At 61.2% G+C, this 57,365-nt stretch carries 53 protein-coding genes (2 of these 53 only partly in view); 27 read left to right on the top strand and 26 right to left on the bottom strand.

Features of this window, described 5'->3' with window-relative positions; genetic code table 11:
* Together LT40_RS03130 and LT40_RS03135 are read right to left on the bottom strand one after the other, a co-directional pair.
* Positions 1–343 carry the 5' portion of a DNA polymerase III subunit chi gene (locus tag LT40_RS03130; protein ID WP_043186373.1) on the bottom strand. It extends 86 nt beyond the left edge of the window, so the window shows 343 of its 429 coding nt (coding positions 1–343); its start codon is at positions 341–343; its stop codon lies off the left edge, out of view.
* Positions 344–466: 123 nt separating this feature from the next.
* Positions 467–1,957, bottom strand: coding sequence for a leucyl aminopeptidase (locus tag LT40_RS03135; protein ID WP_043186375.1), 1,491 nt, complete (start codon positions 1,955–1,957; stop codon positions 467–469).
* 262 nt (positions 1,958–2,219) lie between these two features.
* Here LT40_RS03135 and lptF point away from each other — a divergent pair, with 262 nt between their 5' ends.
* Both lptF and lptG read left to right on the top strand, forming a co-directional pair.
* Positions 2,220–3,338 carry an LPS export ABC transporter permease LptF gene (gene lptF, locus LT40_RS03140; protein ID WP_043186379.1) on the top strand — a complete coding sequence of 373 codons (1,119 nt, stop codon included), beginning with the start codon at positions 2,220–2,222 and terminating at the stop codon, positions 3,336–3,338.
* Positions 3,331–4,392: an LPS export ABC transporter permease LptG gene (lptG, locus tag LT40_RS03145; protein WP_043186381.1), complete on the top strand. Its 1,062-nt coding sequence runs from the start codon at positions 3,331–3,333 to the stop codon at positions 4,390–4,392. The genes lptF and lptG overlap by 8 nt, the downstream gene beginning before the upstream one ends.
* 43 nt (positions 4,393–4,435) lie before the next feature.
* On the opposite strand, the gene LT40_RS03150 is transcribed toward lptG, so the two are convergent.
* The 12 genes from LT40_RS03150 to gap form a co-directional block, all read right to left on the bottom strand.
* The gene (locus tag LT40_RS03150; RefSeq protein WP_052393221.1) at positions 4,436–4,915 is read right to left on the bottom strand and encodes an RDD family protein; all 480 of its coding nucleotides are present in this window, start codon (positions 4,913–4,915) and stop codon (positions 4,436–4,438) included.
* 93 nt (positions 4,916–5,008) lie between these two features.
* Positions 5,009–5,221 (bottom strand): cold-shock protein, encoded by a 213-nt coding sequence (locus LT40_RS03155; protein WP_043186383.1) that lies wholly within the window; start codon positions 5,219–5,221, stop codon positions 5,009–5,011.
* A 436-nt stretch (positions 5,222–5,657) separates the two neighbouring features.
* Positions 5,658–6,782, bottom strand: coding sequence for a glycine cleavage system aminomethyltransferase GcvT (gene gcvT / locus LT40_RS03160; RefSeq protein WP_043186385.1), 1,125 nt, complete (start codon positions 6,780–6,782; stop codon positions 5,658–5,660).
* A gap of 55 nt (positions 6,783–6,837) precedes the next feature.
* Positions 6,838–9,699 (bottom strand): aminomethyl-transferring glycine dehydrogenase, encoded by a 2,862-nt coding sequence (gene gcvP, locus LT40_RS03165; protein WP_043186388.1) that lies wholly within the window; start codon positions 9,697–9,699, stop codon positions 6,838–6,840.
* Between the two features lie 9 nt (positions 9,700–9,708).
* On the bottom strand, positions 9,709–10,086 hold the full coding sequence (gene gcvH / locus LT40_RS03170; RefSeq protein WP_043186391.1) for a glycine cleavage system protein GcvH: 378 nt from the start codon (positions 10,084–10,086) through the stop codon (positions 9,709–9,711).
* A gap of 338 nt (positions 10,087–10,424) precedes the next feature.
* The gene (locus tag LT40_RS03175) at positions 10,425–11,933 is read right to left on the bottom strand and encodes a sigma-54-dependent transcriptional regulator (RefSeq protein ID WP_043186394.1); all 1,509 of its coding nucleotides are present in this window, start codon (positions 11,931–11,933) and stop codon (positions 10,425–10,427) included.
* A gap of 78 nt (positions 11,934–12,011) precedes the next feature.
* Positions 12,012–12,413 (bottom strand): YbaN family protein, encoded by a 402-nt coding sequence (locus tag LT40_RS03180; RefSeq protein WP_148308506.1) that lies wholly within the window; start codon positions 12,411–12,413, stop codon positions 12,012–12,014.
* Positions 12,414–12,433: 20 nt separating this feature from the next.
* The gene (locus LT40_RS03185; protein WP_043186401.1) at positions 12,434–13,051 is read right to left on the bottom strand and encodes a biliverdin-producing heme oxygenase; all 618 of its coding nucleotides are present in this window, start codon (positions 13,049–13,051) and stop codon (positions 12,434–12,436) included.
* Positions 13,052–13,164: 113 nt separating this feature from the next.
* Entirely contained in the window at positions 13,165–15,723 is a 2,559-nt protein-coding gene (locus LT40_RS03190; protein WP_043186406.1) for a TonB-dependent receptor, read from the bottom strand.
* A gap of 144 nt (positions 15,724–15,867) precedes the next feature.
* Positions 15,868–16,761 (bottom strand): FecR family protein, encoded by an 894-nt coding sequence (locus LT40_RS03195; protein WP_043193267.1) that lies wholly within the window; start codon positions 16,759–16,761, stop codon positions 15,868–15,870.
* 41 nt (positions 16,762–16,802) lie between these two features.
* Positions 16,803–17,324 carry an RNA polymerase sigma factor gene (locus LT40_RS03200; RefSeq protein ID WP_043186409.1) on the bottom strand — a complete coding sequence of 174 codons (522 nt, stop codon included), beginning with the start codon at positions 17,322–17,324 and terminating at the stop codon, positions 16,803–16,805.
* A 125-nt stretch (positions 17,325–17,449) separates the two neighbouring features.
* Positions 17,450–18,451 carry a type I glyceraldehyde-3-phosphate dehydrogenase gene (gap, locus tag LT40_RS03205; protein ID WP_043186412.1) on the bottom strand — a complete coding sequence of 334 codons (1,002 nt, stop codon included), beginning with the start codon at positions 18,449–18,451 and terminating at the stop codon, positions 17,450–17,452.
* A gap of 273 nt (positions 18,452–18,724) precedes the next feature.
* Here gap and edd point away from each other — a divergent pair, with 273 nt between their 5' ends.
* From edd to LT40_RS03250, 9 genes are all read left to right on the top strand, one after another.
* A complete protein-coding gene (gene edd, locus LT40_RS03210) occupies positions 18,725–20,551 on the top strand; it encodes a phosphogluconate dehydratase (RefSeq protein ID WP_043186413.1) in 1,827 nt (608 codons plus the stop codon).
* On the top strand, positions 20,548–21,501 hold the full coding sequence (locus tag LT40_RS03215; RefSeq protein ID WP_043186415.1) for a glucokinase: 954 nt from the start codon (positions 20,548–20,550) through the stop codon (positions 21,499–21,501). The genes edd and LT40_RS03215 overlap by 4 nt, the downstream gene beginning before the upstream one ends.
* Before the next feature lie 65 nt (positions 21,502–21,566).
* A complete protein-coding gene (locus LT40_RS03220) occupies positions 21,567–22,289 on the top strand; it encodes a response regulator (protein ID WP_043186417.1) in 723 nt (240 codons plus the stop codon).
* Positions 22,290–22,311: 22 nt separating this feature from the next.
* On the top strand, positions 22,312–23,718 hold the full coding sequence (locus tag LT40_RS03225; protein WP_084139869.1) for a sensor histidine kinase: 1,407 nt from the start codon (positions 22,312–22,314) through the stop codon (positions 23,716–23,718).
* 167 nt (positions 23,719–23,885) lie between these two features.
* Positions 23,886–25,172, top strand: a complete 1,287-nt coding sequence (locus LT40_RS03230) for an ABC transporter substrate-binding protein (protein ID WP_043186421.1) — start codon at positions 23,886–23,888, stop codon at positions 25,170–25,172.
* Positions 25,173–25,272: 100 nt separating this feature from the next.
* Complete coding sequence (locus LT40_RS03235) at positions 25,273–26,181, top strand: carbohydrate ABC transporter permease (protein ID WP_043186423.1); 909 nt, start codon at positions 25,273–25,275, stop codon at positions 26,179–26,181.
* The gene (locus LT40_RS03240; RefSeq protein ID WP_043186425.1) at positions 26,174–27,019 is read left to right on the top strand and encodes a carbohydrate ABC transporter permease; all 846 of its coding nucleotides are present in this window, start codon (positions 26,174–26,176) and stop codon (positions 27,017–27,019) included. The genes LT40_RS03235 and LT40_RS03240 overlap by 8 nt, the downstream gene beginning before the upstream one ends.
* Positions 27,020–27,021: 2 nt before the next feature.
* Positions 27,022–28,182 (top strand): ABC transporter ATP-binding protein, encoded by a 1,161-nt coding sequence (locus LT40_RS03245; protein ID WP_043186428.1) that lies wholly within the window; start codon positions 27,022–27,024, stop codon positions 28,180–28,182.
* A 129-nt stretch (positions 28,183–28,311) separates the two neighbouring features.
* Positions 28,312–29,616, top strand: coding sequence for a carbohydrate porin (locus LT40_RS03250; RefSeq protein WP_237749309.1), 1,305 nt, complete (start codon positions 28,312–28,314; stop codon positions 29,614–29,616).
* 267 nt (positions 29,617–29,883) lie between these two features.
* Here LT40_RS03250 and hexR read toward each other — a convergent pair whose 3' ends face one another.
* A complete protein-coding gene (gene hexR / locus LT40_RS03255) occupies positions 29,884–30,744 on the bottom strand; it encodes a DNA-binding transcriptional regulator HexR (RefSeq protein ID WP_177327977.1) in 861 nt (286 codons plus the stop codon).
* Between the two features lie 213 nt (positions 30,745–30,957).
* Here hexR and zwf point away from each other — a divergent pair, with 213 nt between their 5' ends.
* The 3 genes from zwf to LT40_RS03270 are packed head-to-tail and all read left to right on the top strand — an operon-like array spanning position 30,958 to position 33,810.
* Positions 30,958–32,427 (top strand): glucose-6-phosphate dehydrogenase, encoded by a 1,470-nt coding sequence (zwf, locus tag LT40_RS03260; RefSeq protein ID WP_043186438.1) that lies wholly within the window; start codon positions 30,958–30,960, stop codon positions 32,425–32,427.
* On the top strand, positions 32,414–33,127 hold the full coding sequence (pgl, locus tag LT40_RS03265) for a 6-phosphogluconolactonase (protein WP_043186441.1): 714 nt from the start codon (positions 32,414–32,416) through the stop codon (positions 33,125–33,127). The genes zwf and pgl overlap by 14 nt, the downstream gene beginning before the upstream one ends.
* Complete coding sequence (locus LT40_RS03270) at positions 33,124–33,810, top strand: bifunctional 4-hydroxy-2-oxoglutarate aldolase/2-dehydro-3-deoxy-phosphogluconate aldolase (RefSeq protein WP_192090080.1); 687 nt, start codon at positions 33,124–33,126, stop codon at positions 33,808–33,810. Before pgl ends, LT40_RS03270 begins: the two co-directional genes overlap by 4 nt.
* Positions 33,811–33,896: 86 nt before the next feature.
* On the opposite strand, the gene LT40_RS03275 is transcribed toward LT40_RS03270, so the two are convergent.
* Positions 33,897–34,139: a DUF3820 family protein gene (locus tag LT40_RS03275; RefSeq protein WP_043186446.1), complete on the bottom strand. Its 243-nt coding sequence runs from the start codon at positions 34,137–34,139 to the stop codon at positions 33,897–33,899.
* 230 nt (positions 34,140–34,369) lie between these two features.
* Between LT40_RS03275 and LT40_RS03280 the strand changes: the two genes are divergently transcribed.
* Complete coding sequence (locus LT40_RS03280; RefSeq protein ID WP_043186448.1) at positions 34,370–34,828, top strand: ferritin-like domain-containing protein; 459 nt, start codon at positions 34,370–34,372, stop codon at positions 34,826–34,828.
* Between the two features lie 57 nt (positions 34,829–34,885).
* On the opposite strand, the gene LT40_RS03285 is transcribed toward LT40_RS03280, so the two are convergent.
* The gene (locus tag LT40_RS03285) at positions 34,886–37,981 is read right to left on the bottom strand and encodes a multidrug efflux RND transporter permease subunit (protein WP_043186451.1); all 3,096 of its coding nucleotides are present in this window, start codon (positions 37,979–37,981) and stop codon (positions 34,886–34,888) included.
* Entirely contained in the window at positions 37,978–39,126 is a 1,149-nt protein-coding gene (locus tag LT40_RS03290; RefSeq protein ID WP_043186453.1) for an efflux RND transporter periplasmic adaptor subunit, read from the bottom strand. Before LT40_RS03290 ends, LT40_RS03285 begins: the two co-directional genes overlap by 4 nt.
* Positions 39,127–39,400: 274 nt before the next feature.
* On the opposite strand from LT40_RS03290, the gene LT40_RS03295 reads away from it, so the two are divergent.
* Positions 39,401–39,691 carry a hypothetical protein gene (locus LT40_RS03295; RefSeq protein WP_148308507.1) on the top strand — a complete coding sequence of 97 codons (291 nt, stop codon included), beginning with the start codon at positions 39,401–39,403 and terminating at the stop codon, positions 39,689–39,691.
* A 2-nt stretch (positions 39,692–39,693) separates the two neighbouring features.
* On the opposite strand, the gene LT40_RS03300 is transcribed toward LT40_RS03295, so the two are convergent.
* Positions 39,694–40,005: a hypothetical protein gene (locus LT40_RS03300; protein WP_043186466.1), complete on the bottom strand. Its 312-nt coding sequence runs from the start codon at positions 40,003–40,005 to the stop codon at positions 39,694–39,696.
* A 57-nt stretch (positions 40,006–40,062) separates the two neighbouring features.
* Positions 40,063–40,962 (bottom strand): chemotaxis protein, encoded by a 900-nt coding sequence (locus LT40_RS03305; protein WP_043186467.1) that lies wholly within the window; start codon positions 40,960–40,962, stop codon positions 40,063–40,065.
* A 285-nt stretch (positions 40,963–41,247) separates the two neighbouring features.
* On the opposite strand from LT40_RS03305, the gene LT40_RS03310 reads away from it, so the two are divergent.
* The 7 genes from LT40_RS03310 to alaC all read left to right on the top strand — a co-directional run bounded on the left by LT40_RS03310 (position 41,248) and on the right by alaC (position 48,628).
* A complete protein-coding gene (locus LT40_RS03310; RefSeq protein ID WP_043186469.1) occupies positions 41,248–41,757 on the top strand; it encodes a disulfide bond formation protein B in 510 nt (169 codons plus the stop codon).
* Positions 41,758–42,330: 573 nt separating this feature from the next.
* Positions 42,331–43,266 carry a ubiquinol oxidase subunit II gene (gene cyoA, locus LT40_RS03315; protein ID WP_043186470.1) on the top strand — a complete coding sequence of 312 codons (936 nt, stop codon included), beginning with the start codon at positions 42,331–42,333 and terminating at the stop codon, positions 43,264–43,266.
* A 3-nt stretch (positions 43,267–43,269) separates the two neighbouring features.
* A complete protein-coding gene (gene cyoB, locus LT40_RS03320) occupies positions 43,270–45,285 on the top strand; it encodes a cytochrome o ubiquinol oxidase subunit I (RefSeq protein ID WP_052393225.1) in 2,016 nt (671 codons plus the stop codon).
* Between the two features lie 3 nt (positions 45,286–45,288).
* Positions 45,289–45,918, top strand: a complete 630-nt coding sequence (locus tag LT40_RS03325) for a cytochrome o ubiquinol oxidase subunit III (protein WP_043186473.1) — start codon at positions 45,289–45,291, stop codon at positions 45,916–45,918.
* The gene (gene cyoD / locus LT40_RS03330; protein WP_043186476.1) at positions 45,919–46,251 is read left to right on the top strand and encodes a cytochrome o ubiquinol oxidase subunit IV; all 333 of its coding nucleotides are present in this window, start codon (positions 45,919–45,921) and stop codon (positions 46,249–46,251) included.
* Between the two features lie 11 nt (positions 46,252–46,262).
* Entirely contained in the window at positions 46,263–47,150 is an 888-nt protein-coding gene (gene cyoE, locus LT40_RS03335) for a heme o synthase (protein ID WP_043186478.1), read from the top strand.
* Positions 47,151–47,428: 278 nt separating this feature from the next.
* On the top strand, positions 47,429–48,628 hold the full coding sequence (alaC, locus tag LT40_RS03340; RefSeq protein WP_043193269.1) for an alanine transaminase: 1,200 nt from the start codon (positions 47,429–47,431) through the stop codon (positions 48,626–48,628).
* 5 nt (positions 48,629–48,633) lie between these two features.
* Here the strand turns inward: alaC and LT40_RS03345 are convergent, their stop codons facing one another.
* Entirely contained in the window at positions 48,634–49,281 is a 648-nt protein-coding gene (locus tag LT40_RS03345; RefSeq protein ID WP_052393227.1) for a DJ-1/PfpI family protein, read from the bottom strand.
* Between the two features lie 314 nt (positions 49,282–49,595).
* Here LT40_RS03345 and LT40_RS03350 point away from each other — a divergent pair, with 314 nt between their 5' ends.
* The gene (locus LT40_RS03350) at positions 49,596–50,381 is read left to right on the top strand and encodes a substrate-binding domain-containing protein (protein ID WP_043186481.1); all 786 of its coding nucleotides are present in this window, start codon (positions 49,596–49,598) and stop codon (positions 50,379–50,381) included.
* 35 nt (positions 50,382–50,416) lie between these two features.
* Here LT40_RS03350 and LT40_RS03355 read toward each other — a convergent pair whose 3' ends face one another.
* Positions 50,417–51,271 (bottom strand): class I SAM-dependent methyltransferase, encoded by an 855-nt coding sequence (locus LT40_RS03355; protein ID WP_084139710.1) that lies wholly within the window; start codon positions 51,269–51,271, stop codon positions 50,417–50,419.
* Positions 51,272–51,422: 151 nt separating this feature from the next.
* Positions 51,423–52,325, bottom strand: coding sequence for a LysR substrate-binding domain-containing protein (locus LT40_RS03360; protein ID WP_043186484.1), 903 nt, complete (start codon positions 52,323–52,325; stop codon positions 51,423–51,425).
* Between LT40_RS03360 and LT40_RS21710 the strand changes: the two genes are divergently transcribed.
* From LT40_RS21710 to LT40_RS03370, 3 genes are read left to right on the top strand one after another with little or no spacing between them, the layout of a single operon-like run.
* Entirely contained in the window at positions 52,230–52,466 is a 237-nt protein-coding gene (locus LT40_RS21710; protein ID WP_162473356.1) for a hypothetical protein, read from the top strand. The two genes, LT40_RS03360 and LT40_RS21710, sit on opposite strands and share 96 nt — an antisense overlap.
* Complete coding sequence (locus LT40_RS03365) at positions 52,450–53,226, top strand: 2OG-Fe dioxygenase family protein (protein WP_043186486.1); 777 nt, start codon at positions 52,450–52,452, stop codon at positions 53,224–53,226. Before LT40_RS21710 ends, LT40_RS03365 begins: the two co-directional genes overlap by 17 nt.
* Positions 53,227–53,238: 12 nt before the next feature.
* Positions 53,239–53,856 (top strand): LysE family translocator, encoded by a 618-nt coding sequence (locus LT40_RS03370; RefSeq protein ID WP_043186488.1) that lies wholly within the window; start codon positions 53,239–53,241, stop codon positions 53,854–53,856.
* Between the two features lie 47 nt (positions 53,857–53,903).
* Here the strand turns inward: LT40_RS03370 and LT40_RS03375 are convergent, their stop codons facing one another.
* The 3 genes from LT40_RS03375 to LT40_RS03385 form a co-directional block, all read right to left on the bottom strand.
* Positions 53,904–55,457 carry an alkaline phosphatase D family protein gene (locus tag LT40_RS03375; protein ID WP_043186490.1) on the bottom strand — a complete coding sequence of 518 codons (1,554 nt, stop codon included), beginning with the start codon at positions 55,455–55,457 and terminating at the stop codon, positions 53,904–53,906.
* Between the two features lie 327 nt (positions 55,458–55,784).
* The gene (locus LT40_RS03380; protein ID WP_043186492.1) at positions 55,785–56,990 is read right to left on the bottom strand and encodes an MFS transporter; all 1,206 of its coding nucleotides are present in this window, start codon (positions 56,988–56,990) and stop codon (positions 55,785–55,787) included.
* A gap of 103 nt (positions 56,991–57,093) precedes the next feature.
* Positions 57,094–57,365: the final stretch of a LysE family translocator gene (locus tag LT40_RS03385; RefSeq protein ID WP_043186494.1), read on the bottom strand. The gene runs 358 nt beyond the window's last position; only the last 272 of its 630 coding nucleotides appear in the window; its start codon lies beyond the right edge, outside the window; the stop codon is at positions 57,094–57,096.

The following is a 57,365-nucleotide window of genomic DNA, read 5'->3' on the forward strand; positions in this document are numbered from 1 at the left end:
CGGGGTCTTCTACCACTATTTCAGCGATACGGGCGAACTGTCCGGCGAAGCTTGGCACGCTTAAAGCCAAGTTGATCAGTAGATCGTCGTGGCCTTCGGCCTGCGCAGCGATGCCCAGCGTGACCGGCGCATGCGGCTCTTCCTCCGCAAGGCTGTGGGGGACGAAGCTTTCACCCTTGAAACTCCACAGGCGCGCGTCCAGCTCGGCGCGCTGGGCAGCGTCGGTGCAGTGAACGTACACCCGATGGCCCAGGCGCCACGCTTTTTCGCCCAATTTGCAGGCGAAGTCCAGGCGTGCGGCGGGCAGGGGAGTGGGAAGTATGTAGAAGTCGACTTGGGGCATGGTGTATTCCTGGTGCTTGAGACCGCGTCGCCCTTTTCGCGGGCAGAGCCCCGCTCCCACAGGAAGCATGCTTGTGTGGGAGCGGGGCTCTGCCCGCGAAAAGACCGACGCGGACTTGAGGCATTACACCCCGGCGCGATCCAGCAGGTACTGGGTGAGCAGAGGCACCGGACGACCGGTGGCGCCCTTGTCCTTGCCGCCGCTGACCCACGCCGTACCGGCGATGTCCAGATGCGCCCACTCATAGGCTTTGGTGAAGCGGGACAGGAAGCAGCCGGCAGTGATGGCGCCGCCCTTCGGCCCACCGATGTTGGCGATGTCGGCGAACGGGCTGTCCAGTTGCTCTTGGTACTCTTCGAACAGCGGCAGCTGCCAGCAGCGGTCGTCCGCCTGCTTGCCTGCTTCCAGCAACTGGCCGACCAGGGCTTCGTTGTTGCTCATCAGGCCGGTGGTATGGCCACCCAGGGCAACGACGCAGGCACCGGTCAGGGTGGCGATGTCGATCACCGCGCGCGGGTTGAAACGCTCGGCGTAGGTCAGGGCATCGCACAGCACCAGACGGCCTTCGGCGTCGGTGTTGAGGATCTCCACGGTCTGCCCGCTCATGGTCTCGACAATGTCGCCAGGGCGAGTCGCGCGGTCACTGGGCATGTTCTCGGCGCAGGCCATCAGGCACACCAGGTTGATCGGCAATTCCAGCTCCAGCACGGCGCGCAGCGTACCGAACACACTGGCTGCGCCACACATGTCGTACTTCATCTCGTCCATGCCGGCGGCCGGCTTGATGCTGATGCCGCCGGTGTCGAAGGTGATGCCCTTGCCGACCAGCACGTACGGCTGCTCGGATTTCTTCGCGCCCTGATAGTTGAGCACGATCAGGCGTGGCGGCTGTGCGCTGCCCTGAGCGACGGCCAGGAACGCGCCCATGCCCAGTTCCTTGAGCTTCTTCTCGTCGTGGATCTCGACCTTGAGGTTCTTGTGCGCCTTGCTCAGGCTCTTGGCGGCTTCGGCCAGGAAGCTGGGGTGGCACAGGTTGGGCGGCAGATTGCCCAGGTCCTTGGTGAAGCTCATGCCGCTGGCGATGGCCTTGGCATGGGTCACGGCGCGCTCGACGTCGGCCTGGCTGGATTTCCCGGTCAGTAGGGTGATTTTCTGCAGGGCACGCGGATCGGCTTTCTTGCTCTTGAAGCGGTCGAACACGTACTCGCCATCGAGCAGGGTCTCTGCCAGCAGGCGGGTTCGGCCGTAGGCGTCACGACCCTTGACGGTCAGCTCGTCGAAAGCGAATACGGCATCGCTGCCGCCCAGGTTCTTCAGCACGCCATAGGCAGCGCTGGCCAGTTTGCGCCATGGGCGGTCAGCCAGCTCTTCGTCCTTGCCGCTGCCCACCAGCAGCAGACGCTCGGCCTTGAGCGCGGGCACGCCCGGCAGCAACAGGGTCTGGCCGGCACGCCCGACGATGTCGCCACGCTTGAGCGCAGCGCTGATCAAGCCGCCGCTCAGACCGTCGATCTTGCTGGCAATGGCGCCCAGGGCGCGCTCTTCGCCAATGGCGATGACCAGGGTCGCGGTTTTAACTGATTCGGCAGCAACGCTCTTTACAACCAATTCCATATCCAGAACCCCTGATTCTAGGTCGATGCATGCGCAAGACGGTTCGCGCGAAAGCGTCCAGTTTGACCCCAGCTCCAGCCCGCTCGCAACCTTTGCATGGTGGTAATTGTCCATCCAATGCCGCTGTTAAGTGACAGGCACAGCCTTTCACAGGATAATGCGGCGACTTTTTACCTGGCCCGTTCTCGCGGGCCGGCCCCTGTCCTGGCTGCTACGTTCCCCTGTCGGGCTGCCTGCGTGCGACGACCCTGGAGTGTCTGGTTTGATCGTTTTCCGTTATCTGTCCCGTGAGGTCATGATCACAATGAGCGCCGTGAGTGCGGTGCTCCTGGTGATCATCATGAGCGGGCGCTTCATCAAGTACCTGGCTCAGGCGGCGTCCGGGATCCTCGACCCTGGCGTGCTGTTCATGATCATGGGCTTTCGCCTGCCCGGCTTTCTGCAACTGATCCTGCCACTGGGCCTGTTCCTGGGCATCCTGCTGGCGTACGGGCGCCTGTACCTGGAAAGCGAGATGACCGTGCTTTCCGCCACCGGCATGAGCCAGCAGCGCCTGTTGGCGATCACCATGGCGCCGGCGACGCTGGTCGCCCTGTTGGTGGCGTGGCTGAGCCTGAGCCTCGCCCCGCAAGGCGTTGCCCAGGTTGCCACCATCATCAACCAGCAGGATGCCATGACCGAATTCGACACCCTGGTGCCGGGTCGCTTCCAGGCGCTGCGTGACGGCACGCGGGTCACCTACACGCAAAGCCTTTCGGAAAACCGCGTCGACCTAAGCGGTGTGTTCATTTCAGAGAAGCGCATGTCCCAGGACAAGGCCAAGGATCGTGGCATTTCCGTATTGGTGGCCGAAAAGGGCCGTCAGGAAGTGCGCGCCGATGGCAACCGCTACCTTATTCTGGAAAACGGTTTCCGCTACGACGGCAATCCGGGCGAAGCGAACTACCGCGCCATTCAATACGATACCTACGGCGTGCTCCTGCCCAAACCGGACGTGAGTAGCGACATCACCGATCGCGAAGCCATTCCCACTGGCGAGCTGTGGGGCAGCAACGACCCGCGACCGCGCGCCGAGCTGCAGTGGCGATTGTCACTGCCGATACTGGTATTCATCGTGACCCTGATGGCGGTGCCGCTGTCGCGGGTCAATCCGCGCCAGGGCCGCTTCCTCAAACTGCTGCCGGCGATCCTCCTGTACATGGCTTACCTGACCCTGCTCATCGCCGCGCGCAGCGCCATGGAAAAAGGCCGCCTGCCTGCGGCGCTCGGCATGTGGTGGGTGCACGTGCTGTTCCTGGCCATCGGCCTGCTGCTGATGTACTGGGAGCCCATGAAGCTGGCCCGTGCCAGCCGCCGTGCCAAGGGGGTGACCCATGGTTAAGCTCGATCGCTACATCGGCAAGAGCGTTGCAGTGGCCATCCTCGCGGTACTGGGGATCATCCTCGGCCTGGCCTCGCTGTTTGCCTTCATCGACGAAATGGGCGATATCAGCGACAGCTATACCCTGCTCGATGCCGGCAAGTACGTAGCCTTGACCGCCCCTCGGCGGGTCTACGACATGTTGCCGATGGCGGCCCTGATCGGCTGTCTGATCGGCCTCGGCAGCCTGGCCAGCAGCAGCGAGCTGACCATCATGCGCGCTGCCGGCGTGTCGGTGGGGCGCATCGTCTGGGCCGTGATGAAACCGATGCTGGTGTTGATGGTGGTCGGCGTGCTGGTGGGTGAATACGTTGCCCCACCCGCCGAAAACAAGGCTCAGGCCGAGCGTTCGCTGGCTTTGGGCAGTGGCGATGCGCAGAGCGGCAAGCACGGCATGTGGCACCGTCAGGGTGACGAGTTCATCCACATCAACACCGTGCAACCCCACGGTCTGCTTTATGGAGTCACGCGCTACCGCTTCGATGACCAGCGTCACATGCTCAGCGCCAGCTTTGCCCGCAAGGCGCAATACGACAACGATCATTGGCAGTTGAGCGAGGTCACCACCACGCTGTTTCACGCCGATCGCAGCGAAGTGGTCAAGGCCGCCGAAGAGCGCTGGGATGTGTCCCTGACCCCGCAGTTGCTCAGCACGGTCATCGTGGCACCTGAAGCGTTGTCCATCTCCGGGCTGTGGGGTTACATCCACTACCTGGCCGACCAGGGCCTCAATAACGGTCAGTACTGGCTGGCGTTCTGGGTGAAGGTCTTGCAGCCGCTGGTCACGGCAGCCCTGGTGTTGATGGCTATCTCCTTCATCTTCGGCCCGCTGCGCTCGGTGACCTTGGGGCAGCGGGTGTTCACCGGCGTGCTGGTGGGCTTCGTGTTCCGCATCGCCCAGGACCTGCTCGGGCCATCGAGCCTGGTGTTCGGCTTTCCGCCACTGCTGGCAGTGGTACTGCCCGCAGCCGTCTGCGCGATAGCCGGGCTGTGGCTGTTGCGACGCGCTGGTTAGCGACCGCAGGCAAGGCAGAAACCGGCCCTCAGTGGCCGGTTTTTTATTGGCCAGTCCGCACCACCTGGCTGCGCGATCCCAGATCGTGCCAGGTGCGCTTGCGCCGGTCGAACAGCATCCACCACCAACCCATCCCCAGGCACAGCCAGGACAGTATTGCCAGCATGAACCGCAGCAGCGCCTGGCCCAGGCTGACCTCGGAACCGTCGACGTTCTGCACGCGGATGCTCCAGGCTTGCATGCCCAGGGTCTGTCCGGCACGGGTCCAGAAGTGGGCAAAAAAGGTGAACGATAGACACGCCAGCAGCAGTGAAAGCCAAGGATCCTGATCCAGGGCACCCGCTTCGGACAGGGCTCGCAGGCGCGCTTCCCCGTACCAAATCAGCTGGCTCAGCTTATACAGCGCGGTGGCGACCATCAGCAGGGCCACCAACAGAATCAGGTCGTAGGCGGCCGCAGCCAGGCGACGCGCCAGGCTCGCCGGCACTGGTTGCAGCAGGTTGTTCAGGGCATCAAGCGCCATCGAAGGTCCTTGGGCGGAAACGCTCGACACGGGTCGAGCGACCACAAAAAAGCCCCAGGCTATCAGCGCTGGGGCTTTTGGGCGACGCTCGAATCAAGCCTCGGCTTGAACCTCGTCAGCCTGCAGGCCTTTCTGGCCCTGCACGGACACGAAGGTGACCTTCTGGCCTTCCTTCAGGCTCTTGAAGCCGTTGCCTTGAATGGCACGGAAGTGAACGAACAGGTCTGGACCGCTTTCAGGCGTAATGAAACCGAAACCTTTTTCGTCGTTGAACCACTTGACGGTACCGCTTTGACGAGTCGACATAGCTTAATTTCCTTGAAACCTAGAAGTAATAACAGCGTCTTTCACATGAAAGAGTACTGGGCTGATTTGCAGGAAAGTTAAGAGACGTCGAACGGGTTGTAGCAATGATCAGCGCTACTGCCCAGGTCACGATCCAAGCGACCCATGCAAACACAGTGGACAAACTTTACGCTAACTTCAGCGAGAAAAACAAGCCCTGACAAGGGCCGCTTTTCAACCTTTTCTTGCCGCTTTTCGGCCCGTATCCGGGGCTTTGCTCCAGTATCGTGCACAAGAGGCTTACACTTGGCGCCGGTGCATTCAGGCAGCGGAAATAGAGCGCGGAAGAGTGTTGGAACTATGACGCTTTATTAGCACGTCATAGTTTTTATCTACCAGAGATGTCATCAACCCACGTTGGCGTTTTGTCAGCATGGGCCGATGTCATCCGCCTCGTTCACCCGCGGTAATAGCGTTGCGCTACGAACGGCATCTTGGCAACTTTCATGAGCACGGGTTTGCCGCGCACGATGGCATGCAATGGGCTATCCAGAGCGGCAGCATTGGCGTCTACATAGCCCATGGCAACCGGTGCGTCCAATGTAGGGCCGAAACCGCCACTGCATACGCGACCGACTTCCACCCCTTGGGCATCGATGATCTGCGCGCCTTCACGCACGGGGGTGCGCTCTTGGGGCAGCAGACCGACGCGCTTGTGCGCAACGCCTTCGCGTTGCTGGGCAAAGATGACCTCGGCGCCCGGGAAGCCGCCAGCACGCGCACCGTCGGCGCGGCGTGACTTGGAGATAGCCCAGAGCAAACTGGCCTCAACGGGCGATGTATCGCTGCCCATGTCATGGCCATACAGGCACAGGCCTGCTTCGAGTCGCAGCGAATCACGCGCACCCAGACCGATTGGTTCGACTTCGGGCTCGGCCAACAAGGCACGCGCAAGCGCTTGTGCATCGGCGTTCGGTACGGAAATCTCGAAACCGTCTTCGCCGGTATAGCCGGAGCGACTGACGTAGCATTCCACGCCCAGCAGCTTCACGGTGGCGAATTGCATGAACGTCATGTCGGCTACTTCAGGCGCCAGGCGCGCCAGCACCGTGACCGCCGCCGGGCCTTGCAGCGCGAGCAGCGCCCTTGAATCGAACAGGGGTTCGATCTGGCAGTGGCCACTCAGATGCTTTTGCAGGTGAGCCAGATCCTGATCCTTGCATGCGGCGTTGACCACCAACATCAAAGTGTCATGGCCCAGATTGGCCACCATCAGGTCGTCGAGAATGCCACCCTGCTCATTGGTGAACATGGCGTAGCGCTGCATGCCCACCGGCAGGTCGATGATGTCCACCGGTACCAGTGTCTCCAGCGCCTTGGCAGCCTCTGCGCCGGTCAGGCGAATCTGGCCCATGTGCGACACGTCGAACAGCCCGGCCTGGGCACGCGTGTGGCGGTGCTCCTTCATCACGCCCAGCGGGTATTGCACCGGCATGTCGTAGCCGGCGAAGGGCACCATGCGCGCACCCAGTTCCAGATGAAGTGCGTGCAACGGTGTTTTTTGCAGAAGGGTGTCAGACATTTGCGGTTCCTTGCGTAACAGGGCGCGCGGCAATCAAGGCCGCGCGCCGCCGTCATCACGCTTGCTGATAGGCTTCGATGGAAGGGCAGGCACACACCAGGTTGCGGTCGCCGAAAACGTTGTCGACCCGGCCAACCGGTGGCCAGTACTTGTTTTCCAGCAAGGTCGGCAGCGGGTAGACCGCCTGCTCGCGGCTGTAGGCGTGAGTCCATTCGCCGACCAGCTCGGCGGCCGTGTGCGGCGCGTTCTTCAATGGGTTGTCGTCGCGGTCCAGAAGGCCTTCCTCGACTGCGCGGATCTCTTCGCGGATCTGGATCATGGCGTTGCAGAAGCGGTCGAGTTCTTCCATCGATTCGCTTTCGGTCGGCTCGATCATCAGGGTACCCGCCACCGGGAACGACATGGTCGGTGCGTGGAAGCCGAAGTCGATCAGACGCTTGGCAACGTCGTCGACGCTGATGCCGCTGCTGTCCTTGAGCGGGCGCACGTCGAGGATGCACTCGTGGGCCACCAGGCCGTTGCTGCCGGCGTAGAGGATCGGGTAGTGCTGCTCCAGGCGCCGGGCGATGTAGTTGGCGTTGAGGATGGCCACCTGGGAGGCGCGCTTGAGGCCGTCGCCGCCCATCATGCGGATGTACATCCAGGTGATCGGCAGGATGCTGGCGCTGCCGAACGGCGCTGCGCAGACAGCGCCTTCCTTGCGTTCCAGCGCAGCATGGCCGGGCAGGAACGGGGCCAGGTGCGCTTTCACGCCGATTGGGCCGACACCCGGGCCGCCACCGCCATGGGGAATGCAGAAGGTCTTGTGCAGGTTCAGGTGGGAGACATCGCCGCCGAACTTGCCCGGTGCGCACAGGCCGACCATGGCGTTCATGTTGGCGCCATCGATGTACACCTGGCCGCCATGGTCATGAATGATCGCGCAGATCTCGCGGATGCCTTCCTCGAACACGCCGTGGGTAGACGGGTAGGTAATCATCAAGGCCGCCAGCTTGTCGCTGTGCTCGATGGCTTTGGCGCGCAGGTCCTCGATATCGACGTTGCCACGTGCGTCACACGCGGTGACCACTACACGCATCCCGGCCATGTGCGCGGTCGCTGGGTTGGTGCCGTGGGCCGAAGATGGAATCAGGCAGATGTCGCGATGCTCGTCGCCACGGCTCTGGTGATAGGCGCGAATGGCCAGCAGCCCGGCGTATTCACCCTGGGAACCGGCATTGGGCTGCAGGGACACGGAATCGTAACCTGTGGCGGCGCACAGCATGCTTTCCAGCTCGTCGGTCAGCAGCTGATAGCCCTTGCTCTGCGCAGCCGGTGCGAAAGGGTGCAACTGGCCGAACTCGGCCCAGGTCACCGGGATCATCTCGCTGGCGGCATTGAGCTTCATGGTGCAGGAGCCCAGCGGGATCATGGTGCGATCCAGGGCCAGGTCCTTGTCGGCCAGGCGGCGCAGGTAGCGCATCAGCTCGGTTTCCGAGTGATAGCGGTTGAAGACCGGGTGTTGCAGGATCGCCGACTCACGCAACAGTGACTTGGGCAGCTGATCGGTGACTTCGTCGGCCAGGGTCTGGAATACCACCTGGGTGCTTTCGCTGTGGAACAGCGCGAACAGCGCTTCCACATCGGCCTGCCGGGTGGTCTCGTCCAGCGAGATACCCACGCGCTGGGCGTCGACTTCGCGCAGGTTGATACCGGCCGCGCGGGCTTGCTCGTGCAGGCGCTCGGTCGCGGCGCCGGTGGCGAGGGTCAAAGTGTCGAAGAAATGCTGCTGCTCGACGCGCACGCCCAACTGGGTCAGGCCACGTGCCAGGATGGCGGTGAGCTGGTGGGTGCGCCGGGCGATCTGGATCAAGCCGGCCGGGCCGTGGTAGACGGCGTACATGCTGGCGATGTTGGCCAGCAGGACCTGGGCCGTGCAGATGTTGCTGGTGGCCTTCTCGCGGCGGATATGCTGCTCGCGGGTCTGCATGGCCAAGCGCAGGGCGCTCTTGCCGTGGCGGTCCACCGAGACACCGACCAGACGGCCGGGCATGTCGCGCTTGAAGCTGTCGCGCGTAGAAAAATACGCCGCGTGTGGACCGCCAAAACCCAGTGGCACGCCGAAACGCTGGGCGCTGCCGATGGCCACGTCGGCGCCGAACTCGCCCGGCGGGCTGAGCAGGGTCAAGGCCAGCAGGTCGGCGGCCACGGCCACCAGTGCGTTGCCGGCGTGGAAGCGCTCGACCAGCTCACGGTAATCGAAAATGTCGCCGTTGCTGGCGGGATACTGCAGCAGAGCCCCGAAGAAACCATCGGTGTCGGCCAACTCGTGCTCGTCGCCGACGACCACCTCGATGCCTAGGGGCTCGGCGCGGGTGATCAGCACGGCCAGGGTCTGCGGATGGCAGTGGCTGGAAGCGAAGAAGCGCTGGCTGCTCTTGTTCTTGCTCAGGCGTTTGCAGAAGGTCATGGCTTCGGCGGCAGCGGTGGCCTCATCCAGCAGCGAAGCATTGGCAATCGGCAGGCCGGTCAGGTCGCTGATCAGGGTCTGGAAGTTCAGCAGCGCTTCCAGGCGGCCCTGGGAGATTTCAGGCTGATACGGCGTGTAGGCCGTGTACCACGCTGGGTTCTCCAGCAGGTTGCGCAGGATCGGCGCCGGCGTGTGGGTGTTGTAATAGCCCTGTCCGATGTAGTACTTGAACAGCTGGTTCTGCTGGGCAATGGCCTTGATTGCAGCCAAAGCGTCGGCTTCGCTTTGCCCGGCAGACAGGCCAAGCACGCTGGTGCCCTTGATGCTTTCGGGTATGACGCTGGCGCTCAGCGCATCCAGGCTGTCGAACCCCAGAAAGTCGAGCATGGCTTGCTCATCTACCGGGCCAGGGCCGATGTGGCGAGCGATGAATTCGTTGTCGGTATGCAGTGCAATGGCGCGAGTCATGGTCGGTCCTCAGCCTTGGGCGGCGATCAGGTTGTCGTAGGCGGGCTGGTCGAGCAAGGCGCGAACCTGTTCGAGGTCATCGGGGATGAAACGGAAGAACCAGCCCTGTGCCAGCGGGTCCTGGTTGACCAGCTCCGGGGCGGCGTCGAGCGCTGCGTTGACTTCGACGATCTCGCCGTCGAGCGGCATGTTGATGCTGCTGGCAGCCTTCACCGATTCCAGCACCGAAACCTCGGCATCGCGCGCGTGGCGGGCCAGTTCGGGCAACTGCACGAACACCACGTCGCCCAAGGCGTTCTGGGCGAAAGGGGTGATGCCGACTGTGACGCTGCCGTCGGCCTCGAGGCGCAGCCATTCGTGTTCGACGGTGAAACGCAACTCGCTCATGGAAACTCCGCAATGATTTGGGGTTCAGCAATGGCGGTTACTTAGCAAGATGGCTGCCAGATTTCCCAAAGCCACAGGTTGCAAGGGCTTCAGGCAGATAACCCAAATTCAGAAGCGAAGTGACTGTAACGAAAACGCTACGAACTACCCTAGCCCGTTCATCGGGATTGCTCCTGTAGCAGCGGCGCAAGCCGCGTCGGCGGCAAACGTGGTCTGTCGAATGCACCTCGGCACGCCCGGACGCGGCTTGCGCCGCTGCTACAGGTGCCCAATTGATGATGGTGTATTGGATTGCGTACGATGTATTGAAATCGATACAGTGCAGATCGTGTGACGCGTCAGGATGCGCTACCAATGCCGTATTTGCGTAGCCGGTTGGCAATGGCCGTATGTGATGTCTGCAGTCGACTCGCTAACTGGCGACTGGAGGGATAGCTGGGATACAGCTTTTCCAACAGCGCTTTTTCATAGGCGCCCACTGCCTGCTCCAGACTGACCACCTCGCCGTCGTTGCGGTGGGGCACGCGGGTACCGGCGATGTCCAGATCGGCGATATCCACCGTATTGCTTTCGCAAACCGCAGCCGCGCGAAAGATCACGTTCTGCAGTTGACGGACATTGCCCGGCCAACGATTGCCCAGCAAGGCAGGATAGGTATTGGCCGTCAGTCGGCACATCGGTCGCTGAATCTGGGTGCAGGCCTGTTGCATGAAGTAACGTGCCAGCAGCAGGATGTCTTCGCCGCGCTCGCGCAGCGGAGGCACATTCAAGTTGAGCACGTTGAGGCGGTAGAACAGGTCTTCCCGAAACGCCCCTTCTGCCACCATCTGCTCGAGATTGCGGTGGGTGGCGCTGAGGATGCGCACGTTGACCTTGACCTCACGGTCGCCGCCAACGCGACGGAAACTGCCGTCGTTGAGAAAACGCAGCAGCTTGGCCTGCAGATACGGCGACATTTCACCGATCTCGTCGAGGAACACCGTGCCTTGGTGCGCCAGCTCCATCAGCCCCGGCTTGCCGCCACGCTGGGCGCCCGTGAAGGCGCCGGGGGCGTAGCCGAACAGCTCGCTCTCGGCGAGGTTCTCCGGTAGCGCGGCGCAGTTGAGGGCCAGGAACGGCGCGCCGTGGCGTGCGCTGACAGCATGGCAGGCACGTGCCACCAGTTCCTTGCCGGTGCCGGTTTCGCCCTGGATCAGCAGGGGTGCATCCAGGGCCGCGACCCGCTGCGCCCGCGCCTTGAGCGCCCGGATGGGTGCGGAATCACCCAGCAGCGAGTCGAATCCCTCGGCATGGTCGTGGTGCAGGGCGGCCAGGCGCTCGCCCATGCGGTTGGGCGGGTAGAGTGTCAGCAAGGCGCCAGCGTCGGTGATCGGAGTGGCATCGAGCAACAGCGTCTGGCCATTCAGGTTGACCTCGCGCAGTGGCAGGCGGAACCCCTGTTCCAGCAATGCACCGAGCAGAGCAGGGTCGGCGAACAGGTCGGCCACCGACTGCCCAGCCGGCTCGCGGCCATACAGCTCGACCAAGGCCGGGTTGGCCAGCAGAACATTGCCGGCACTGTCCAGCGCCAGTACCGGATCGGCCATGGCAGCCAGCAAGGCTTCGAGTTGCAAGTGCCGGCGCTGTCCCGGAAGAATGTCGACCACACGTACATCTTCCACGCCTCGCACCCGGAACAGTGCGTCGTGCAGCTCTTCCAGCACCAGCGGGCTGAGTGTCGGTGCATCGATGTAGACGTTGGGCGGGACCATCTCGACGGCATCGAGGTTGAGATTGCGGGCACCGAGCAGGGCCAGCACTTCCTGGGTGATACCGACACGGTCGATGAAGCTGACGTGGATACGCATGGGGCTCGAGCATTCTGGACAGCGGAGAAGGGCAGTATGCCCTGCCATGGCGCAAAGCTGTAGCGCCGGCGCGGCGGTTCAGCGCTGTGGGGAGATGCGTTCGGGGCGTGACCAGATCCACAGGTTGACCAGCACCATGCCGGCGATGGCCGCGTACACCGGCCAATGCTGCTTGAGGGTGAACCACATCACCAGCGAGCAGATCACCATGCTGGCGGTTGCACTGACCTTGGCCCGGCGAGTGATCACCTTGCCATTGCGCCAGTTATGCAGCATGGGGCCGAACAGCTTGTGGTTTTCCAGCCAGGCGCTCAGCCGTGGCGAGCTTTTGGTCGCCGCCCAGGCGGCCAGCAGGATGAACTCGGTGGTGGGCAACCCCGGCACCACGATGGCGATCAGCCCGATGATCAGGCTGGTATAGGCCAGCAGGCCGTAAAGCACGCGGGCCAGCTTTGAGGGGAGCGGGCGAGGGTTGTCCATGAGTTCCATACAGTCGGGTTTCAAGCCGACGCCGTTTCCCTGTGATCGGCGTAGGTGTGTTGCAGCAGCACCTGCAAGCGTGCGAACGCGTCGTTGGCTGCCTGGTCAGCTTCGGCTTCTTCTCCCGCGCTGAAAGGCAGGGCATCGAATATCGCGTTGAAGGCTTTCCAGCCTTTGCCACGTCCGCCTTCGGGTTCGGCCAGATGGCGCGCACCGAAACTTTCGGTGTAGCCCAAGGCATTGGCCCGCTTGATCAGGATTGCGGCGCCGAGTTTAGACCCTTCGGAGACGCGAAGCCAGGTAAGCGCCGTAGCTCGGCTGGGCTCACTGAGGGCGCCCGGGACGGGTTGCGGAATGGCCACGCCAAGGTCGATCAGGTCGGCCTTGGCAGCCTCGGCGCGGCAACGCCCGGGGAGGTCGGGGAACAAGGCGATCAGGGCGGGATCGTTGTACAGGGGCTGCAGCTCGGACTGGAACAGGTACTGCATCTGCAGAAAACGCGCATAGCTTTCCGGCGTATCGAAGGGTGCGTAACGGGCCACGGTGTTTTCCAGGCTGTCATGCAGCGTCTGGCTGATCGCGCGCAAGCGAGCGGAGCGCAGTGGGGCCTGGTCCTGAGGGTGCTCGGTAACGGTCATTGCGAGTTCCTTGAAAAATACGGTGCTGTGTAGACAAGACGAGTCAACCGACAGCGGACCGTAAAAAAATCCTACCGCAGGGGCAGCGGTTGTCTGCCCCTACAGTGCCATTATCAGATGTCCCAAACCAGATTGATCGCGAAATTACGACCGGGAGCCGTGAGACGGTCGAGGTTGGCGGGGGATGTCACCGCCGCTTCGCCCACCCCGTCATAACTGCGTACGTCGTCCCATAGCCAGTATTTCTTGTCGGTGAGGTTGTACAGGCCGGCGTTGACGGTGACGTCGTCGGTGACCTTGTAGTAACCGGCCAGGTCGAGGATGCCGAAGCCAGGCGTTTTGAACACCCCGCTGCCGTCCGGCGACTTGAACGCGCTGCTGTCCACCCGGTTCTGGCGCTTGACCAGCGTCCAACTGAGCAGACCACCGTACTGCTGCTGCTCGTAACCCAGGCCGAAGACACCCTTGAGCGGATTGACGCTGTTGATCGGCTGGCCGTTGTCCTGGTTCTTGCCATGGGCGTACGCGATGGAGCCTTGGCTGTAGAGACCTTGCGGCGCACCGAAGCTGTCCAGGTTCAAGCGGCCCTTGAGCTCGACGCCCTTGATGGTGGCATGCTTGATGTTGTTGCTCTGGAACACCGCAGAGGTCGCCCCGGGGCTGACCGCATCCTCGTTGATGAAGTCGCGGTACTGATTGTAGAACACCGCAATATCGAAGGTGCCTGCCTCGAATTTGCCGCGCAGACCAGTTTCATAGCTTCTGCTTTTTTCGGGCTCAAGGTCCGGATTGGGCTGGACCGTATAACCTGCGTCAAGGTTTTCGAAGCGGCCGTACAGCGCTTTGGCCGAGGGCGTGCGGAACCCTTCGGCGTACTGCCCATACCAGGTGTAGTGGTCATCGAAGTCGTAGGTCACGCCCATCGTGGGTGATAGCCGGTGCCAGTTCCGATCGCTGTCGGTCACGGTGTACTTGCCTTCGGGATTGACCGTGCGCAGGAACTCGTCGGTCAGGCGGGGCTTGAGCTGGGTGTAGTCATAGCGGGCGCTGGGTCGCAAGGTCCACTGGTTCCAGCGGATCTCGTCCTGAGCGAACAGGCTGTAGGTGTTGATGGTCGGGTCGGGGAAATCGCTGGATTTGACGAGGCGATCGGGCGAACTGTCGGCGCCGATGGCTCGGCAACTGCCCAGCACGGACAGGCAGGTCCCGTAGCCGCTGCGCGAGCCGGTGACTTTCTGCTGGCGGATATGGGTGCCGTAGGTCAGCAGGTGATCGGTTTCACCCACCTGGAAGGCCTTGTCCAGCTGCAGGTCGAACACCCACTGGCGCTCTTTGTACAAGGTGTCACGCGCTCGCAGCACATCGCGTGCGCGCGGGACGAGATAGTGCTCTTCGGTGTGCTGGTCGGTCTTGGCGATCTGGTAGTTCAGGCTCCACTTGATGTGATCGGCCACGACGCTGTCCAGGCCGAAGTTATGGTTCAAGCCGAAGCGCTCGCGGGTGATCGTGTCATTACCCCCACGCGATCGATAGAAATTCAGCGGGCTGCCATTGGCATACGGGCCGCCATAGGCGCTTTTCAGGTCGACATCACGGTCGTCCTTGTACTTTTCATAGGTGAGCCCGAACCGAGCGTCATCAGCGTAGTTCCAGCCCAGCTTGGCCAGCACATTGGTGGAGCGCACATCCTTGGGGTCGGCGGCGGTGCGGCTCAGGCCGGTACTGTTGTGATCACCATGGGACTCGGTTTCGTGCCCGTTGCGCTGGCTCAAATGCAACAGGGCGTCGAAGTCGCCCGTACGGCCGGCCACGGTGGCGGAGTTCAGCCAGCTTTCGTCTGCCGAGCTGTAGCCAGTCTTTAGCCGCGCACCGACATCCTTGCCGGGCTTGATGATGTCTTCCGGGTCCAGTGTGTAATAGCTGACCACCCCACCGATGGCACTGCTGCCGTACAGCGACGACGCCGGCCCACGCAGGATTTCCACGCGCTTGACGATTTCCGGGTCGACGTAATTGCGCTCGGTTTGCGCATAGGGGCCGTTAAAGAAGCTGTTCGGCACTTCAACGCCATCGACCTGGGTGAGGATACGATCGCCATCGATGCCGCGAATGTTGTAGCCGGTGATGCCACTGCGCAGTCCGGTGCCGCCTGCGGAAACGCCGGGTTCGTAACGCACCAGATCTTGAATGCCATTGACATTGTCGCGGTCCAGCTGCGTGCGGCCTTGGGCGGTAATGGTGCTCGGTACGCTGTCGGCGCTTTGTTCCTGGCGGGTGGCGCTGACGGTCATCTGCTGCAAGGCGATCACCGCACCCGGTGGACTGCGCTCGAGCACGATATTGTTGGCACTGATTTTCCGATAGCGCAATTGTGTGCCGGCGAGCAGCCGATCCAGTGCCTGTTCCGGCGTCATGCTGCCGCGTACGCCGGGTGAAGTGACGTTCTGGGCAAGTTCGGCAGGCAGCCCGACTTGCCAGCCGGTTGTAGTGCTGAAGCCATTCAGGGCCGACGCCAAGGGCTGCTGGGCGATGCTGAAGGCGTGATCGACGCTGTTGCGGGCGCTTGTCAGGGTGGGCTCAGCTGCACTGCCTACGGCTGGCAGTGTGGCCAGCAGCAGGGCGGCGGTAAGCACCGAGTAGTGAAACTGTGGACGAGTGAAACCTTTGGACATCGAAAGCGCTCCCTGTCGCGTGTCATTATAGTTCTAACGATTCGAATGAGAATCAGTTGCATTGGCTATAACTAGACGGATCGGGAAGCGGCAGAGCGTAAAAATAGTTCTGTCAGGTGTCGGTTGGGCGCAATGCCATGTTCTTCAGTTCAAGATGACCAGCGCCGGAAACTCCCGCACCTGTGCCGACGTCACTTGGGCCAACGAGCGAACCACATCGAGCGGATTGTCCAGGCGGTAATTGCCAGTCACCGCCACCTGCTCGAGCTTCTTGTCGGTATTGATGATCCACCCTGGGTAATAGCGCCGCAGTTCGGCGAGCACCTCGCCCATGGGGCGATTCTCGAAGATCAACCGGCCCTGGACCCAGGCCAGATCCTTCTGCGGATCAAGCCGCTCGCGCGTGCCGAAGCCCTTGGGGCCGATGCGGATGCTGTCGCCGGCGTTCAGACGGACCTTCTCGTCATGGCTGGCACTGAGCTCGACGTTGCCTCGTTGCACGCGCACTTGCGCCTGGCCATCGTGGTAGCTGACGGCGAAGGCGCTGTCGAGCACATCGGCGCGGACCGGTCCGGCTTGCACCTGCAGGGGTTGCTGGCGGCTCGGAGGCACTTCGAAAAACGCTTCGCCTTCATAGAGGCGCGCCTGGCGTTGCCGGCTATCGACGCGGCTCGAGAAGGCCGATTCGGTGTTGAGCAATACCTTGGAACCGTCTTGCAGTTCCAGGTGCTGGCGCTCGCCGACCTGGGTCAGGTGAGCGGCCTGCACGCGCAGCGGCAGATGGGTGAAGTTCAGTACCCCCACTACCAATACCGCTGCGGTGGCCAGCGATATCCACCGCCGACGCCAGGCTGTGGTTGTGCGCCGCGTTTGCAGCGTTACGGCGGCGTCGCGGACCGACGCGCCTTGCCACACTGCGCGGGCCTGCTCAAGCGCCGCGGCATGTTCGGGGTCGGCCAGCAGCCAGGCCTTGAATGCCCTCTGCTGGGCAGCGTCGGCGCAGGGCAGGGCGACCAACCAATCGATGGCTTGTTCCATGGCGGGCGTCAGTGGCGCCTGTTCTGGTGAATGCTGCCCTTTCACAGTTGTTCCTCCAGACGCTGCGCAACGCCGACACAGATCGCCATGATCAATTTCAACTCCTTTTGTACGGTGCTGGCCGAAACTTCCAGCTCTTCGGCGATCTCCATATAGCTACTGCCATGCACCCGGCTGAGTATGAAAATCCTCTGCTGGCGAGGCGTCAGCAGGCCGAGGCTGGCGGTCAATCTGGCCAGCAGGCGCTGCGCATGGGCGGCTTCATCCGGAGTGCTGGCCACTGTTGCAATGCTTTGTAGCACGTTGAGAGGCACGTCTTCGACCATCGTTCGCTCATACAGGCGACGGGAGCGTAGATAGTCGAGGGCAAGATTGCGCGCTGTCTGGAACACGAACGGCTCGAGATGTTCGATAGGTCGCTCGCCCACGGCACGGTTGACCCTCAGGTAGGTTTCCTGAAGCAGGTCTTCGGCGGTGCTGGGGTTGCGAACCATGCGCTGAAGGGTGCGCAGCAGGCTCAAGCGTTGCGAGATGAATACGGAAATGAAACGTGATTGACTCACGGAGGTACCCGACCAGAAAGCATCAGATGATAATAATTCTCATCTTTGTGCCCGGTCAAGCCGCAAGCTTTTCGAGAAATATCGCGGCTGGAGGTGGCATCGGCCACGTCCAGTCGCCATGGTTTTTACTTGGCGTTGATCAGCGCCAAACAGTTATCCAGCATGCGGTTCGAGAAGCCCCACTCGTTGTCGTACCAGGCCATGACCTTGACCAGCTTGCCGTTGACCTTGGTGTGGTTGGCATCGAAGATCGACGACAGCGGGTTGTGGTTGAAGTCGGTGGAAACCAGCGGCAGGGTGTTGTAGCCCAGTACCTTGGACTGCTCGGCAGCAGCCTGCATCAGTGCGTTGATCTCGTCGCGGCTGGCTTCGCGCGACAGGTTCAAGGTCAGGTCGACCAGCGATACGTTGATCACCGGTACGCGTACCGCCATGCCGGTCAGCTTGCCGGCCAGCTCGGGCAGCACCAGGCCCACCGCTTCGGCGGCGCCGGTCTTGCTGGGAATCATCGACTGGGTGGCCGAGCGCGCGCGGTAGGGGTCGCTGTGGTACACGTCGATCAGGTTCTGGTCGTTGGTGTAGGCATGGATCGTGGTCATCAGACCCTGTTCGATACCCAGCTCGCGGTGCAGCACCTGCGCCACCGGCGCCAAACAGTTGGTGGTGCACGAAGCGTTGGAGATCACTTCGTGGGACTGGCGCAGCACGTCATGGTTGACGCCATAGACCACGGTGGCGTCGGCGCCCTTGGCCGGTGCCGAAATGATCACCTTGCGCGCGCCGGCAGTCAGGTGCGCAGCGGCCTTTTCACGGTCGGTGAACAGACCGGTGCATTCGAAGACTACGTCGATGTTCTCGGCCTTCCACGGCAGCTCGGCCGGGTTGCGAATGGCACTCACCGAGATGCGATCGCCGTTGACCGTCAGGCCTTCCTTGTCGTGCTCCACCGTGCCGTCGAAGGTGCCATGCACCGTGTCGTACTTGAGCAGGTGGGCGTTGATCGCGCTGTCACCCAGGTCGTTGATGGCGACGACCTGCAGGTCCTGACGGTAGCCTTGGGTATAGAGTGCCCGCAGGACATTGCGGCCGATGCGGCCAAAACCGTTGATTGCTATGCGAATGGTCATGAGTGATTCCTGTAATCAGATTGGGTGATTCCCCTTGGATTAGGTCCGGGTAAGCAGGTCACGTAATCTGTTTTGTTGTTGGAATTACAAGATTATTCGCATAGAAATAGAAAACAAGCCTTTTTAGTGGCAATATTTTGTTCTATCTACAACGAGTGACCGGTACAACCCTTCCTTCACATCGATTCTGCCTGCAGGGCTTTGAGCCCTGGCACGGGTCGTAGTTCGGACAGAGTGTTGCAGAGGTCGCCCCCAAAGCCTGGAGTTCTTCACATGCATCCCCGCGTCCTTGAGGTCACCCAACGGCTGATCGCGCGTAGCCAAGCTACCCGCGAGCACTACCTGCAACTGATCGACAGCGCTGCCAGCGACGGCCCCATGCGGGGCAAGCTGCAGTGTGCGAACTTTGCCCACGGAGTAGCGGGGTGCGGCACCGAAGACAAGCACCAACTGCGCATGATGAATGCGACCAACATCGCAATTGTTTCGTCATATAACGACATGCTCTCGGCGCACCAGCCCTACGAGACCTACCCCGAGCAGCTCAAGCAGGCCCTGCGCGAGATCGGCTCGGTCGGGCAGTTCGCCGGCGGTGTGCCTGCCATGTGCGATGGGGTGACTCAGGGCGAGGCCGGCATGGAGCTGAGCCTGGCCAGCCGTGAAACCATCGCGCTGTCCACGGCCGTTGCGCTCTCGCACAACATGTTCGACGGCGCGCTGATGCTCGGCATCTGCGACAAGATCGTACCGGGCTTGATGATGGGCGCCCTGCGCTTTGGGCATCTGCCCATGATCTTCGTGCCCGGCGGGCCAATGCCCTCGGGTATCTCCAACAAGGAGAAGGCCGATGTCCGCCAGCGCTATGCCGAAGGCAAGGCCAGCCGTGAGGAATTGCTCGAATCGGAGATGAAGTCCTACCACAGCCCGGGCACCTGCACGTTCTATGGCACGGCCAACACCAACCAGCTGCTCATGGAGGTGCTGGGCCTGCACCTGCCGGGTGCCTCGTTCGTCAATCCCAATACCCCGCTGCGCGATGCGCTGACCCACGAAGCGGCCCATCAGGTCACACGCCTGACCAAGGCCAACGGCGAATTCACGCCCATCGGGCGCATCGTCGATGAAAAGTCGCTGGTCAATTCGATCGTCGCCCTGCACGCAACGGGCGGTTCGACCAACCACACCCTGCACATGCCGGCAATTGCCATGGCAGCGGGCATCATTCTGACCTGGCAAGACATGGCCGACCTCTCCGAGGTGGTGCCTACCCTGTCCAATGTCTATCCGAACGGCAAGGCCGACATCAACCATTTCCAGGCTGCCGGCGGCATGGCGTTCCTGATTCGCGAGCTGCTCGGTGCCGGCCTGCTGCACGAGGATGTCAACACGGTGGCCGGCCACGGCCTGAGCCGCTATACCCGCGAGCCGTTCCTGGAAGACGGCCGGCTGGTGTGGCGCGAAGGGCCCGAGGCGAGCCTCGACGAGAGCATCCTGCGTCCGGTGGCGCGTCCGTTCTCGGCCGAGGGCGGCTTGCGCGTGATGGAAGGCAACCTGGGCCGCGGCGTCATGAAGGTGTCTGCCGTCGCTCTGGAAAACCAGGTGGTCGAAGCACCGTGTCGCGTGTTCCAGGACCAGCAGGAGCTGGCCGATGCATTCAAGGCCGGCGAACTGGAAAAGGATTTCGTCGCCGTCATGCGCTTCCAGGGCCCGCGTTCCAACGGCATGCCGGAACTGCACAAGATGACACCGTTTCTCGGCGTTTTGCAGGATCGTGGCTTCAAGGTCGCGCTGGTCACCGACGGGCGCATGTCCGGCGCCTCCGGCAAGATCCCCGCGGCGATCCACGTCAGTCCCGAAGCGGCCAGTGGCGGACCGTTGGCCTTGGTGCGCGATGGCGATATCATCCGGGTCGACGGTGTCGAAGGTACCCTGCAGGTACGCGTCGATGCCCAGACGCTGGCCAGCCGCACCCCGGCGGTCGGCACCTTGGCCAATGGCGTAGGGTGCGGGCGTGAACTGTTCGGGTTCATGCGCCAAGCTTTCAGCTCGGCCGAGCAAGGCGCCAGTGCCTTCACCTCGGGTTTGGAGATTTTGCGATGACACTCGCCCTTATCGGCGACATAGGCGGCACCAACGCACGTTTCGCCATCTGGGAAAACGATGCATTGCATTCGGTCCGGGTCTTCCCCACGGCGGACTACACCAGCCCCGAGCACGCCATCGGCGTGTACATGGCCGACCTCAAGTTGCAGAAGGGTGATATCGGCGCCGCATGCCTGGCAGTGGCCGGCCCGGTGGACGGTGACGAATTTCGCTTCACCAACAGCCATTGGCGCCTGAGCCGCCAGGCGTTCTGCAAAAACCTGCAAGTCGAGCAGTTGCTGTTGATCAACGACTTCACGGCCATGGCCCTGGGCATGACACGCCTGCAGCCCGACGAGTACCAACTGGTGTGCGAAGGGCAGGCCGATCCGGCGCGTCCGGCCGTGGTCATCGGTCCGGGCACCGGGCTGGGCGTGGGGACGCTGATCGGCCAGCGCAATGGCTGGATGGCTTTGCCGGGCGAAGGTGGCCACGTCGATCTGCCCGTCGGCAGCCCGCGCGAAGCCCAACTGCGCGCGCACATCGAAGCGCAGATCGGCCATGTCAGTGCCGAAACCATCTTGAGCGGTGGCGGGTTGCTGCGGTTGTATCAAACTGTGTGCGAAGTGGACGGCCACGAACCTTCCTGCGCCTCGCCCGCAGAAGTCACCGAAGCAGGCATTGCCGGCGATCCCGTCGCCCGCGAAACCCTGGAGCAATTCTGCCGCTTCCTGGGTCGGGTGGCGGGTAACAACGTGCTGACCGTGGGCGGTCGCGGCGGCGTGTACATCGTCGGCGGGGTGATCCCGCGCTTCCTCGATATCTTCATGCAGAGCGGCTTCGCCGAGAGCTTCGCCGACAAGGGCTGCATGAGCGATTACTTCAAGGGCATCCCGGTCTGGGTGGTCACGGCCGAGTTCTCCGGGCTGCTCGGCGCTGGTGTGGCCTTGCAACAGGCGCAGGCTTGAGCGTTTAATCAGCCCTTGAAAAAAGCCGGGCGTATCGACCCGGCGATAACAACAAGGACGCCCACGTGAGCACTGTCGGCAAATCGATCCTGCTGGTCGATGACGATCAGGAAATCCGCGAACTGCTGGACACCTATCTCAGCCGCGCCGGCTTTGCCGTGCGCACCACGGCCGACGGCGCGGGCTTTCGCGAAGCCCTTGGCGCCGAGGTCGGCACCGACCTGGTGATTCTCGACGTCATGCTGCCCGACGAAGACGGCTTCAGCCTGTGCCGCTGGATTCGCCAGCATCCGCGCATGGCCCAGGTGCCGATCATCATGCTCACCGCCAGTTCCGATGAAGCGGACCGGGTGATCGGCCTTGAGCTAGGAGCCGACGACTACCTGGGCAAACCGTTCAGCCCACGCGAGCTGCAGGCGCGCATCAAGGCACTGCTGCGGCGCAGCCAGTTCGCCAGCGAGCGCAGCGGCGAGGTGCTCGGCTTCGACGATTGGCGGCTCGATACCGTGAGCCACCGGTTGTTTCACACCGATGGCGAGGAGGTGTTCCTGTCCGGTGCCGACTTCGCCTTGCTCAAGCTGTTCCTCGATCATCCCCAGCAGATTCTCGACCGCGACACCATCGGCAATGCCACCCGGGGGCGTGAACCCATGCCGCTGGATCGCATCGTCGACATGGCGGTCAGCCGCCTGCGCCAGCGCCTGCGCGACAACGACAAACCGCCGCGCCTGATCCGTACCGTACGCGGTAGCGGCTACCTGCTGGCGGCACACGTTGCGCCTGTTTAAGCCGCGTTCACTGCTGGGCCGCATGCTCTTGCTGACACTGTTGGCGGTGCTGCTGGCGCAGGGCTTGTCCAGCATCATCTGGCTGTCGCAGCTGCGCGCCACCCAGCTCGAGGGGCTGGTCACCAGCGCTCGCAGTCTGGCTCATTCGATGGCGGCCAGCGTCAGCTATTTCCGTTCCTTGCCGCTGGCCTATCGGCCGCTGGTCCTGGACCAGTTGCGCAGCATGGGCGGCACGCGTTTTTTCGTTTCGCTCAATGACAAGCCCCTGGGCATGCAACTGCTGGAACCCACTGCACGCAAGACGGCCGTGATCGATGCGGTCTCCGCAGTGCTGCGAACTCAACTGGGCAGCGACGTGGATATCTCGGTGACCTTCGTCAGCCCAGACGACCTGCGCATCTTCAACAGCGGCCTGAAGCTGGACGAACTGCCGCGTTCCTGGGCGCACTACGCCTTGACCCTGGAGCCGGTGAATCCGCCGGTGCTGGTCACCCAGATTCGCCTGGGGCCAACCGAATGGCTATACATCGCTTCGCTGTTGCCTGAGCCCTACACCACTCTCGAAGAGGAAGGTCTGCCGGCCCAGCAAATCTGGTTCATTGCGCTGACCAGCGGCTTTCTGCTGCTGTTCATCGGCGTGCTGGTGCATTGGCAGAGCCGACCCCTCAAACGCCTGGCCCGCGCTGCTCGTGAGTTGTCCCTGGGCGAGGTGAATAACGAGCCGCCCATGGACGGCGGCGGCAGCGAGGTGGTGGAAGTGGCACGGGCGCTGAATGCCATGCGCGAGCGCATCAGCCGCTACCTGACCGAACGCAGCCAGCTGTTCAGCGCAATCTCCCATGACTTGCGCACGCCCATCACGCGCCTGCGGCTGCGCGTCGAACTGCTCGACGATCCAGCCCTGGAAGCCAAATTCGGCCGCGACCTGGACGAGCTCGAACTACTGGTCAAGGGCGCGCTGCAATGCGTGAAGGACACCGACATCCACGAGAACATCGAGCGGGTCGATCTCGACCAGGTCCTCGACTGCCTGGTGGAACCCTACCTGGCGCCGCAAGGCAATGGCCGTGTGACCCTGCAAGGCAAGGCACGTCGGCCCTACGCCGGCAAGCCGCTGGCCATCAAGCGCTGCATCGGCAATTTGATCGACAACGCTCTCAAGTACGGCGACCGTGCGCACCTGTCCATCCATGACGACGCGCAGGCCTTTGTTCTCTATGTCGACGATGAAGGCCCCGGCGTGCCCGAGCAACGGCTGCAGAAAGTCTTCGAGCCCCACTTCCGTCTAGCCGGGACCCAACAGGGCTACGGGCTGGGCCTGGGCATCGCGCGCAACATCGCCCACAGCCATGGCGGCGAAGTGACGTTGCAGAATCTTCCGGCCGGTGGCTTGCGGGTGACATTGGTCTTGCCGCGCAAGACGGTGTGAGCGGTCCGCGTGTTTCTGCACACCGACTGGCCTGGCGATCATGAATGTCACCAGTCTGTGACATTTCCCTATCCCTTCGTTACCTGCACCCCACTTGGCGGTGTTTACACTCTCATGCAACGCAAGCGTCAGACTTGCCTCTGCATAACAACAAAAAAGGAAGTCCCATGAACAAGCTCTCTCGCCTCGCCCTCGTCGTTTCCTTCGCTTCCCTGTTCCCGCTCAGTGCCATGGCTGCCGATTCCAAAGGTTCGGTGGAAGTGGTCCATTGGTGGACGTCAGGCGGTGAAAAAGCGGCGGTCGACGTGCTCAAGGCGCAGGTCGAGAAAGATGGCTTCACCTGGAAGGACGGGGCTGTGGCCGGTGGCGGCGGTTCGACTGCCATGACCGTGCTCAAGAGTCGCGCCGTAGCCGGCAACCCGCCTGGTGTAGCCCAGATCAAAGGCCCGGACATCCAGGAATGGGCGTCGACCGGCCTGCTCGACACCGACGTGCTGAAAGACGTCGCCAAGTCGGAAAAGTGGGACAGTCTGCTCGACAAGAAAGTCTCCGATACCGTGAAGTACGACGGTGATTACGTCGCCGTGCCGGTGAACATTCACCGTGTGAACTGGCTTTGGATCAACCCGGAAGTGTTCAAGAAAGCCGGTATCACCAAGAACCCGACCACCCTCGAAGAATTCTACGCCGCAGGCGACAAGCTCAAGGCTGCGGGCTTCATTCCTCTGGCCCATGGCGGTCAGCCTTGGCAGGACAGCACCGTGTTCGAAGCGGTGGTGCTTTCGGTCATGGGTGTCGATGGTTACAAAAAGGCCCTGGTTGACCTGGACAACGCCGCGCTGACTGGCCCGGAAATGGTCAAGGCGTTGACCGAACTGAAGAAAGTCGCGACCTACATGGACGCCGACGGCAAAGGTCAGGACTGGAACCTGGAAGCGGCCAAAGTCATCAACGGCAAGGCCGGCATGCAGATCATGGGTGACTGGGCCAAGTCCGAATGGACCGCCGCCAAGAAAGTCGCTGGCAAGGACTACGAGTGCGTCGCCTTCCCGGGCACCGACAAAGCGTTCACCTACAACATCGACTCGCTGGCCGTGTTCAAGCAAAAGGACGCAGGCACTGCGGCCGGTCAACAGGACATCGCCAAAGTCGTGCTGGGTGAGAACTTCCAGAAAGTCTTCAGCATCAACAAAGGCTCGATCCCGGTTCGCAACGACATGTTGAACAACATGGAGCAACTGGGTTTCGATTCCTGCGCACAGACCGCTGCCAAGGACTTCCTGGCGGACGCCAAGTCCGGCGGCCTGCAACCGAGCATGGCACACAACATGGCGACCACGCTGGCCGTGCAAGGCGCGTTCTTCGATGTCGTGACCAACTACATCAACGACCCGAAAGCCGACCCGGCCGACACTGCCAAGAAACTCGGCGCAGCGGTCAAGTCTTCCAAATAAGCCGTAGCGGCAAGCTGCAAGTCAGAGCACTGCCCTGCTTATCTTGCAGCTTGAAACTTGTGGCTTGTAGCTGCCCTTTTCTTTTTCGATGGATTTCCCCATGAGCTCTGTTGCTGCATTCAGCAAAGCCTCGCCGTTCGATGCATTGCAACGCTGGCTGCCAAAACTGGTGCTGGCGCCGAGCATGTTCATCGTACTGGTGGGCTTCTATGGCTACATCCTGTGGACGTTCGTGCTGTCGTTCACCACGTCGACGTTCCTGCCGACTTACAAGTGGGCGGGCCTAGCGCAGTATGCGCGGTTGTTCGACAACGACCGCTGGTGGGTCGCGAGCAAGAACCTCGCCGTGTTCGGCGGCATGTTCATCGGCATCACGCTGGTGATCGGTGTGTTGCTGGCAGTGTTTCTCGACCAGCGCATCCGTCGCGAAGGCTTTATCCGCACCATTTACCTGTACCCGATGGCACTTTCGATGATCGTCACCGGTACCGCGTGGAAATGGCTGCTCAACCCGGGCATGGGCCTGGACAAATTGCTGCGTGACTGGGGCTGGCAAGGCTTCCGTCTCGATTGGCTGGTCGACCCCGACCGCGTTGTGTACTGCCTCGTGATCGCGGCGGTGTGGCAAGCCTCGGGCTTTATCATGGCGATGTTCCTCGCTGGCCTGCGTGGTGTCGATCAATCGATCATTCGTGCTGCGCAGATCGATGGCGCAAGCATGCCGACGATCTACTGGAAAGTGGTGCTGCCAAGTCTGCGTCCGGTGTTCTTCAGTGCGGTGATGATTCTGGCGCACATCGCGATCAAGAGTTTCGACCTGGTTGCGGCGATGACCGCCGGTGGTCCGGGTTATTCCTCCGACCTGCCGGCGATGTTCATGTATTCCTTCACCTTCAGTCGCGGCCAGATGGGCATGGGCTCGGCCAGTGCGATTCTGATGCTCGGTGCGATCCTCGCGATCATCGTGCCTTACCTGTATTCCGAGCTGAGGACCAAGCGCAATGACTGATCTCGCAGCCAAACCCGCCATCAGCCTGAGTCGCATCGCGATCTACGCAGTGCTGATCCTCGCCGTATTGCTTTATCTGGTGCCGCTGGTGGTCATGTTGCTGACCAGCTTCAAGACTCCGGAAGACATCAACACCGGCAACCTGCTGAGCTGGCCGACCGTGGTCAGCGGCATCGGCTGGGTCAAGGCCTGGGCCACGGTTGACGGGTATTTCTGGAACTCGATCAAGATCACCGTACCGGCCGTGATCATCTCTACCGCCATCGGGGCACTGAACGGCTACGTGCTGTCGATGTGGCGCTTCCGCGGTTCGCAGTTGTTCTTCGGTCTGCTGTTGTTCGGCTGCTTCCTGCCGTTCCAGACGGTGCTGCTGCCGGCCTCGTTCACGCTCGGCAAGATCGGGCTGGCGAGCACCACCACCGGCCTGGTGCTTGTCCACGTAGTTTACGGTCTGGCGTTCACCACGCTGTTTTTCCGTAACTACTACGTGAGCATTCCCGACGCGCTGGTAAAGGCCGCACGTCTGGACGGCGCGGGTTTCTTCACGATTTTCCGCCGCATTATTCTGCCGATGTCGACGCCGATCATCATGGTGTGCCTGATCTGGCAATTCACCCAGATCTGGAACGACTTCCTGTTCGGTGTGGTGTTCTCCAGCGGTGATTCGCAACCGATCACGGTGGCGCTGAACAACCTGGTCAACACCAGCACCGGCGCCAAGGAATACAACGTGGACATGGCGGCGGCGATGATCGCCGGTTTGCCGACCCTGCTGGTCTATGTGGTCGCAGGCAAGTATTTCGTGCGCGGGCTGACAGCCGGCGCAGTCAAGGGGTAATCATGGCTACGCTCGAACTTCGCAACGTCAACAAGACCTACGGTCCCGGCCTGCCGGACACGCTGAAGAACATCGAACTGTCGATCAAGGACGGGGAATTCCTGATCCTCGTCGGCCCGTCGGGATGCGGCAAGTCGACTCTGATGAACTGCATCGCCGGTCTGGAAAGCATCACCGGCGGCGCGATCATGATTGGTGATCAGGACGTCAGTGGCATGAGCCCGAAGGATCGTGACATCGCCATGGTGTTCCAGTCCTACGCGCTGTACCCGACCATGAGCGTGCGCGAGAACATCGAATTCGGCCTGAAGATCCGCAAGATGCCGCAGTCGGCGATCGACGAAGAAGTCGCGCGCGTGGCCAAGCTGCTGCAGATCGAACACCTGCTCAACCGCAAACCGGGTCAGCTCTCCGGTGGTCAGCAACAGCGTGTGGCGATGGGCCGTGCCCTGGCGCGTCGGCCGAAGATTTATCTGTTCGACGAACCGCTGTCCAACCTCGACGCCAAACTGCGCGTCGAGATGCGCACTGAAATGAAACTGATGCACCAGCGCCTGAAGACCACCACGGTCTACGTGACCCATGACCAGATCGAGGCCATGACCCTGGGCGACAAAGTGGCAGTCATGAAGGACGGCATCATTCAGCAGTTCGGTACGCCACAACAGATCTACAACGATCCGGCCAACCTGTTCGTGGCCAGCTTCATCGGTTCGCCGCCCATGAACTTCATTCCGCTGCGCCTGACCCGCCAGGAGGGCCGCCTGGTAGCGCTGCTCGACAGCGGCCAGGCGCGCTGCGAATTGCCGTTGGGCATCGCCGACGCGGGGTTGGAGGATCGCGAGATCATCCTCGGAATCCGCCCCGAGCAGATCGCCCTGGCCAGTGAGCAGGCCACGGACCTGCCGACCTTGCGCGCCGAAGTGCAGATCACCGAGCCGACCGGGCCAGACACGCTCGTGTTCGTCACGGTGAACCAGACCAAGGTCTGCTGCCGCTTGGCGCCGGACGCCGCGCCAGCGCCAGGCGCGACCTTGAACCTGTTGCTGGACCCCAGCAAGGTTCTGCTTTTCGATGCTGCCAGCGGCGAGCGCCTCGGCGCAACGCGATCCATGGCAGACGCTGCACCCTTGGGCAACGTGACCCAATTCAAAGGACGCTGAATAGCGATACCGGCGGGCGGCCTGTCGCCTGTCGTTGGCAAGACTGTACAACACGTCGATAACAATAAAAGAGGAAGAGGGATGAACAGCAGACTTATCAACACACCCAGACTGATCGGCCGATGGTCGATGCTTGGCGCCTTGAGTCTGGCCGGCAGCGTGCACGCCGCCGGCGCCTTCACCGAAGAGTCGCCATGGATGACCGGCGATTGGGGTGGGGCGCGTACCGAGTTGCTGGAAAAGGGCTACGACTTTTCGCTGGAGTACGTGGGGGAGGTAGGCAGCAATCTGGACGGTGGCTACAACGACGACACCACCGCACGCTACAGCGACCAGTTCGCCTTGGGCGTGAAGATGGACCTGGAAAAAATCCTGGGCTGGAAGGACGCCGAGTTCAAGCTGGCCATCACCGAGCGTAGCGGTCGCAACATTTCCAACGATCGAATTGGCGACCCGCGTGCTGGCACCCTGAGTTCCTCCCAGGAAGTATGGGGCAGGGGCCAGACCTGGCGTCTGACGCAGATGTGGTACAAACAGGGCTATTTCGACGACAAGCTCAACGTCAAGATCGGCCGCTTCGGCCCCGGCGAAGACTTCAACAGCTTCCCGTGCGACTTCCAGAACCTGGCGTTCTGCGGCTCGCAGGTCGGCAACTGGGTCGGCAATATCTGGTACAACTGGCCGGTCAGCCAGTGGGCCTTGCGCATCAAGTACAACATCACGCCTGAGGTGTATGCGCAGGTGGGGGTGTTCGAGCAGAACCCTTCGTACCTGGAAACCGGCAATGGCTTCAAGCTCAGCGGCAGTGGCACCAAGGGCATGATCCTGCCCGTCGAGCTGGTGTGGACGCCCAAGCTCAACGACCTGCCGGGCGAGTACCGCCTTGGCTACTACTACAGCACGGCCAAGGCCGACGACGTCTACGAAGACGACAACGGCCAGGCTGCTGCCATCTCTGGCGCCAGCTACAAGTCCCACAGCAGCAAGCACGGTGCCTGGGTCGTGGCCCAGCAGCAGCTGACCAGCCACAACGGCAGCGCTGCGCGTGGCCTGAGCATCTTCGCCAACGCCACCGTGCATGACAAGGACACCAACTTCGTCGACAACTACCAGCAGATCGGCCTGACCTACATGGGCCCTTTCGACGCGCGTCCCAAGGATGACATCGGCGTGGGCATCGCCCGCATCCACGTCAACGACGACGTACGCAAGAACCGTCGCCTGGTCAACGATCTGAACAATGTCGCCGACTACGACAACCCGTCGTACCTGCCGATCCAGGACACCGAGTACAACGCCGAGATCTACTACGGGTTCCACGTGACCAACTGGCTGACGGTACGGCCGAACGTGCAGTACATCAAGCATCCAGGTGGAGTTAACCAGGTGGACGATGCACTGGTGGCCGGCCTGAAGATCCAGTCCAAGTTCTGATTTGTGGTGTGCTCTTTACGGGCGACCCAGGTCGCCCGTTTTTTTACCCGGTGATGGGCTCACTGTAGGAGCGGTCATCGGCCGCGAAAGCTGCACCACGGTACGTCTGATACACCGCAGCGGGTTTTTCGCGGCCACTGACCGCTCCCACTCAGAATCACAATTGCCTTGTAGGAGCGGTCATCGGCCGCGAAAGCTGCACCACGGTACGTCTGATTCACCGCAGCGCAATTTTCGCGGCCACTGGCCGCTCCTACAGATCCGTATTCAGTCCAGCCCATCCCCCGCCGGATAGCGGCTGACGTTCAGGCTTTCCTTGATCTTGCGCAGGTGCGGCTGGAAATCCACGCCGCGCCGCAGCGTCATGCCCGTGGCCAGCACGTCGAGCACGGTCAGTTGCACGATGCGCGAGGTCATCGGCATGTAAATATCCGTGTCTTCGGGCAAGGGTATGTTCAGACTGACGCTGCTGGCCTTCGCCAAGGGTGAGCCTGCTGCGGTCAGGCCCAGTACCGAGGCGCCGTTCTCCCGCGCCAGGCGAGCCACCTCCACCAGTTCGCGGGTGCGCCCGGTGTAGGAAATGATCACGAACAGCTCACCGGTGTGGGCAACCGAGGCCAACATCCGCTGCATGAGGACATCGGCATGGGCCGACACCGCCAGGTTGAAGCGAAAGAACTTGTGCTGGGCATCAAGCGCCACTGGCGCCGACGCGCCGAGCCCGAAGAAATGGATTTGCCGCGCCTGGATCAGCATGTCCACCGCGCGGCTGACCAGGGCCGGATCGAGTTGCTGACAGGCGCTGTCCAGCGAGGCAATGGCACTGCCGAAAATCTTCTGGGTGTACGCCGCAGGATCGTCGTCGGCTTCCACCGCGCGACTGACATACGCCGCGCCGCTGGCCAGGCTCTGTGCCAGCTGCAGCTTGAGCTCGGGGTAGCCGCTCACGCCGAAGGAGCGGCAAAAGCGGTTCACTGTCGGCTCGCTGACCTTGGCGGCCTGCGCAAGGGCGGCAATACTGAAGCGGGTCGCCTGCTGCGGATTGAGCAGAATGATCTCGGCCACCTTGCGTTCGGCCTTGTTCAGCTCATCGAGGCGGCTCTGGATCTGTTCCAGAAGATTTCGCACACGGTCCATGGTATGTCCTTGGGTCTACTGCAGCGCCAGCGAGCACGTCTGGCCAAGCTGTCTTCACGGGTGGCTTATCCTACTGGTGGGCGCAGTGCGCCACCACCCGTATCTGCCTGAATGGGCAAATGTTGTGGTTATTACTACATTCTGCCTTGAATCGTGCCCTGAAAAAGGGTATTTCTACGTCAACTTGATAGAAGAACAAACATCATGCCCTCAATGACCGCAGGATCATGCACCTTTGCCCTCTTTGGCGCCCTGGGCGACCTGGCATTGCGCAAGCTGTTTCCGGCTCTATATCAACTCGATCGCGCGAAGTTGCTGCACGCCGATACGCGTATTCTCGCCCTGGCCCGCGAACCCGGTGACGAGGCCCACCACCTGGGGGTCATCGAGGCCGGGCTGCGCAAATTCGTGTCCGATGCACAGCTCGAACCTGAGGCGGTGCAGCGTTTCCTGGCGCGGCTGAGCTACGTACACGTGGACTTTCTGGATGCCGACACCTACGTCGCCCTGGCCGAGAAAGTAGGCGATGCCGAGCAACTGATCGCCTATTTCGCCACGCCGGCGGCCGTGTATGGCGCCATCTGCGAAAACCTGCACAAGGTCGGCCTGACCGAGCGCACCCGCGCCGTACTGGAAAAGCCCATCGGCCATGACCTGGAATCCTCGCGCCGGGTCAACGACGCCGTGGCGCAGTACTTCCCCGAGAACCGGGTGTACCGAATCGACCACTATCTGGGCAAGGAGACGGTGCAGAACCTCATTGCCCTGCGCTTCGCCAACAGCCTGTTCGAAACCCAGTGGAACCAGAACTACATTTCCCATGTGGAAATCACCGTGGCGGAAAAGGTCGGTATCGAAGGGCGTTGGGGGTATTTCGACCAGGCCGGTCAGTTGCGCGACATGATCCAGAACCACTTGTTGCAGCTGCTGTGCCTGATCGCCATGGACCCGCCGGCCGATCTGTCCGCCGATAGCATCCGCGACGAGAAGGTCAAGGTGCTCAAGGCACTGGCGCCGTTCACCGCCGATGGCCTGACCCAGCAAGTGGTACGCGGCCAGTACATTGCAGGCTACAGCGAGGGGCGCCCCGTGCCGGGGTATCTGGAGGAGGAAAACTCCAACACCCAGAGCGACACCGAAACGTTCGTCGCGCTGCGCGCCGACATTCGCAACTGGCGTTGGGCCGGGGTGCCGTTCTACCTGCGGACCGGCAAGCGCATGCCTGAAAAGCTGTCGCAGATCGTCATCCACTTCAAGGAACCACCGCACTACATTTTCGCCCCCGAGCAGCGCCTGCAGATCAGCAACAAGCTGATCATCCGCCTGCAACCGGACGAAGGCATCTCGCTGCGCGTGATGACCAAGGAGCAAGGCCTGGACAAGGGCATGCAGCTGCGCAGCGGACCGTTGCAACTGAATTTCTCCGACACCTATCGCAGTGCGCGTATTCCAGATGCGTACGAGCGATTGCTGCTGGAGGTCATGCAGGGCAATCAGAACCTGTTTGTCCGTAAAGATGAAATCGAATATGCGTGGACATGGTGCGACCAGCTGATCGCCGGATGGAAGAAATCCGGCGATGCCCCTAAGCCGTACGCGGCAGGTTCCTGGGGGCCGATGAGCTCGATTGCCCTGATCACACGCGATGGGAGATCCTGGTATGGCGATATCTGATTTACAGTTCCCCGAAGGGGTGAAGGTTCACGACTGCGTGAGCGCTCCCCTGTTGGCTGAAGCCTTGGCCGGCAAAGTGGCCGAACAATTGCGCGAAGCCATCGAGCGCCAGAACGTGGCGACCCTGGTGGTTTCCGGCGGCCGCAGTCCTGTGGCGTTCTTCCAATGCCTGGCACGTCAGAGCCTGGATTGGTCGCGCGTGGTGATCTCCCTGGCCGACGAGCGTTGGGTGCCCATCGAGCACGCCGACAGCAATGCCGGTCTGCTCAAACGCTACCTTCTGGTGGGTGCGGTGCAGCAGGCGCGCTTCGTCAGCCTGTACCAGACCACCTCCAGCCAGGAGGAAGCCGCCGCGGTGGCCGATGACCTGCTCGGCCAATTGCCGCCGATCGATGTGCTGGTACTGGGCATGGGCGACGACGGTCACACCGCGTCGCTGTTTCCCGACAGCCCCAACCTCGAGCAGGCCCTGGCGCTGAACAGCGAGCGCCGCTGCTGGCCCATGTTGGCACCCAGTGTGCCCCATCAGCGCCTGAGCATGAGCCGTGCGCTGCTGGCCTCGGCACGCTTCAAGGTGCTGTCGGTACAGGGCCAGAGCAAGTTGACCACACTGCGCACCGCATTGGCCGGCGACGATGTCGCACAGATGCCGATCCGTGCCTTCCTGCACACCGAGCTGGATATCTACTGGTGTCAATGAATCAAGGAACCGCCGCTATGATCACCACCGAACAACAGCAACGCATGGTCGACAAGGTTGCCCAGATCGACGCCCTGGCGGCGCGTGCGCGGATCCTGCCCGTCATCACCATTGCCCGTGAAGAAGACATCCTGCCCTTGGCCGATGCCTTGGCGGCGGGTGGCCTGACCGTGCTGGAAGTGACCCTGCGCTCGGCCCTTGGGCTCCGTGCGATCCAGGTGCTGCGCGAGCAGCGGCCTGAATTGCTGGTGGGCGCCGGCACCGTACTGACTCGAGAAATGCTGGCTGCGACCGAGCAGGCAGGTTCCCAGTTCACTGTCACCCCCGGCGTGACCCAGGACATGCTCGAGGCTGGTGTAGAAAGCTCGTTGCCCTTGCTGCCGGGTATCAGCAGCCCGTCCGAATTGATGATGGGCTACGCGCTGGGGTATCGCCGTTTCAAGCTGTTCCCCGCCGAGGTAAGCGGTGGTGTTGCTGCCATCAAGGCGCTGGGCGGACCTTTCCCGGAGGTACGCTTCTGTCCAACTGGCGGCGTCGGGCCAGGCAACATCAACAGCTACATGGCGCAGTCCAACGTGATGTGCGTCGGCGGCTCCTGGATGCTGGACAGCAAATGGATCGAAAACCGCGACTGGGCACGCATTCAGGAGTGCAGCGCCCAGGCGCTGGCTCTGCTCGACTGATTCGACTTCGTTAGGCGCTTCACGGTTGTCTTCAGTGCGCTTGGTCGGCGCACTTTTTTTTGCCTGGAATAAAGCCCTGACCCAGGTCAACGCCCATCGGCAATCCGCGGTTTGCCATGTTTGACCCGCAACGGATCGAGCAGGTCGGACAGGCCGTTGTGGTCGATCTCCTGCATCAGAGCAAGCAGGCCCCCTAACTCGCCCTTGGGAAAACCTTCGCGTGCGAACCAGTTCAGGTAGTGCCCGGGCAGGTCGGCAATCGCCCGACCCTTGTACTTGCCGAAGGGCATCGCCAAGGTGACCAGCGATTCGAGCTTTTCAGGATTCATGACCGGGCCTTCACAGCAATGTTGTTTTCACCAGTAGATGCTTGAAGGTTACATGCATTCTGCACGACGGCAAAATCCGCGATCATGCATAAAGACGGTACCGGTGAGCTTTAGTTAAATTCAAGTTGTTGATTATGTTGGTTTATTTAAATTAATGGATATGGCACGAAGGCTGCTCATCACCCTTCATCCCCAACCCAGCTTCCGTTCTTCACAGGAATTGAATACAGATGAATGGTCCCACCCAAAGCGTGATTTCGATTCTCAATAACTTGATCGAGACCTGCAAAGACGGTCAAGAAGGCTTCAAGACCTGCGCCGAAGACATCAAGAATCCCGAGCTCAAGGCGTTGTTCGCCAAACACTCTCAAGAGTGCGCCGAAGCCGCTGGTGAGCTGCAAGCCGAAGTGATTGCCCTGGGCGGTACGCCAGAGGATTCCACAAGCTTGAGCGGCGACCTGCATCGCCGTTGGGTCGACGTGAAATCGATTTTCACCGGCAAGGACGAAGAAGCCGTACTCAACGAAGCCGAGCGCGGCGAAGATGTGGCACTGACGGCGTACAAGGAAGCGTTGGCTGAACCATTGCCCGCCAATGTCTATGCGATCATCGAGCGTCAGCTGCACGGAGTACAACGCAATCACGACGAGATCAAGGCCCTGCGCAACATCGCTCGCGCACACAGCTGAGTCGATTTGGACGTAGAGGAAACGCCCGCGTATCGGGCGTTTTTTTATGGCTGGCGATCAATGGCTGGCAGGCAATGCAGGCGTGCGCGAACCATCGGTCCGATGGAACAACCGCTCCAGCTGCAGGTAGATCACCGGGGTGGTGAACAGCGTCAGTACCTGGCTGATCAACAGTCCTCCCACCACCGCGATACCCAGCGGCTGGCGCAATTCGGCACCCGCGCCATAGCCGAACATCAGCGGCAACGCACCCAGCAGCGCGGCCAGTGTGGTCATGATGATCGGGCGGAAGCGCGTCAGACACGCTTTGTGAATCGCTTCACGCGCAGGCAGCCCTTCGCTGCGTTGTGCGTGCAAGGCAAAGTCGATCATCAGAATGCCGTTCTTCTTGACGATACCGATCAGCAGCACCAAGCCGATCAGACCCATGATCGAAAAATCCTGTCCCCACAGCCATAACAACAGCAAGGCGCCAAGTCCGGCCGATGGCAGGGTCGAGATGATCGTCAGCGGGTGGACGAAGCTTTCGTACAGCACGCCCAGAATGATATAGACCGCCACTAGCGCGGCCAGAATCAACCATGGCTGGCTGGCCAGCGAGCTTTGAAAGGCCTGGGCAGCCCCCTGGAAGCTGCCGGTGATGGCGGCGGGCAGGCCCACCTCCGCTTCGGTGCGTTCGAGTAGAGCGACCGCCTCGCCCAAGGACACGCCGGGCGCCAGGTTGAACGACAGATTGGCAGCCGGGAACAGACCATCGTGGCTGATGGACAAGGGTCCCTGAGTGGGTGCCTCGACTCGGGCGACGGCCGACAACGGTACCATTTCATTGCTCAACGGCGAGCGCAGATAGAAGTACTGCAGGCTCTGCGCCTTGCCGCGCTGGTCGGCCTTGAGTTCCAGAATGACCTTGTATTGGTTGGTCTCGGTCTGGAACTCGTTGATCTGGCGCTGACCGAACGCATCGTACAACGCCTGGTCGATGTCGCTGGTGGTCAGGCCGAAACGCGCTGCGGCCACGCGATCGATGCTGATGTGAGTCACGCTGCCGCCCAACTGCAAATCGTTGGACAGGTCGCGAAAGGCCGGGTTGGCCCGCAGCCGTTCGGTCAGGCGCTGGGTCCACAGGTTCAGGGTCGGCCCGTCGTTGCTCTTGAGCACGTACTGGTACTGGCTTCGGCTGGGGCCGGCACTCAGGTTGATGTCCTGGCCTGCGCGCAGGTACAGCACCACACCCGGGACCTGTGCCAGTTGCGGCCGCAAACGGTCGATGAATTCGCTGGCCGACACGTCGCGCTCGCCTTGTGTCTTGAGGCCGATCCAGAACCGCCCCGTGGCAATGGTCTGGTTGCTGCCCGTCACGCCCACGGCGTGGGAATAGGCCCGGACTGCCGGATCTGCCTCGACGATACGGGCCAGGGCCAGGTGTTTTTCCTGCATGTCCTTATAGGAGATGTCTGCAGCGGCCTCGGTCGTGCCGAGCACGAAGCCGGTGTCCTGCACCGGGAAAAAGCCTTTGGGAATGAGTACGTAGCCGGCAATCGAAAGGCCCACGGTAAGGGCAAAGACGGTGAGGGTGATACGCTGATGCGCCAGTGCGCGGACCAGGCCCTTCTCGTACCAGGCCAGCAGGCGCTCACCGAAACCGGCCCGCGCCATGTGCGCGGGGCGGCGCATGAACAGCGCGCACAAGGTCGGTGCCAGGGTCAGGGAAACCACCACCGAGATCAGGATGGTCGCGGTGGCCGTGAGCGCGAATTCCTTGAACAGCCGCCCGACCACGCCACCCATGAACAGCAGCGGAATGAACGCAGCGATCAACGAAAAGCTGATCGAGACCACCGTGAAGCTGATTTCACTGGCACCCTTGATTGCCGCTTCACGCATGCCATCGCCTGCTTCCAGGTGGCGATGGATGTTCTCCACCACCACGATCGCGTCGTCGACCACGAATCCGACACTGATCACGATGGCCACCAGCGTCAGATTGTTCAGGCTGAAACCCATCAGGTACATGGCGGCGAACGTGGCGATCAGCGACACGCCCAGCACGCTGGACACAATCAACGTGGCCGACAGCTGGCGCAGGAACAGCGCCATGACGGCCACGACCAACAGCACGGCGATCAACAGCGTCAGTTCGACCTCGTGCAACGAGGCCCGGATGGTCTGGGTGCGGTCGTTGAGTACGGTGACATCCACGGAGGCGGGCAGTGCCTCCTGCAAGCGCGGCATGGCGCTGAGAATACGGTCGACCGTGTCGACGATGTTCGCACCCGGCTGGCGGAAGATCGTGAGGTTCAACCCTGGTTGATCACCGGACCAGGATTGCACGTAGGCATTCTCGGCGCCTTTGATCACGGTAGCGACGTCCTTGAGCTGTACCGGCGCGCCGTCACGGTAGGCCACTACCAACTGTGCATACTCGTGGGCCTCGAACAGCTGATCGTTGGTGGCCAGGGTCGATACGCTGGTGTCGCCGTACAGAGCCCCCTTGGCCAGGTTCAGGCTGGTCTGCTGGATGGCGCCACGCAGGTCGGCGAGGGTCAGTTGCAGTGCGGCGAGGCGCTCCGGCGCGGCCTGTACCCGGATCGCCGGGCGCTGTTGGCCGGTGATATAGATTTGGCCTACGCCCTCGATCTGGCTCAGTTGCCTGGCCAACAGGGTTTCGGTGTAGTCACTCAATGCGTGGGTGGGCATCTGCGCCGAGCTCACGCTGAGGATCAACACCGGACTGTCCCCGGGATTGACCTTGCGCCAGGTCGGCAGGTTGGGCATGTCCTGCGGCAAGCGCCCGGCCGCCGTGTTGATCGCTGCCTGGACCTCTTGCGCGGCGGTATCGATGCTTTTGCTCAGGCTGAATTGCAGAATCAGGTTGGTCGACCCCAGCGCGCTGCTCGACGTCATCTGGGTCATGCCAGGAATGGCACTGAACTGCACTTCCAGAGGCGTGGCCACCGAAGACGCCATGGTCTGCGGACTGGCGCCGGGCAGTTGCGCGTTCACCTGGATGGTCGGGAAATCTGCTTCGGGCAGTGGCGCAATCGCCAGACGCGTGAAGGCCAGGCCACCGAGCAACACCAGGGCCAGGGTCAACAGCACAGTGGCCACCGGATGGTCGATGCACCAGGCGCAAAGCGAGCGCCCGCCGGTCATGGCGAGGGCGCTGCGTTGTCCACCTTCGGCTCGAGCACCTGCACACGGGCGCCAGGCCTGAGCCGTGACTGCCCGTCACTGATCAGCACGTCACCCGCCGCCACGCCCTCTATCAAACTTTGCGTCGAAGTCTGGTAGCGCACCTGTACCGGGACCTGCTCGGCCTTCTGCTCGGTGACGCGGTACACGTAATAGCCCTCGAGACCACGCTGCACCACTGTCAGCGGTACCACCAGGGCATTGCGTTCGATGCCCACCTGCAGCCCGACACTGACCAACTGGCCTGGCCACAAGGTGTGTTTGCCGTTGTGAAACTCGGCCTTGGCGCGAATGGTGCCGGTACTTGCCGCGATCTGATTGTCGAGCAGGGTCAGGCGACCTTCGCCCACCAGCTTGCCGGTTTCGGTATCGCCATCGATGTAGGCACGCACCACCGCTGGCTGCGGCTTGTCCAGCAGAGTCTGCAGGGTGGCCAGTTCCTGCTGCGGCAGCGAGAACTCGACGGCGATGGGGTCGATCTGAGTGACCGTGAACAAGCCCTCGGCATCGCTGACACGCAGGAAGTTACCGGGATCCACGCGGCGAATCCCGACCCGACCGGTCACCGGCGAATGAATCTGGGTATAGGACAACTGCACCTGGGCTGCAGCGATGGCAGCCTGATTGCCTTGCAGCGTCGCGGTGAGCTGATCGAACAGGGCTTGCTGTTCATCGAGCACCTGCCGGGAAATGCCATTGTCACGGCTCAGATCCTTGTAGCGGCGCAGGTTGATCCCCGCCACCTGCAACTGTGCCTGGCTCTGACTGGCTTGCGCCTTAGCTTGAGCAAGACTGGCGCGGATGGCGCGATCGTCGATGCTGGCCAGCGCGTCCCCCTTGTTCACCCATTGGCCTTCCTTCACTACCACCTGGGACAGAATCCCGTCGACCTGCGCGCGCACCGTCACGCTGTGCAATGAAAGCACCGAGCCGATCCCGGTGAGATAGCGCGGCACGTCGGCCTGCGTCACGTTGACCACCCGCACCGGGATGGACGCAACCGTTGTCGTGGTGCTGACCGAGGTGCGCTTGAACAGCCACGCAGCGGCGACCACAACGACAAGCAGCAGGCCTGCCACGAACAGGGGGCGGATGGCTATGCGCATGCGGATCGGACACCGGGAGGGAGAAGAGCTGGCAGTTTGGCCCTAGTCGCATCGCCTTGCCAAGTCCAAGCAGCGGGTTGGGTGGCCGAGGGCCACCTGTGCCAAGGTCATTTCCCAGCTGGCCCAGAGAAAATTCGTTCAGCCTCAACGGAAGTACACCGTAGGCGTCGATCAGGTTTTTCCTACAGCTAGCGCTGAATGGACTTATGGCGCTGGCCAGTTGATCACCAGAGACTTTCTTCCCTACAACAAGTCGATAAATGAAGGAAGGCCAGTGATCGTTATGGACTGTGTGAAGTATGGCAAAGGATTGCTGCTGGCGAGTCTGATTCCCGTGATGCTGACGCTGCTGTACATCAGCACGCTACCGGCGGCGATCAAGTGCTGCGCATTCCAGCTGTCCCTCGCCCTGGGCACGCTGGTGCTGTTATCGACACGCTTGCCGTGGGTAAGGGTGCTGGTGGTGCTTTCCTTCATGCTCAAGTTTGCAGCCTTGGAAGCGCTTGACGAAAAAGCCGGCAGCATGCCCTTGGTCAGCATTCTCTACGCATTCATTCTGCTGTAGAGCTATTTGCCCTGTACCGAATCCCATTGGGTAACGAAGGCTTTGCGGCTTTGCTTGTGGTACAGGCACAGTTCAGCGCCGGGCTGGTTCTTCATGTGCGCCTGCGGGTAGCGGCCCTGGATAAGCACCGCGGTGTAACCCACGCGGTCGTCGAATTCGGCAGGCGTGCTGGCCACTCGGGCCTGTTTCAACGTCGTGGCTTTCAAGCAACTGCTCGCGACACGTTTGTCGTGTTCGGCCCAGGCCTGATCGGTGGAGGCCAGTGCATGGGTAGCGCCGCCTAGCGCGAGCAGCAGGGTCAGGTAGATTTTCATGGTCGTGGTTCCTCAGCTAGGTGAACGAGCGACCATTATGCCCGCATGACACCAGGTTCAGCGTGCCTGCTGGGCAACGAACCGCGCGGCGGTGATCAGGCAACCGGTCAGTTCCGGTGATGAAAACTTGGTCAACACCGCATTCGCCCCCGCCAGACGCGCTTTCTCGCTGTTCATCGTGCTGTCCAGCGAGGTGTGCAGCAAGACGTAGAGGTCCTTGAAGTCCGGTGTTTCACGCAACGTGCGGGTCAGCGCATAACCGTCCATTTCCGACATCTCGATATCCGATACCAGCACGTTGATCTGCGCATCGGTGCCCTGTAGCTCCAGCAGGCAATCGATCGCTTCGCGGGCGCTGCGTGCGGTCCGGCATTCGATGCCCAATGTGCGCAGCGTGATGAGCGACTGCTGCAGCGCCACGTGGCTGTCGTCGACGACCAGGATGTTGGCGTTCGCCAGGCAGCGGGCATCGGCCTCGCTCAATCGCTGGGCTTCGCCCTGCAAGCGGGCCGGTGCGATGCCGTGGATGACTTTCTCGATATCCAGCACCTGCACCAGGGCACCGTCCACCTGGGTCACCCCGGTGATGAACGATTGCGTGCCCGAGCCGTAGGGCGGAGGGCGAATGTCCGTGCTCAGGCAATGAACGATCCGGCTCACCGCCTGCACGTGCAGGCCTTGCTTGGAGCGACTGACGTCGGTGACGATCAGGCAGCCGCCGGAAGGATCGAGCAAAGGCTGCTCGCCGATGGCCCGGCTCAGGTCGATGACGGACAATGCCTGGCCACGCAGGGTCGCCACACCTTTGACGTGAGGATGCGCTTCGGGGAGTCGGGTCAGGGCAGGGCAGGGGATGATCTCGCTGACCTTGAGCAGGTTGATGGCCATCAACTTGCCGCTGCGCAAGGTGAACAGCAACAGCGAAAGGGAATCTGCGCGGGCGTTCTGGGATGCCATGTGAACCTTCTTGATAAAACCGATGCAGGACCGAACAGCCAGCCCGACGAGTGCGTTGCCTATGTATCGACTCGAGGTGCGCAGGCTTTAACGAGATTGATACCCAGGGCGCACCGACCGGCTTAACGCCGGTTTAATCGCCGGAGCATTACTGTGCTCGGGTTGGCAGAAATTTCTGGTTACAGCGTATTTCCAGATTTTTCCTACAGTCGCCCACGCAACCCAGCGTGTAGACTGGCGCCCATCGAAAACCTGCCTGTTTTGACCTGTGAAGGGAAAGCTGCAATGAATGAAGTCATCAACCTGCGCCTGAACCGCGAGCGTCGTTTTCTGGTACTGCTGGGGGTGATCTGCCTGGCCTTGATCGGCGGCGCACTGTACATGCAGATCGTACTGGGCGAGGCGCCTTGCCCCCTGTGTATCCTGCAACGCTACGCCCTGCTGTTCATTGCCCTGTTCGCGTTCATCGGCGCGGCCATGCGCGGCCGTACCGGCGTGACCGTGTGCGAAGGGCTGGTAGTGCTCAGCGCCGTGGGGGGTATTGCCGCGGCCGGCCGCCACGCCTGGGTGTTGGCCAATCCATCGGTCAGCTGCGGCCTCGACACCTTGCAACCCATCGTCGACGGCCTGCCCCTGGCCGACCTGATGCCCAGTGTGTTTCAGGTTCAAGGGTTCTGCTCCACCCCCTACCCACCGGTGCTCGGCCTGTCGCTGGCGCAATGGGCGCTGGTAGCTTTCGTGATGACGGCTATTCTTGTGCCTATGGGCATCTATCGCAATCGGAACCGCCCTTGAGTGCGCGCAGTGCGTCGGCCTCGTCATTATTCGTGCCGGAATCCGATTCACTGTTTGGCGTGTAATGGCGAAACTGCGACGGCGTGTCGCCGTTGATTGCGCGAGAGCCTTGAAAATACGGGGCTCGACGAAGGTTTACAGGGGTGCGACATCGTGTCGCAAGGCTTTGAAAGTGCGTCGGATTGTTGCATAATTTGGAAATACCTGTTGCTGGATTAGTCGTAGTCAATGGGTAATAGGCTCACTACAATCGCGGAAATTTCAGTAGGTCAGTGCCTCAAAAAGGGCAGGTCAGCGGGGCATGTGCACCATTGGCAGGCACTTTTCGGACCATTGGTGCTGCCTGGCTGAACCCTTGGGTGGTCCGTGCACTCAAGGGAGAGAGTCTGTAGCCCCTCGGGCTGCGCGCGTCATGACAGTTGCACCGCTCCAGACCGGTCTTGTCACCCCGCAGCAACTGCGAGCCTGGCATGTCCGTATTCAATCCCGATATAAATGCTGGCGCTTGGCAGGTCGAAGTGTTGGCTACCAAAACACAATTGCATTGAAGCAAGCTGCTCTAGAGGTCGTGAGATGAGTAAAAAGCGTTACCCCAGACTGTTTGGCATACTGCCCTTTTTAGGCATGCTTTTTCTCGGCGGGTGCAAGTGGACCCTGATCGACTCGAAAGGGCAGGTGGGCATCGATGAACGCAACCTGATCTACATCGCCACAGGGTTGATGTTGCTGGTGGTGATCCCGGTCATCGTCATGGCGCTGGTGTTCGCCTGGAAGTACCGTGCCTCCAACAAGGAAGCGGTCTACACGCCTGAATGGGCGCATTCCACCAAGATCGAACTGGTGGTGTGGGGCATCCCGCTGCTGATCATCATCGCGCTGGGTTATGTGACCTACGTGTCGACTCACCACCTGGACCCTTACCGCCCACTGGATTCGGAGCACAAGCCGGTCACCATCCAGGTCGTGGCGCTGGACTGGAAGTGGTTGTTCATCTATCCGGAGCAGGGCATTGCCACGGTCAACAAGATCGTCTTCCCGGCCAACGTACCCGTCAATTTCCGCATCACTTCCGACTCGGTCATGAACTCGTTCTTCATTCCGCAGCTGGGCGGCCAGATCTACGCGATGGCCGGCATGCAGACACAGCTTCACCTGATCGCCAATGAAAACGGCGAGTTCGACGGTATCTCCGCGAACTACAGCGGTGCAGGCTTCACCGGCATGAAGTTCAAGGCAGTCGCTACGTCCCAGGCCGATTTCGATGCGTGGGTCAGTGAAGTGAAGAGCGCTCCTAAGCAGCTCGATGCAGCTACCTACGAAGCGCTGGCCAAACCTAGCGAGAAAAACCCGGTCGAGCTGTATTCCTCGTACGTTCCAAACCTGTTCCAGACCATCATCGACAAATATGAAGGTATGAATCCAGGCAAAGGCGTCAGCCACGAGGGGAAGCAAGCCTCGAACGAAGGGATGGACATGGGCAAGAATTCAGCTGCTGGGGCAGAGGAGTAAAAGATGTTCGGTAAACTTAGTCTGGAAGCGGTGCCCTTCCACGAGCCGATAGTGATGGTGACACTCGCCGTCGTTGCGCTGCTCGGGGCGGTGGTGTTTGGTCTGATCACCTACCACAAGAAGTGGACGTACCTGTGGACCGAGTGGTTCACGTCGGTCGACCACAAGAAAATCGGCGTCATGTACATTGCCGTTGCCCTGGTCATGCTGTTGCGTGGCTTTGCCGACGCCATCATGATGCGTTCGCAACAGGCAGTGGCAACCGCGGGCTCGACCGGCTTCCTGCCGCCCGAGCACTATGACCAGATCTTCACCGCTCACGGTGTGATCATGATCATCTTCATGGCCATGCCATTCATGATCGGTCTGATGAACATCGTCGTGCCGCTGCAGATCGGCGCACGCGACGTTGCCTTCCCGTTCCTGAACTCGGTCAGCTTCTGGCTGTTCGTGGTCGGCGCGTTGCTGGTCAACATCTCCCTGGGGGTCGGCGAGTTCGGCAAGACGGGTTGGGTCGCGTATCCGCCGTTGGCCGGGATTCAATACAGCCCCGGGGTCGGCGTCGACTACTACATCTGGGCATTGCAGATATCCGGTCTGGGTACATTGCTGACGGGCGTGAACTTCATCGTCACCATCCTGAAGATGCGTGCGCCTGGCATGACCCTGATGAAAATGCCGGTGTTCACCTGGAACTGCCTGTGCACCGCGGTACTGATCGCTGCATCGTTCCCGATCCTCACCGCTGTACTGTTCATGCTGACGCTGGACCGTTATCTGGGCTTCCACTTCTTCACCAACGAGCTTGGTGGGAACCCGATGATGTACGTCAACCTGTTCTGGGCCTGGGGTCACCCCGAGGTGTACATCCTGATCCTGCCGGCATTCGGCGTGTTCTCGGAAGTCACTTCCACGTTCTGTCGCAAGCGTCTGTTCGGCTACGTGTCGCTGGTATGGGCAACCATCGCCATCACCGTGCTCTCGTTCATCGTTTGGCTGCACCACTTCTTCACCATGGGTTCGGGTGCCAACGTCAACGCCTTCTTCGGCATCATGACGATGGTGATCGCAATCCCGACGGGTGTGAAGATCTTCACCTGGCTGTTCACCATGTACCGTGGCCGCATCGAGTTCACCACTCCGATGCTGTGGACCATCGGCTTCATCGTGACCTTCAGCATCGGCGGTATGACCGGCGTTCTGCTGGCAGTGCCTGGCGCTGACTTCGTGTTGCACAACAGCCTGTTCCTGATTGCTCACTTCCATAACGTGATCATCGGCGGTGCAGTATTCGGTTACCTGGCAGGTTTCACCTTCTGGTTCCCGAAAGCTTTCGGCTTCAAGCTCAACGAGCGCCTGGGCAAGTACTCCTTCTGGTGCTGGCTGGTAGGTTTCTACCTGGCATTCATGCCGCTGTACGTGCTGGGCTTCATGGGCATGACCCGTCGCCTGAACCACACCGACAACCCGGACTGGACGCCATGGCTGTACGTAGCCTTCGTCGGCGCACTGTTCGTCGCTGCCGGTATTGGCTTCATGCTGCTGCAACTGTTCGTATCGATCCGCGACCGTCACAAGAACCAGGACGTCTCGGGCGACCCGTGGGATGGCCGTACCCTGGAGTGGTCGACTTCGTCGCCACCACCGTTCTACAACTTCGCCGAGCAGCCAGTGGTTTCCGACCTGGACGCTTACTGGGGCATGAAAGAGCGTGGTGAAGCCACTGCAAACGCTGCGGACTACAAGCAGATCCACATGCCGCGCAACACCGGTATGGGCGTGCTGATGTCGTTCTTCGGTCTGATCCTGGGCTTCGCTGCCATCTGGCACATCTGGTGGGCAGCCGCGATCGGTCTGGCCGGCATGGTCATCACCCTGATCGTGCGCAGCTATGACGACGACATCGACTACTACGTACCGGCTGAAGAAGTCGCTCGTATCGAAGGTGAACGCATGGCTCGCCTGGCAAACGCTGCACGAGTTGATTCTCGTCTGAACTCCACGGTGGAGAAGGCTTAAACAATGTCTAACGCAACCTTAAACGCGGAAGTGGCTCACGAGCACGAGCACGGTCACGACGATCACGATCACCATGATTCAGGGGGCATGACTGTCTTCGGTTTCTGGATCTATCTGATGACCGACTGCATCCTGTTCGCGTCGATCTTCGCCGCCTACGCAGTACTGGTTAACAACGTCGCCGGTGGCCCGTCGGGCCACGACATCTTCGAGCTGCCATTCGTGGCAGCCGAAACTGCACTGCTGCTGTTCAGCTCCATCACGTATGGCTTTGCCATGCTGGCGCTGCACAGCAACGACAAAAGCGGTGTGATGAAGTGGCTGTTCGTCACTTTCCTGCTGGGTGCAGGCTTCATCGCGATGGAGATCTACGAGTTCCACAAGCTGATCGAAGAGGGCTTCGGCCCGCAGCGCAGCGGCTTCCTGACCGGGTTCTTCACCCTGGTCGGTACTCACGGCCTGCACGTGACCAGCGGCTTGATCTGGATGGCGGTACTGATCGCCCAGATCAAATCCAAAGGCCTGACCGCAACCAACAACACGCGCATGAGCTGCTTGAGCCTGTTCTGGCACTTCCTGGACGTGGTCTGGATCTGCGTGTTCACCGTCGTCTATCTGATGGGAGCTCTGTAAATGGCAAACCCTCATACCACTTCGGCCGGTAGCAGCCACGGTAGCTACAAGTCGTACATGATCGGTTTCGTGCTGTCGGTAATCCTGACCGCGATTCCGTTCGGCCTGGTGATGTTCCCCACCATGTCCAAGGAAGCCACGCTGTGGATCGTGATGATCTTCGCGGTGATCCAGGTGCTGGTGCACCTGGTCTACTTCCTGCACCTGGACCGCACGTCCGAGCAGCGCTGGAACGTGATTGCCTTCGTCTTCTCGGCGTTGATCATCGCGTTCCTGGTCGGTCTGTCGCTGTGGATCATGTTCAGCATCCATCACTTCATGATGGCGAAGTAAGGAACCCGGACATGTCCGTAAAGCACTTTATCCAAATCACCAAACCGGGGATCATTTTCGGTAACGTGCTTTCCGTGGCAGGTGGGTTCTTCCTGGCTTCCCAAGGGCATGTCGACATCGGGCTGTTTCTGGCAACCGTAATCGGCACGTCCCTGGTAGTGGCATCGGGCTGTGCATTCAACAACTGCATCGACCGCGACATCGACGTGAAGATGGAGCGCACCAAGAACCGTGCATTGGTTCAGGGGCAGATTTCGGTGAAGGTCGCCCTGATCTTCGCCACGCTGCTCGGGGTTGCCGGGATGGTCATGCTGTACGCATTGGCCAACCCGCTGGCGGCCCTGTGCGGCTTGATCGGCTTCGTCATCTACGTGGGTTTCTACAGCCTCTACCTGAAGCGCAAGTCGGTGCACGGCACCCTGGTCGGCAGCTTGTCCGGTGCCATGCCTCCGGTGATCGGGTACGTGGCGGTCAGCAACACCTTCGATCTGGCCGCGCTGACGCTGCTGGTGATGTTCAGCCTGTGGCAGATGCCGCATTCCTATGCGATCGCGATCTTCCGCTTCAACGATTACCTGGCCGCTTCGATTCCGGTGTTGCCGGTCAAGCGCGGTATCGTGGTGGCGAAGAAGCACATCCTGCTGTACATCCTGGCCTTCCTCCTGGCGACGCTGATGCTGACCCTGGGTGGCTATGCCGGCATGAGCTACCTGGCGGTGGCGGCGGCAATGGGCATGTACTGGTTGTACATGGCCTGGACTGGCTACAAGGCGGTGGACGATCGAGTCTGGGCGCGCAAGCTGTTCGTGTTCTCGATCTTCACCATCACGGCCCTGAGCGTGATGATGTCGCTGGATTTCAAGGTGCCGGGTGAGTTGTTGCTGACTTACGCACACTGATCCTGCTGCAAAGACAAAGGCGCCTCGAACTTAACAGTTCGGGGCGTTTTCGTTTGTGGTCAACGGCCAATCGGCGATATTGCCTGTACTGCCTTCGCGGCCACTGACCGCTCCCACAGATAAACACACGTTTTCCGTAGGAGCAGTCAGCGGCCGCGAAAGGCCCACCGCACAATCTTCTGGACAGCATGGCCGGCAGAGCCTTATCGTTCGACCTGGCCACCGCAGTGGCCAACGTCGCTCGGACGGTTCCGGGCGCTTACGTATCCGAGGAAGTCATGGCCGAACCTGTTCGCCCGCGCCGCTTTGCGCGCATCGATCGTCTCCCCCCCTATGTGTTCAATATCACTGCCGAGTTGAAGATGGCTGCGCGTCGGCGCGGCGAAGACATCATCGACCTGAGCATGGGCAATCCCGACGGCGCCACGCCGCCGCACATCGTCGACAAGCTGGTGACCGTCGCCCAACGCGAAGATACCCACGGCTATTCCACTTCCCGCGGTATCCCGCGGCTGCGCCGGGCCATCTCACGCTGGTACAAGGACCGCTATCAGGTCGATATCGACCCCGAAGACGAAGCCATCGTGACCATCGGCTCGAAAGAGGGCCTGGCCCACCTGATGCTGGCCACGCTTGACCAGGGCGATACCGTATTGGTGCCCAACCCCAGCTATCCGATCCATATCTATGGCGCGGTGATCGCCGGCGCCCAGGTACGCTCGGTGCCACTGGTGCCTGGCGTCGATTTTTTCAACGAGCTGGAACGGGCAATCCGCGAGTCCATTCCCAAGCCGAAGATGATGATCCTGGGTTTTCCTTCCAACCCGACCGCGCAATGCGTAGAGCTGGACTTCTTCGAGCGGGTCGTAGCGCTCGCCAAGCGCTACGACGTTCTGGTAGTACACGACCTGGCCTACGCCGACATCGTCTACGACGGCTGGAAAGCGCCCTCGATCATGCAGGTGCCGGGCGCCAAAGACATCGCCGTCGAGTTCTTCACCCTGTCCAAAAGCTACAACATGGCGGGATGGCGAATCGGCTTCATGGTCGGTAATCCCGAGCTGGTCAACGCCTTGGCGCGCATCAAGAGCTACCACGACTACGGCACGTTCACCCCTTTGCAGGTCGCGGCCATCGCTGCGCTCGAAGGCGATCAGCAGTGCGTGAAGGACATCGCCGAGCAGTATCGCCAGCGCCGCAATGTGCTGGTCAAGGGTTTGCATGAGCTAGGCTGGATGGTGGAAAACCCCAAGGCTTCGATGTACGTCTGGGCGAAGATTCCCGAGGCCTATGCCCATCTGGGCTCGCTCGAGTTCGCCAAGAAGCTGCTGGCCGAAGCCAAGGTCTGCGTTTCGCCCGGCATTGGCTTCGGTGACTACGGCGATGATCACGTGCGCTTTGCGCTGATTGAAAACCAGGACCGCATTCGTCAGGCCGTGCGTGGCATTCGCCAGATGTTCCGGGCCGACAAGGCCTGACGCTTCTAGCCTGGCATGTCCTGCCATTCATACTGCATCTGGCGGGCGGTGGTGCGCGCCGCATCGGCGCCCAATAGGCGAGCCACCAGATGCAGGCTCATGTCGATACCGGCGGAAATCCCGGCGCTGGTGACCAGGCTGCCGGCGTCGACATAGGGCACGTTCTCCTGCACATCCAGATCCGGGTAGCTCTCACGCAGTTCCTGAATGTCGGCCCAGTGGGTGGTCACGCTCTGACCCTCCAGCAGGCCTGCCTTTGCCAGAATCAGCGCACCGCTGCACACCGACGTGAGCAAGCCTGTCGTCATTGCCATCCGGCGTACCCAAGCCAGGGTATCCGGGTCGTTCATGGGCTGGTCGATCACACCCCCTGGCACTATCAAGACGTCGCAGGGCAGTTCGTCATCGAACTGCGCGTCGGGCTGCACTCGCAGGTCGTAGCGGGCAGTAAGCAGTTCGCGACTGGCCGCAGCCGTGCGCACGATGAACGGCGCATGAGCACTGAGGCCATCGCGCAGGGCGATCCGCGTAGCGACGCTGAACACTTCGTAAGGTCCAGCGAAATCGAGAATCTCGATACCGGGGTAAAGCAGGATGACGACCTGCAGTGGGCGGTCGAAAATCTGCAGTTCGGGGGGCAGGGCCTTGATCATACGCTCACTCCAGTCAGGAGCTGGCATGATCGGTCCGGATCGGCAATGGGTAAATGACAGTTACCCCACAGATCTTGCCAAAACGCATTGTCCACGATTGACCGTGTACGCGTTCTTTACATTGCTGAAATTGTTTCTCAACGTTGCAATGGCCTGACAACTGCTTTTTAAATGGCAACCTGATCCTGGCTTTTGGCCGATTACGCGTAAACTGAATATTCTTCGCGAGGCGGTTGACCTTCACTGCACTCGTTCGCTGCGTTCCTGGCCAGTCACCGGCCAGGCTTCATGTTCATTTTCAGGATCATTTCGTCATGACCAAACGGCTCACCAGCGCTTTGCTGGCTTGTGTATTACTTGGTTCCAGTGCCGCCCATGCGCAGAAAGCGCCGCCACCGGTGCAGTTGTCCTTGCTCGGCTCGGGCGGCGTGGTCAGTGCCATGCAAACCATCGTCGTTGAATACGAAAAGGCCACCGGGATCAAGGTGACCGTATTGCCTTCGCCTGCCATCGGCGACAACCCTATGGCAATCTCCAGCCGGCTGGAGCGCGGTGAGCGCGCTGACCTGGTGCTTACCGAAGACGCGGCGTTGAACAAACTCATTCAGCTGGGTGAAGTGCAGCGCGAACCACGGGTGGATGTCGGCAAGTCCTTCATCGCCATGGCCGTGCGCCAAGGCGAGGCCAAGCCCGACATCGGCAGTGTCGACGCCTTCCGCAAGACCCTGCTCGACGCGCGATCCTTGGCCTACTCCAACAGCACCAGCGGCTTGTACCTCTCGCACCTGCTGTTTCCCCGCATGAAACTCACCGAGCAGTTGCGCGACAAGAGCAGCCTGGTGGACAACGAGCCGGTGGGCGCCGCCGTCGCGCGCGGCGATGTGCAGTTGGGGTTCCAGCAGTTGAGCGAGCTCAAGGCCGTGCCAGGTATCGACATCGTTGGCCTGATTCCCGACGCGGTGCAGAAGATGACCCTGTATTCAGGAGGTGTCACGCGCACCAGTGCTCACCCTGAGGAAGCCGCAGCGTTGCTGCAGTACCTGAGCACCCCGGCAGCCCGTCTTGCCATCCAGGAAAGCGGGCTGACGCCAGTGCAGTGATCGTGGAGGGACATCCCGTGGCCGCCGACGGTGGCCTAGAGGATCTTCACGGTATGAAAGGCCACGGTGTCGTAGGGCACCGTGATCTCCTGCTTGTCCTTGAGCTCGGGATGAGTGGCCATGATCTCGCGGACCTGCTGGAAGATCGGCTCCTGCTGTTCAGGCGGCAGGGTGGAGATGAAGCTGATGGAGCGAACCCGGTTGAGGATTACGTCTTCCGGGGTGCCGGTGTGCGAATGGGTGAAGTGCTTTTCCACCAGAGGATGGGCGAAGCCTTTATGGGGGAACATTTCACGCCACTGCTGGGTATAGAAGCGGGGGCTGTCGCCGGCCACGGTACTGACGACGTCCGCTACCTGTCGTACCCAGTCCACGCGGGTATCGCGCAAGTTCCAGATCATGCCCAGCCGTCCGCCGCGCTTGAGCACGCGATGGATTTCCTTCATGGCCTCGGGCTTGGCAAACCAGTGGAAAGAGTGCGCGCAGATGACGGCGTCGACCGACTGGCTCTTGAGCGGGATCTCTTCGGCAGCGCCCTCGAGTATCTTGACGTAGGGTTTGTCGCCCCAATTGAGCTCGAGCTTCTCGCGCATGGCGGCGACCGGCTCCACCGCGAACACTTCGGCGCCGATGTCCACCAGTCGTGGAATGAACTTGCCCGTCCCTGATCCTAAATCCAGTACCGTTGTGTGGGGTGGGTCCCATTTGCTGTGGGGCTTGATCTGCATGATCTCGCGCAGCCAGTTGTCGAGTTCCTTGGGGTAGTCCGGACGCCCCTTGTCGAAGGAGCCTGCCCCTTGCAGGTAGCCCTTCACGGCAGTGGATGGAAGAATCGCCTGGAGTTTTTCGGTCAAGTTCTTGATTTGCAGAATGTCGCTGAGGTTTTTCATTTGCCCCTCGCACGCCTGCTGGCGTTGTTGTGGTCGCAAGGCTGATTGCACAGCGCAACACCCAACCAGCCTCGTTGGGCGTTATTAAACAAAGCGTAGCGCAAGGTGGCCGAGGCAGCGGTTAATTCATACCAGGCCGGGCAAAACCGGATCAGAGGGTAGTGGCGAGCACGCCGTGAGGCGCATGGGCGACTGATGCCTGCGCCTGACTTTCCAGCCAGTGACGAAACGCCGAGCATTTTGGACTTTCTTCCGTCGGCTGCGCGGACAGCAGGAAATACCCCGAACCATCGCGAACGAAGCCAAAGGGCGCGACCAATTGGCCTGATGCCAGCTCGTCTTGAACCATCATCATCGATGCCATGGTGACGCCCAGCCCTGCGCTGGCGGCCTGAACGCATAGATAGAAATGCTCGTAATCGACCGTCGTCACTTCGCAGGCCACTTTCTGCACCAGACGCAACCACTGCTCCCAGGCTGCCGGTCGTGTTCTGCTGCGCAGTAGATGCACGCCGCTCAATAGACTCGCCGGCCCTGCCAGCGACGGTGCGCACACCGGGCCTACCCACTCCGTACACAGTGCGCTGCTATGTACGGAATCGTCCCAGTGGAAATCATCACGACGAATGGCCAGGTCTGCCCTGCACCGGGCGAAATCGATCGGCCCGCCTGCGGCCAGTAGTTGAATCTGGATGTCTGGGTGCGCCCGATGAAAAGCAGGCAGGCGTGGAATCAGCCATTTCATTGCAATCGTCGGCTCGCAGGACAACACCAGAATGTCATCGCCAGCCTTGCGCTGCACTTGACGAACCGCCTGCTCCAATTGCTCGAACATAGGCTGGGTGGCCTCATGCAGCAGGCGCCCGGCATGGTTGAGAAAGACCGCACGATTGCGTCGCTCGAACAATTCCACCCCCAGTGCCTCTTCCAGCGAGCGGATCTGACGACTCACGGCACCATGGGTGACATGCAACTGTTCGGCAGCCTTGATGAAACTTTGCGTCTGCGCGGCAGCATTGAAAAAGCGAAAAGAGGCGAGGGGAGGAAGGCTCATACGGGCAACGAAATCTCACAGGTTTCGATGACTATAAATCGTTTTTTCCAGCCCACGCAAAACTCCATGATGGCGTTCGTTGCCGAGGATTTTGGCAATCTGCCCAATAAAATGGAGGAAATCCATGGACAATATTCATAAGGGTGCAGTGCCCACTGGCAATCTTGCGCCACAGATCCATACGCCGCTGATTGCCGATGTCTGCAATGAAGTGAGTCGCAACGGTTTTGTGTTCATGCAGCCGGCTACGGTCGCCGCCTTGCTGAACACGCCGGTGCCTGGCTCCGTCCGAGGGTGGGAAGACTTCCGGCTAACCTGGGATCATCTGGACCAGGACGCTTTCATGGGTGACGGTGGTACCTATCGCTTTCGTCGCTACGCTACCTTCTTTACGGAACAGGGAAGCCGACACTGGCAGCCCCGTCCTCATCAACCGCACTACCAAACCACTGCACACAACCCTCTCAACGGCGGCATTGTCCGGCACTTTGCCCCGATCCCGGTCCACGTCTGTGAGGGCCTGGTGTTTTCCGCAGTGATGGATCTGTGTTGCGCCTGCTTTAACGTGATGGCAGCGCACTGTGCGTGGCATATCGAAGTTCATCAGTTTCGCATCGATGCGTCCAAGGGCGCTGCTTCGCCCACGCCTGAAGGGGTGCATCGCGATGGCGTCGACTTCGTTTTCATGCTGCTGGTCAGTCGGGTCAACGTCATGGAGGGGGAAACGTCCATCTACGATAACGACCACCGGCTACTGGCCAAGCATTCGATGATCCATGAACTGGAAGCCGCCATGCTCAACGACGAACGGGTCCGGCATGGCGTCAGCCCCGTCATCCCCATCCACCCTGATAGACCCGCATACCGAGATGTACTGGTCGTCACTTTCAAGAAACGCTGACAGGACAGGGTCATGAACGAATTACTCGCGGTAGCCTTGATCACAGTCTTGGCCGTTATCAGCCCTGGCCCTGACTTTGCCATGGTCACGCGCAACAGTTATGCCTACGGGCGCCGCAATGGTCTGGTCGCAGCGTTGGGCATTGCCTGCGGTGTGCAGGTGCATGTTTTCTATACCGTGTTCGGCATTGCGGTGATCATTACCCAATCGCCAATGTTGTTCATGGCCATGAAATGGCTGGGCGCTGGTTATCTCATCTACTTAGGGGTGCGCTCGTTGCTCAATACTTCCAAGTTGACGCTGGCCAATGGTGGAGGCGAGACACCGTCCTTGTGGAACGCCTTTCGAATAGGGTTCTTCACCAATGCCCTCAACCCCAAGACGATGCTGTTTGTGGTGGCCACATACAGCCAGGTCGTAAAGGCAGGCAGTTCGATGACGACGAACTTTGCCTACGGCCTGTTCATGTCGTTCTCGCACTGGGTGTGGTTCAGTATCGTGGCGCTGTTCTTTTCCTCCGGGCCACTGCGCAGAAGAATGCTGGAGAAACAACGCATTGTTGACCGGGTCATCGGCACCGCGCTCATAGGGCTGGGCGCGTGCCTGGTGTTGCCGGGCCTTGGCGGCTGACCCTGTGCATTTCTGGCTGCCTGCCAAGGCGCTTGCGGTGCAATCGATCACACCGGCTGCAATTTCTTTTCGAACACCACCACGCCGTCCAGATCGCGCAGCTGTACGGTCATTTCCCCACTCTGGCCTTCGATCTGCACTTCGCCGAAAAACTGGAAGCCGGCGAACGGCGAGGTGTTCTGCGCAGGCGGTGCTTTCTGGAACACCACTTGCGGGCCGAAGGTGGCGTCCAGCGGATTGGGCCCGAAGCTGCCGGCATTCAACGGCCCGGCGACGAATTCCCAGAACGGTTCGAAGTCCTGGAAGGCGGCGCGGTCGGGGTGGTAGTGATGGGCTGCGCAATAGTGCACGTCGGCTGTCAGCCAGACGGTGTTGACCACCTTCTGCTGGCGCACGAAGCCCAGCAGCTCGGCAATTTCCAGCTCGCGCCCTTTGGCACCACCACCCTCGCCATTGGCGATCGCTTCCCAACGACTGACACCGGGGCTTACCTCGCCATCCGGCACGCCCAACCCGATGGGCATGTCGGCAGCAATGACTTTCCACTGCGCCTGCGATCCCTTGAGCCCGGACTTGAGCCAGTCCAGTTGCGCCTGGCCGAGGAACGCCGTTCGAGCTTCGGGCTTGGCGGCGAGGTTGTCGTCGTTACCGCCGCGGTAGCTGCGCATGTCCAACACGAAAATATCCAGCATCGGCCCGTAGCTGAGCTTGCGATAGATACGCCCGCCATTGTCGGCGCGTTGCAGGCGCATGGGGGCGTACTCGAGCCACGCCTGACGGGCGTTGCCCACCAGATGGCGAATGTCGCGGTTCTGGTAACGCTCGTCGAGCTGCTTGCTGGGCGACCAGTTGTTGGTCACCTCGTGGTCGTCCCACTGCCAGATCTGCGGCACCTCGGCGTTGAAGCGGCGCACGTTTTCATCCATCAGGTTGTAGCGGTAGTTGCCGCGGTACTCATCCAGAGTCTCGGCCACCTTGCTCTTGGCTTCGGTGGTGATGTTGCGCCACACGCGGCCATTTTCCGTGGTCACCGTGGCTGGCACCGGCCCGTCGGCGTAGATGGTGTCGCCACTGTGAATGAAGAAATCCGGCAGGCGCAGGCGCATGGCTTCATAGATGCGCATACCGCCGATATCAGGATTGATACCGAAGCCTTGGCCCACGGTGTCGCCGCTCCAGACGAAACGGATGTCGCGACGTTGCGAAGGCTCGCTGCGCAAATGGCCGAACCACGGCTCACTGCTGACGCCGGTCTGCGCATCCTCGAACTGCACACGGTAGAAAATTGCCTGGTCCACCGGCAGGCCGCTGAGCTCGACGCGCGCGGTGAAATCGGTGCCGGCGTCGGCCAATGGCGAGACAAGTCGGCGCGGGTTGGTGAACATGCTGCGCGTGTCCCATTCCACCACCATCCGCGCCGGACGATCGCAGCGGCTCCAGACCATCGCCTTGTCGTCCAGCAAATCGCCGGACTGTACGCCGTCGGTCAGCTGTGGCCGGTCCTTGACCGAGGCGATCACCGCCGGCGCCAGTCCTGGCAGCAAAAAGCCTGCACCCACGGCCTGGACGAGACGACGGCGCTTGAGGTCGAACATGCTCATGAAATAACCCTGCGAAAGAGAAAGGGCTATGTAAGCGTGGGGATGTGACAGGGGCGTGAAGGGCGATAGAGTCGACTACTTGATACCTGTAAACCTGGCGGCAGCGAGGATGCCTATAGTGATGACAGTTGGAAACCGGGCGACGGATGATCCACTCATTGGCAGCGCCCTTTTCCGATTTTTTTTCCGATTTCTCGGCACGCCGATAACCCGATAGTACGCGGGTCTCAGAAGATTACAGAGCTAAATATACAGACATAAATTCTGATTTATTCGACGCCAGTAATATGCTTTTCAACACGTTCCACACAACTGGCCCAACGGACGTCAGCCAGGCACGACGACCTCGTTCGCCGAACTCGCCTGCAGCGCGCGCAGGCCAGTGAGCACGGCGGTGAGCATCAGCAAACCGGCGCCGATGGCGACGCCGAATCCGGCACGGGTACCGAAGTGGTCGATGACCAGGCCAGCCGTTGCCCCACCCATTGCGATGCCTACACTGACCCCGGTGCTCAGCCAGGTCAGCCCTTCGGTGATCTTTCCGGGCGGCAGGATTTTCGTGCCGATGTTCATTACCACGATCAGGGTCGGCGCGAACGACATGCCGGTGATGAACAGCAATCCGGTGAGCCAATACACATTGGGCGCAAAGATCGGCAGCGTCGTCGCCACGGCGGTGAATACCGCGCCGATCAGCAGCTGGGTTTCGAACGGTAGCCCACTTCTGACCGCTCCGAAGGTAATCCCGGCGACCATGGACCCGGCGGCAAAGCCTGCCAGGACAAAGCTGGCGGCGGCCGCCCAGCCGGTCTCCTTGGCAAACGCCACCACCGCTACGTCGACCGACCCGCCGAGCACGCCCAGCGCCAGCATCGCCACGACGATGATCCGCAAGGCAGGAATGCGCAGTGGAGAACCGGAATGGCCTTTGACGGCAGGTATCGGCGGTGGCTCGGTTTCATGCTGGCGCAGAAAGGCAACCACGCCCACGGCCAACAACACGGCGGCCACCAGTGGTCCGGCTTGGGGGAACAGGCCGCTGCTCAAGGCGATGGACAGCGGCGGGCCGACGATGAAGGTGAACTCCACCAGCACCGTATCCAGGGAATAGGCGGCGTGCAGTTGCGGCTTTCCACGAAACAGATAGGCCCAGCGTGCGCGGATCATCGCCCCGAAACTGGGCAGCACGCCCGCCATGGCCGCTAGTACGAACAGCACGGGCAGCGGTGCATGCCAGTACACGGCGCCGATCAGGGCCAGCAGCATGCCGATACTGAACGCCGCGACTGGCGCCAGTACCTTGCGCTGACCGCGCTGGTCCACCAGCTTCGAGATCATCGGTCCGAGTATGGCGCTGGTCAGGGTATAAGTACCTGCTACCGCACCTGCGACCCAGTAGCGCCCCGTTTCCTGTGCAAGCATGGCAATCAGGCCCAGCCCGACCATGGCTTGCGGAAGCCTGGCCATCGAGCCGGCCATGATCAGCGCCACGACCCCTGGTGTTGCGAAGAATGTGCGGTAGGCATTGCTCATGTGAAAGGCGGAACTCCGTGTTCGCGAGGTGGCTCTTGTAGGGGGGCTTATAGTGCCTGCAGGTCGAACCTGATACCTGTTTTGCCGGGGTGGTGGGGCAGGGTCATAAGGGTCGCTCAAGGAATAAAAGGCGGGCGGCCAGCGCTGTCATCATGCCCGCAAAGCCGTAACTGCCCCATCTTCTCAGAGCCGGACCGCCGTTCAACCTTTTGCGCAACGTTGCGGCGCACAGCGCCAGTACGGTGTGAAAAACCAGGGAGATCAAAGTGAGCAGCACACCCAGCATCACAAGTTGGACCGTCACACTCGCGTTGCCGACGGTGACGAATTGCGGCAGAAACACCATGAAGAACAGCAGGCCTTTGGGATTCAGCA

The sequence above is a fragment of the Pseudomonas rhizosphaerae genome, assembly GCF_000761155.1.
Classification (GTDB): domain Bacteria; phylum Pseudomonadota; class Gammaproteobacteria; order Pseudomonadales; family Pseudomonadaceae; genus Aquipseudomonas; species Aquipseudomonas rhizosphaerae.

Bases quoted from the DNA above. Each gene is read 5' to 3' on its own strand.
- LT40_RS03135 (WP_043186375.1), bottom strand. From the start codon at position 1,957: ATGGAATTGGTTGTAAAGAGCGTTGCTGCCGAATCAGTTAAAACCGCG.
- lptG (WP_043186381.1), top strand. From the start codon at position 3,331: ATGGTTAAGCTCGATCGCTACATCGGCAAGAGCGTTGCAGTGGCCATC.
- LT40_RS03150 (WP_052393221.1), bottom strand. From the start codon at position 4,915: ATGGCGCTTGATGCCCTGAACAACCTGCTGCAACCAGTGCCGGCGAGC.
- LT40_RS03155 (WP_043186383.1), bottom strand. From the start codon at position 5,221: ATGTCGACTCGTCAAAGCGGTACCGTCAAGTGGTTCAACGACGAAAAA.
- gcvT (WP_043186385.1), bottom strand. From the start codon at position 6,782: ATGTCTGACACCCTTCTGCAAAAAACACCGTTGCACGCACTTCATCTG.
- gcvP (WP_043186388.1), bottom strand. From the start codon at position 9,699: ATGACTCGCGCCATTGCACTGCATACCGACAACGAATTCATCGCTCGC.
- gcvH (WP_043186391.1), bottom strand. From the start codon at position 10,086: ATGAGCGAGTTGCGTTTCACCGTCGAACACGAATGGCTGCGCCTCGAG.
- LT40_RS03175 (WP_043186394.1), bottom strand. From the start codon at position 11,933: ATGCGTATCCACGTCAGCTTCATCGACCGTGTCGGTATCACCCAGGAA.
- LT40_RS03180 (WP_148308506.1), bottom strand. From the start codon at position 12,413: ATGGACAACCCTCGCCCGCTCCCCTCAAAGCTGGCCCGCGTGCTTTAC.
- LT40_RS03185 (WP_043186401.1), bottom strand. From the start codon at position 13,051: ATGACCGTTACCGAGCACCCTCAGGACCAGGCCCCACTGCGCTCCGCT.
- LT40_RS03190 (WP_043186406.1), bottom strand. From the start codon at position 15,723: ATGTCCAAAGGTTTCACTCGTCCACAGTTTCACTACTCGGTGCTTACC.
- LT40_RS03195 (WP_043193267.1), bottom strand. From the start codon at position 16,761: ATGGAACAAGCCATCGATTGGTTGGTCGCCCTGCCCTGCGCCGACGCT.
- gap (WP_043186412.1), bottom strand. From the start codon at position 18,451: ATGACCATTCGCATAGCAATCAACGGTTTTGGCCGCATCGGCCGCAAT.
- edd (WP_043186413.1), top strand. From the start codon at position 18,725: ATGCATCCCCGCGTCCTTGAGGTCACCCAACGGCTGATCGCGCGTAGC.
- LT40_RS03215 (WP_043186415.1), top strand. From the start codon at position 20,548: ATGACACTCGCCCTTATCGGCGACATAGGCGGCACCAACGCACGTTTC.
- LT40_RS03225 (WP_084139869.1), top strand. From the start codon at position 22,312: ATGCTCTTGCTGACACTGTTGGCGGTGCTGCTGGCGCAGGGCTTGTCC.
- LT40_RS03230 (WP_043186421.1), top strand. From the start codon at position 23,886: ATGAACAAGCTCTCTCGCCTCGCCCTCGTCGTTTCCTTCGCTTCCCTG.
- LT40_RS03235 (WP_043186423.1), top strand. From the start codon at position 25,273: ATGAGCTCTGTTGCTGCATTCAGCAAAGCCTCGCCGTTCGATGCATTG.
- LT40_RS03240 (WP_043186425.1), top strand. From the start codon at position 26,174: ATGACTGATCTCGCAGCCAAACCCGCCATCAGCCTGAGTCGCATCGCG.
- LT40_RS03245 (WP_043186428.1), top strand. From the start codon at position 27,022: ATGGCTACGCTCGAACTTCGCAACGTCAACAAGACCTACGGTCCCGGC.
- LT40_RS03250 (WP_237749309.1), top strand. From the start codon at position 28,312: ATGCTTGGCGCCTTGAGTCTGGCCGGCAGCGTGCACGCCGCCGGCGCC.
- zwf (WP_043186438.1), top strand. From the start codon at position 30,958: ATGCCCTCAATGACCGCAGGATCATGCACCTTTGCCCTCTTTGGCGCC.
- pgl (WP_043186441.1), top strand. From the start codon at position 32,414: ATGGCGATATCTGATTTACAGTTCCCCGAAGGGGTGAAGGTTCACGAC.
- LT40_RS03270 (WP_192090080.1), top strand. From the start codon at position 33,124: ATGAATCAAGGAACCGCCGCTATGATCACCACCGAACAACAGCAACGC.
- LT40_RS03275 (WP_043186446.1), bottom strand. From the start codon at position 34,139: ATGAATCCTGAAAAGCTCGAATCGCTGGTCACCTTGGCGATGCCCTTC.
- LT40_RS03280 (WP_043186448.1), top strand. From the start codon at position 34,370: ATGAATGGTCCCACCCAAAGCGTGATTTCGATTCTCAATAACTTGATC.
- LT40_RS03285 (WP_043186451.1), bottom strand. From the start codon at position 37,981: ATGACCGGCGGGCGCTCGCTTTGCGCCTGGTGCATCGACCATCCGGTG.
- LT40_RS03290 (WP_043186453.1), bottom strand. From the start codon at position 39,126: ATGCGCATAGCCATCCGCCCCCTGTTCGTGGCAGGCCTGCTGCTTGTC.
- LT40_RS03300 (WP_043186466.1), bottom strand. From the start codon at position 40,005: ATGAAAATCTACCTGACCCTGCTGCTCGCGCTAGGCGGCGCTACCCAT.
- LT40_RS03305 (WP_043186467.1), bottom strand. From the start codon at position 40,962: ATGGCATCCCAGAACGCCCGCGCAGATTCCCTTTCGCTGTTGCTGTTC.
- LT40_RS03310 (WP_043186469.1), top strand. From the start codon at position 41,248: ATGAATGAAGTCATCAACCTGCGCCTGAACCGCGAGCGTCGTTTTCTG.
- cyoA (WP_043186470.1), top strand. From the start codon at position 42,331: ATGAGTAAAAAGCGTTACCCCAGACTGTTTGGCATACTGCCCTTTTTA.
- cyoB (WP_052393225.1), top strand. From the start codon at position 43,270: ATGTTCGGTAAACTTAGTCTGGAAGCGGTGCCCTTCCACGAGCCGATA.
- LT40_RS03325 (WP_043186473.1), top strand. From the start codon at position 45,289: ATGTCTAACGCAACCTTAAACGCGGAAGTGGCTCACGAGCACGAGCAC.
- cyoD (WP_043186476.1), top strand. From the start codon at position 45,919: ATGGCAAACCCTCATACCACTTCGGCCGGTAGCAGCCACGGTAGCTAC.
- cyoE (WP_043186478.1), top strand. From the start codon at position 46,263: ATGTCCGTAAAGCACTTTATCCAAATCACCAAACCGGGGATCATTTTC.
- alaC (WP_043193269.1), top strand. From the start codon at position 47,429: ATGGCCGAACCTGTTCGCCCGCGCCGCTTTGCGCGCATCGATCGTCTC.
- LT40_RS03345 (WP_052393227.1), bottom strand. From the start codon at position 49,281: ATGATCAAGGCCCTGCCCCCCGAACTGCAGATTTTCGACCGCCCACTG.
- LT40_RS03350 (WP_043186481.1), top strand. From the start codon at position 49,596: ATGACCAAACGGCTCACCAGCGCTTTGCTGGCTTGTGTATTACTTGGT.
- LT40_RS03355 (WP_084139710.1), bottom strand. From the start codon at position 51,271: ATGAAAAACCTCAGCGACATTCTGCAAATCAAGAACTTGACCGAAAAA.
- LT40_RS21710 (WP_162473356.1), top strand. From the start codon at position 52,230: ATGGGTGACATGCAACTGTTCGGCAGCCTTGATGAAACTTTGCGTCTG.
- LT40_RS03360 (WP_043186484.1), bottom strand. From the start codon at position 52,325: ATGAGCCTTCCTCCCCTCGCCTCTTTTCGCTTTTTCAATGCTGCCGCG.
- LT40_RS03365 (WP_043186486.1), top strand. From the start codon at position 52,450: ATGGACAATATTCATAAGGGTGCAGTGCCCACTGGCAATCTTGCGCCA.
- LT40_RS03370 (WP_043186488.1), top strand. From the start codon at position 53,239: ATGAACGAATTACTCGCGGTAGCCTTGATCACAGTCTTGGCCGTTATC.
- LT40_RS03375 (WP_043186490.1), bottom strand. From the start codon at position 55,457: ATGAGCATGTTCGACCTCAAGCGCCGTCGTCTCGTCCAGGCCGTGGGT.
- LT40_RS03380 (WP_043186492.1), bottom strand. From the start codon at position 56,990: ATGAGCAATGCCTACCGCACATTCTTCGCAACACCAGGGGTCGTGGCG.